The sequence below is a fragment of the Nostoc sp. genome, assembly GCF_036917465.1.
Classification (GTDB): Bacteria; Cyanobacteriota; Cyanobacteriia; order Cyanobacteriales; family Nostocaceae; genus Nostoc.
Map to the genome: position 1 here is coordinate 1 of NZ_JBALDL010000063.1, position 51,534 is coordinate 51,534.

Below are 51,534 nucleotides of genomic sequence, written 5' to 3' on the forward strand. Positions count from 1 at the left end.
GCGATTGAGTTAGGCATCCTTTGGCTGGCATAGCAGTAAATACACGAGCTTATCTAATTTATATTTTATGCAGATTAGATGTGGAACAGCTTACCTGTATGGTGCTTGCTTCGTTTATTGCCGATACATAAGTTTTGTTTAAGCATTTCCAACAAATGTATAATTTTTTGTTGCAACCGTTGGATTATACATAAGTTTTGTTTAAGTATTTACAGCAAATGTATAATCTCTTGTTACAAACCTTGTATTATACATAAGTTTTGTTTAAGTATTTACAGCAAATGTATAATTTTTTGTTGCAACCGTTAGATCATACATAAGTTTTATTTAAGCATTTACAGCAAATGTATAATCTTTTGTTGCAAACTTTGGATCATTTTTAAGTTTTGTTTAAACATTTCCAACAAATGTATAAGCATTGATCGCAAACCTTACTTCATTTTTAAATCAATAGGCTTGGTGTTAAAGGTAATTCGAGACAGGAGAACATCGGTAAATAAGTCCGAAACCGGGGTTCTAGATTAAAATGTGTTTACCATAATTCTTTTAGCCTTTTAGTTTGATTCCAATCATCAAACACCAACCGCCTCTGGAATCGCACCCTGCATTCTCCCAAAAGCATCAATCAAATTCTGTAATTGTTGATCTGCTTTAAAAACTCCTAACCCGCGCACCGTCACTTTCCCAGGCGAATACACAAACCGCGTCTTGAGATTTTCTGGTAAATTCGCCGCCAACAAATTCCAAGCTGGTTCTTCCATTGGCGTTTCTAAAACGACGTGCTGCTTTTGTTCTGGTTTAATCCGGCTAAATCCGAGTTTTTTCGCTAGCTGTTTGAGTTCCATAACTCGCAGAAGTTGATTTGCTGACACTGGTAAAGTACCATAGCGATCGCTCCACTCGGCTGCAATTAGCTTTAATTCTGATTTAGATTTAGCTGTCGCCACCGCGCGGTATGCACTCATCTTTTGATCCAAATCGGTAATATAGTCTGCTGGAATAAATGCCGTGAGGTTGAGATCAATCTGCGTATCCTCCACTTTCGGAATTTCTTGTCCTCGAATTTCCCGAATTGCTTCTTCCAGCATTTCCATGTATAAATCGAAACCAATGGCATCCATTTGACCGGATTGTTCTGCACCTAGCAAGTTACCCACACCCCTGATTTCCATGTCGCGCATCGCAAGCTGATATCCAGAACCTAGCTGAGTAAATTCCTGAATCGCTCGTAATCGTTGCCGAGCCGCATCAGATAATGTCCGTTGCTTCGGATAAAATAACCAAGCATGAGCTTGGATACCTGCACGTCCTACACGACCGCGTAATTGATATAACTGTGCCAATCCAAAGCGGTGAGCATCTTCAATCAAAATGGTGTTGACTCGCGGAATATCTAAGCCAGATTCAATAATTGTCGTACAAACAAGGATGTCTGCATCACCATTACTGAAAGTGAGCATGGTTGATTCTAACTCGCTTTCATCCATTTGACCGTGAGCGATCGCAAATCTAGCTCCCGGTATCACTTCTCGTAAATTGGCTGTTGTCTCCTCAATTCCGTCTACTCGTGGAACTACATAAAAAACCTGCCCGCCTCTGTCTAATTCTTGACGAATTGCACTGCGGATACTTTCGGAATTTATCGGTGAAAGATGGGTTTTAATTGCTCGTCTAGTTGGAGGTGGGGTGGTAATCAAACTCATTTCTCGAATTCCCGACAAAGACATATACAAAGTCCGGGGAATGGGAGTGGCGGAGAGGGTAAGCACGTCCACTTGAGTTTTCAAGCTTTTAATTTTCTCTTTCTGGTTTACTCCAAACCGTTGTTCTTCATCCACCACCAACAGTCCTAAATCCCGGAACATCACACCTTTACCCAAAAGTTGCTGTGTACCAACAACTACATCTAGTTCACCCGTTGCCAATCGCTTTTGAATATCGCGGCGTTCTTCAGCCGAACGAAAACGGTTGAGCAAACCGACATTTACGGGGTAGGGTGCAAAACGTTCTTTGAGTGTATGGTAATGCTGCTGTGTTAAAATTGTCGTTGGCGCAAGGAGTGCCACTTGTTTACCGGCGGTGACTGCTTTGAAAATAGCACGAATCGCCACTTCCGTCTTTCCGAAACCGACATCGCCACAAACTAAGCGATCCATTGGGCGATCGCTTTCCATGTCGCGTTTCACATCTTGGACAGCTTTGAGTTGATCCGTTGTGGGTTGGTAGGGGAAAGAATCTTCCAATTCTTCCTGCCAAGGCATATCACCTGGAAAGCTAAAACCTTGTTGTTGCGATCGCGCTGCATACAGTTTCAACAAGTCCACCGCCAATTTTTTGATCGCTTTGCGGACTTTATTCTTGGTATTTTCCCAAGCTTTACCGGTCATCCGGTTGAGTTCTGGTGCTTTATCACCTCCGGCGCGGAACCGAGATAAAGCCCCTACTTGATCGGCTGCGACTCTGAGTAACCCATCAGCATACTGCACCGCTAAATAATCACGGGTTTCGTTATTAATTGTCAAACTTTCTAGCTTGACAAATTTGCCAACACCATGATTCCTATGAACTACATAATCACCTGGACGCAACTTATTGGCATCGACTTGCTTAGAAGTAGCTTTGTGGCGCTTGCGAATATAACCAGGAGTTGCCAAGGAATGCTGCCCAAAAAATTCCCGATCTGTAACGATTACTATTCGGTATGTCGGCAGGATAAAACCTTCTAATTCCGCAAGACCAGAATATTTTAGGGCAATGGGAATATGGTTAATTTGCAGCTTATCGATCGCTTGGTAGTCGCGGGGATTGGGGATAAACTGAGCCGGACAATCGTGTTCTTGCAACAGCGAGACGGAACGCGAAGGTTGAGCAGAAAGCAGCCAGATCGAGAAATTGCGCTCGCGTTCTTGGCGGATAGTTTCAGCGAGTTTAGCAAACTGGTGCGGCGTGACTGGCAGCGATCGGCTAGCAAGGTTGACCCCACTATTTTCTTCAGATAGTTCCGATAAATATAGTGTTTTAAACTTAGCAATATCAGCCAAACACTCATCAAAAGACCGATGAATTTTCGGTACTTGGTTAGACTCTTCCCCAGTCCTTAGTCCCCAGTCCCTAGTCCCCAGTCTCCATTGTTCCTCAGAATTTTCTACCCAGCGATCGCTATGAGCATGACACTGTTCTGGTTCATCAATGGCAATCAGGGTATTTTCTGATAAATAATTTAGCAGAGATGCCGGTTGCTCGAAAGCTAACCCCAAGAACCGCCGACTACCCTCCAACAGTGATGAATTCTGACTGCTAAGTTCTGAGTCAGAATTTAACTCATAACTCATAACTCCTAACTCATCACTTTTTTTCAGTGCCGCCATCACAATAGGAGCAAAACTAGTAGGGGTAAGAATTAACTGGCCAACTTTTTCGAGGGCGGAACGTTGTGTTGCAGGGTCAAATTCCCGCATTTGCTCAATTTCATCGCCAAACCATTCCAGCCGCACTGGAAATTCAGATGAAACTGGAAACACATCAACAATATCACCCCGCCGACTCCATTGCCCTTCTGTTTCCACCAAAGGAACTCTTTCGTACCCCAGAATAGTTATTTTCTCACTGAAGGCATTCAAGTCTAATTCCATCCCCCGCTTCAAGGTAAGACAGAATTCCTCAAAAGCCTCTGGTGGTGGTAAATGTGGTTGCAGCGCCCCTTGAGTAGCCACAATTGCTAAATTTGTCATTTGTCCTACCCTGCGGGAAGCCGCAGAAGCGTCTATGTCACTTGTCCTTTGTTCTTGGTTTGTTTCTAATGACAACTGACTAATGACTGATGACTCTTGATTTTTGAGTAAATCCGCCAATACCTGCATTTGTCCCCAACTCATTTCAGTTTCCGGGTCAAAAGGTTCGTAGGGAGAAGCCTCGGAAGTGGGGTAAAAATGTACTGTCTGCCATCCCATTGCCTCTAGTTGTGCATAAACACGTCCAGCTTCTTCCAGGGTGGCGCAAATCACAAACAAATCCTTACCTTGAGCCTGTGCCAATGCCGAAGCGACCAAACCCTTGGGCAATCGAGAAATGCCATTTAACCGCAATTCTTGTTGTCGGTTTAACTTAGAAATAAATTCAGTGGTCAGAGGCGATCGCGCTAAGGCACGCACAATAGAAGAAAATGACATAAGTACTACTAGCGGTGGGAGTCTTTGTGAGTCAGAAAATTTTGAGGCAGTTTATGTCAACTATTTTAAAAGTGTTGACAGCCTTCTTATTCTTTGGATGGAAGAATAATCTACAGCAACTAATAGACTTAAGAACTATAACTACTACTTTATGTACAGTCAAAGCATTTATAGAAGCACCTTTAATACTAGATACTAGGTATTGAGCTACACTCGCTCTGATAAGCGGCAATTTTAAACATGTCCTCCATCACTTTTGAAATTTTAATCATTTTGGTGTTAATTATTGCCAACGGCGTGTTTTCTATGTCTGAGATGGCCATTGTCTCAGCCCGGAAAGTCAGGCTGCAACAGCTTGCCAATCAAGGAGATGCCAAGGCAAGGGTGGCATTGAAACTCGCCGAGTCTCCAAATCATTTCCTGTCAACCGTTCAAGTGGGTATTTCCCTGATCGGTATCCTGACTGGTGCTTTTGGAGGAGCAACAATTGCCAGTCGGTTGGCAATTTATGTCAAGCTTGTCCCCTTGTTAGCACCTTATAGTGAACCGCTCTCCTTCGGAATAGTGGTTTTGCTGATTACCTATTTCTCACTCATTGTTGGCGAATTGGTACCGAAGCGTCTGGCATTAAATAATCCAGAAAGGATTGCCTCGATTGTAGCGATTCCGATGCAAGCCTTGGCTGCGATCGGTTCTCCGGTAGTCTTTCTTTTAAGCGCTTCTACAGATTTGATTCTACGAGTGCTGGGAATTACAGCTTCTACCGAGCCGCAAGTCACCGAAGAAGAAATAAAAATCTTAATTGAGCAAGGCACTGAGGCGGGAACCTTTGAGGAAGCCGAACAGGATATGGTGGAGCGAGTTTTTCGTTTAGGCGATCGCGCCGTCAGCTACTTAATGACACCCCGCCCAGATATCGTTTGGTTAGACTTAGAAGACACTGCCGAAGAAAATCGTCAAAAAATGGCTGATAGTGCCTATTCTCGCTATCCAGTTTGTCAGTCAGGACTTGACAACGTATTGGGTGTAATCCCTGTCACTGATTTATTAGCCAGGAGTTTCCGAGGAGAACCGCTAGACTTAACAGTGGGATTGCGACAGCCCGTCTTTGTGCCAGAAAGCACCCGTGGTTTGAAAGTTTTGGAATTGTTCAAGCAAACCATCACTCACATGGCGCTAGTGGTGGATGAATATGGCGTAATTCAAGGATTAGTCACTCTCAACGACATCATGAGCGAAATTGTCGGTGATGTTCCTTCAACAGATGGACAGGATCAACCCCAAGCGGTGCAACGCGAAGATGGTTCCTGGCTTTTGGATGGGATGTTACCTGTAGAGGAGTTTTTAGAACTTTTTGGTATGGAACAGTGGGAATCGGAAGAACGCGGCAGTTATCAAACCTTGGGCGGTTTTGTGATCACCCATCTAGGTAGTATTCCTGCCGCCGCAGATCATTTTGAATGGCAAAGTATGCGAATTGAAGTGATGGACATGGATGGAAATCGTGTAGATAAGGTGCTAGTCGTACCGAAGGCAACTAAATCAGCAGATAACGAAAAAATCTAACTAGCGATCGGCACAGACGCGATTAATCGCGTCTGTACAAGTTAGAAGTTATTTCTCGCCCAATTCCCAATTCCCAATTCCCAATTTATCAAGTCTTAGATAGACGCTTAACTGTCTCACCCGCCAACATCTGATGCGCTTGTTCCAGAACTTGCGGAATTTTATCAGCGTGGGGATTGCGGGCGAGACATTGGCGTAAGTTTAATTCGTCTAAGCGATCGGCTTTATTACCAGGAAACCAGTGATCGCCATTACCAAGGAGGTTGTAGCGCATTTTGGCATACTCTACCATATCGTAGGCGATCGCTAGATTCCGCAGCCACAAAATCACCCGAATGTTGATTTCACCAGGGGTTTGGTCAAAGGCTGGTAGATTTTTTTCCCAAGATTTTACCCAATCTTCTCCCAAAGTAGCGATCGCTTCTGACTCCAATCTGGCTAAAATTGGTGGCAAAATTTCTGATGCTTGATCTACTAACTCTAAAGTCTTCAGGTGTTCATCAAAATCTTCTGGTTTTGCTGCTCCCACACTCAGAGTATGCACCTCTTGATGACTCAAACAAAACAAATCATTAAACACCATTGGACTCAAGGGGGCGCAAAGATCCACTAATTTTTCTGGAGGTTCATATAACAAACCGCCTTTATTAGATGGACTAATGATAAAAACCCCCATATCGTGGCGTTTAGCCGCTTCAATTGCCGCCCAATTCCATTGATTAATGTAGTACCAGTGCAGGTTTACGTAATCAAATAGATTGGTATTAATTGTCTGCACAATTATATCTGTTGAACCGTGTGTAGAAAAGCCAATAAATCTAACTTTTCCCTCAGCTTGTAACTGCTGTGCCACTTCTAAACAGCCACCAGGACGGATGCTGTAATCTAATGAGTCGATATGGTTAATACCGTGTAATCCTAAAAGATCGACATAATCTAGCTGAAGATTTTTTAATGATTGTTCAAACGTATCGCGGAATTCTTTCGCATCTGCCTTTGGGCCAATTTTGGTTTGAACAATTAACTTCTCACGAGAAAATTGAGGCAATATCCTTCCCAATTGCATTTCGGAAGTACCATAACCACGAGCAGTTTCAATATGATTTATCCCAACCTCAACTGCCCTTCTAATCGTCGCTTCCAGATTCGCCTGACTATCAGCAGGAATCTCATCATTGGGAACATCTTGCCATTTGAACTGATATCTCATGCCACCGCAGGAAAATACTGGCATCTGTAATTCTGTGCGCCCAAATCGTCTATATAGCATCAGTAGATTTTGAATTGCTTACCAACTTAAAGTCTAATAACAAAAGTCATTCGAGCTTTATAATGCCACAAAAATTACCTCTGTTAAATTTGTAACACTAAATAAATGGGGAAGAATAAATCAAACTAAGCTTTTTTGCAACTTTCGCGTAAGTTTCGCGTAAGTATTTAATTAATTAAATTTGATCACAGATGATGGTTTTATACAAGCAAAGAAAAACTAAAATTGACTTTCAAAACCTCTTAACCCGTGGGAGAGAGGTAAAAAGCCATGCCACAAAATGAGAAGTTAAGACTTAATTATCTAATGTTAACTCAGGCGCTCATCTATAGAAAGCTCTAATTTTTTAGCTATTAACTGGATGCTAGGCTCTTGAAAAATACTAACGTGATCCCCAGGAATTTCATGTATCTCCAATTCTCCACCCACTAACTTAGTCCAACCTAATTTAGGCTCATCCTGAAAACGCCTATCACTAGCGATGAAAAGATTTATACGGCCCAAGTAAGGTTGCGGTATATACTGTGTTGCATATTCTTTTACAAGTTTTAAGTGTGCTGCTAGGCTAACTAAATATTGGAGTTTTTTAATTCTAATAAATTTATTTTTCAGAGCAATATTACCATATTTTTCTGACAACCGTTCTATGCCACATTTTAGAAGATAGGCAGGCCCAATTTTTAAAAGTTGATTCAAGTTGTATGATAGGCTCTTGGATACAGGCACTTTTTTAATTGTACTTGGTACATAAGAATCAAACAAAGCTAGTAAAGCTATATGCTGACCTTGTGATGACAATTGTTGAGCCATTTCAAATGCTATGACTCCTCCAAAAGAATGACCCCCCAAAAGATAAGGGCCTTCAGGTTGGAGAGTTCTTATTTCATTGATGTAGTGCGATGCTAGTTCCTCTATCCCATTGAATATAATTGGCATTCCCTGTCCATCCTCTGATATTAGGGCATAAACAGGTTGTTCTGAATCTAAATAAGGAACTAGAGACTGATATAAGCTAAAAGCTTGACATAAAAATAAAGGTGGTTTAGAACCATTAGCTTTAATTGGTACTAAAGACGATAAAGATGGTGAAAACTCTAATTGGCGAATAATTATGGCTAGTTGCTCAATAGTCGGATTTTGATAAAGAATAGCCAAGGGTATATCTTTTTTAAAGACTTTCTGGACTTGTGCCAATAGGTGTATGGATAGCAACGAGTTGCCTCCTAAATCAAAGAAGTTATCCTTGATGCCAATAGGCTTGATACCTAGCAGTTTTTCCCAAATCCTTGCCAGTTGAAGTTCCATCTCGTCGCTGGGAGGGACAAAAGTTTCTTCTGCTTGTTGTCTAGTTTGAGCCGGTTCTGGTAGAGAACGGCGATCTATTTTGCCGTTAGGAGTCATTGGTAAAGCTTTCAAGATGACAAAAGCTGAAGGCATCATGTAAACAGGTAGTTTCTGCTTTAAGAAACGACGCAGCTGCTCAACTTTAACTGTCTGTTCCAGGTTTAAAGTCAGATAAGCTACAAGACATTTGTCACCCTGAACTTCTTTTCTGCTGATAACAACAGCTTCTTTCACAAAGGGGTGTTGTCTAAGGACAACTTCAATTTCTCCCAATTCAATTCGGAAGCCACGTATTTTTACTTGGTCGTCAATACGACCAAGAAACTCGATATTACCATCGCTCAAATAACGTGCTAAGTCCCCAGTTTTGTAAAGTCGTGCCCCTCTTTCAGAGCTAAAAGGGTCGAAAATGAACTTCTCTCTGGTCAATTCTGGACGGTTAAGATAGCCTCGCGCTAGACCAATACCGCCAATGTACAGTTCACCTGATTCACCAACAGGCATAGACTGCAAATTTTCATCAAGGATGTGAATCTCTGCATTGGTAATCGGACGGCCAATGGGAGCAATGCCGTAATTAGTGCCGCGCTGACAAGTCCAGAAAGTAGTATCAATGGAAGCTTCTGTTGGGCCATAACAGTTATGTAGAACATTGTCCAAATTCAGTTGGGCAAAAAAACGTTCTATAAGTTCGCTAGGTAAAGCTTCACCACCGCAGGTAATGTGCCTAATGAATTGGCAATTCTCAATTCCCTTCTCTTCCAGTAAGACACGCAGGATAGAAGGTACTAAGGCCAGGACAGTGATTTGCTGCTCAATAATTAGCTTCACAAGATAGGCTGTATCCTGATGTCCACCAGGGCGAGCCATGAATAATTGCCCTCCAAAGCATAATGGCCAGAATATCTGCCACACTGAGGGGTCGAAGCTAAAGGAAATAGTTAGTAAAACTTTGTCTGCGTTAGTTAATCCAAAAGTTGTTTGCTTCCAGTAGAGTTGATTACAAATCCCACGGTGAGGGATCATTACACCCTTGGGCTGTCCTGTAGAGCCAGATGTATAAATTACGTAGATGAGGTTATCAGCCGTAGTCTCATTTACAGGATTTTTTTGACTGTTTTGAATATTTTCTTGCCAATCTAAGTCTAGACAAACCACTTGTGCGTGATGTGGTGGTAAGTTCTTGACCAATTTTTCTTGGGTTAACAATACTGGTGTCTGGGTGTCTTCCAAGATAAAAGCTAAACGTTCTAAGGGATATGCCGGATCTAAAGGCACATAAGCTCCTCCAGCTTTGAGGATTCCCAGCAGTCCTACAATCATCTCCAAGGAGCGCTCTAGGCAAATGCCCACAAGTACTTCAGGCCCAACGCCTAAAGTACGTAGGTGGTGCGCTAGTTGATTTGCCTGTTGGTTTAACTGCTGATAAGTAAGCTGTGTATTTTCACATACTACAGCTATTGCTTGGGGCGATCGCTCAACTTGTATCTCAAATATCTGATGGATGCATAGATCCTGATAATGAACTGCTTGGATGTCTTTCCATTCGTGTAGTTGAGTGCCTATGGTATAAGTTAAGGCATTTAACGGAGTATTTTGCTTATACTCTGAAGTTTTGCTATTGATCTCCATTTGCTATATATCAACTCCAATCGGAAACTAAGATTTTTTTATTTATGTATTAATCATTGTATAATTGCCTATGATCAATTCTATGCAAAACTAAATATTAACTGCTTCAATATCTCTAAAAGAGGGACTACAAGAACAACGCCTAGCGAGCTTTCACAGAAGGAGGCAGCTGCTATGAAGGCTTCGGACTTCCACCACTCACGATAATATATACATCTTCAAAAAGAATTTGGTATTTAAAGTTTTCAGTAATCAATTAGAATTATTTACGTCTACCATAGTAGCTACAGCATTCTTCGACAACATCTTATTTCACTAAAACTTTAAAATCGAAAACTATATCATATTTATTATTGAATTGTTGAATTATACCCAGAGACAAGCATTTCTTTCCGGTTTGACTCTAGTTAAAAAATATTTTTTCCTTTTCATAATATTGAGCTTAAAGACAGTATTCACCAAACTTTATCCTTTCCCATTAAATTTTGCTGAAGGAAAAAATAATTATTACTAAATCTTCATTGTGTTTCTTTTTATATAAAAATAGTGTAAAGCTATGATTTTTGCTTAATTAATTAGAATTGAGTAAGTATAGCGACATGCATATGCCAGAACATCTCAAAGAGAGGCTGAAAACTAAGTATTAAAAGTAATATTTTGAATCAGTACAAGAAGGAGGATCGTGTAGAGCATCTGCCTCAAGCTTATGTGACTCAGCAATCAAAACTCTGAGATTTCTTTTCATTGATCTGTGGACAATTCTCTACAAACATTCATGAAACGGATGAAGTTTAACCACCATATCCAGTATATGTAAAGTTTTGTAACAATAAACAAACTTTTAATGCATTTTGTTATATGTTATTTATGTAAGTTTTTTTAATCAGTAATTATGCGTAAGTAATAATAGATAAGTTGTAAGCACAAATGAGTTAGTAGAGCTAAAGATTCTAAAAGTAACATCAAAAAAGTGTGAGTTTAACATAGAAATAGAAGTACCACTCTGCAATATAACTGTTTTGCTATTACGATATATTACGTAAATAAACCTAAAAAATCCCAAATATTCTTACGTAGACTACTTAATCATTAATGTGAGAATTTATGTTCAAGCATTGGTGAAATCAACAAAAAATCTTTTTTTGGCATCAAACATCAGAATTTCCATACCAAACTGAAATTATACTCTATAATAAAAACTAAGTATTTGGGTAATTAAACGCATTAAAACCAACTACAAGAAAATTTTTTGATCGAGAACTGAAAGTTACTACGAAGAGAATGGTTACTAGTCGACTCTAAGGGCAACCTCCTTAGGAAGAAAAATCTGAGATTTGCCACTTGTTTGAAATTTGCATCAAACCTTTAACTACACAACAAGTATTGCCAACTATGAGTAATCAAAGTATTACAACAAATAAATTCACTGAAGTGCCTTTGGATTTACGTGCATCTTCATTAGTCAGGGTGCGTAAGGGTTCGTGGTGGTTGAGATTAACAACACTGTTTTTAGTAGACTATGCTCTTTTATCCTTAGCTTGGATCTTAGCTGGTTATCAATTCAATTGGTATATACCGAGTCATTACTTACCCATTATAATAACTATTGGAATTCAAATAGGATCGCTAGCTATAGAAGGGATTTATCGAGAAGGTCAAAAACGCTATGACTATTTTAATATTGTCAAATCGCTAACTTTTGCTCATGGATTAATACTCCTAGTTTGTTCTTTGTATAAACCAGTTATTGATATTACACGTCCGAAATTAATATTATTCTCTTGGTTACTAAGCATATTCTTCATTTGTAGTGGAAGATATGCTGTGAACCTGACTCTTGAATATCTGCGTAAACAGAAAAAAATAGTTCGTTCTTCTGTCTTTATTATTTGTGATCCTCAAGATAATGAACAAATTACTAGCTTTATCAAAAAGGAAAAACATTATTTTGTATCGGGAACTGCTCATGCTAGTTCATTAGATAGATATCAACGTCAAAAAACATTGAATCAGCTTAATGAATTAGGTGTAACAGAGGTTTTTATATCTTGGGATGCTCTAAAAAATAGAATGTTTTTATGCTGGTTATTTCAAGCATCGGGTATCCAAGTACATATTTTACCGATGGAATTAAAACCAATTTATAGAAATGTAGAATTTAGTAAAATAGGAGGAATGCCCTGCCTGAATTTGGATTGTCCTATCATTACAGGTAAAGATTTTTGGATAAAGCGTAGTTGTGATTTTCTTTTTGCAACTTTATTTGTAATGTTATCGTTCCCTATTTATGTAGCTATAGCTATAGCTATAAAACTGGATTCTCCTGGCACAGTATTTTACAGACAAACCCGCATAGGTTTACATGGTCAAGAGTTTAAAGTATGGAAATTCCGAACCATGAGGTCTGATGCAGAGAAATTGCAGAAAGAACTAGAAGCTTTAAATGAGACTAAAGATGGAATTATCTTTAAAATTAAAGACGATCCTCGAATTACCGGTATTGGAAAATTTCTCCGTCGTTACAGCTTAGACGAATTACCCCAACTTTTTAACGTCATCCTTGGAGAAATGAGCATAGTAGGGCCTCGTCCATTACCTACTAGAGATGTAGATAAGTTTTCTGAACATCATTTTATTCGGCATGAGGTTTTACCTGGTATTACAGGTCTTTGGCAAGTTTCAGGTCGCTCAAATATTTTAGATTTTGAGCAAGTGATAAATCTTGATCTTAACTACATTGAGAATTGGTCTCTTGGTTTAGACTTTGAAATTCTACTCAAAACAGTTATGGTGGTTTTGGAAAAAGACGGAGCTTACTAAGGTTACTGCTAGCAAATTAAGGAATTAGCCAAGAAAGCTATTGATCGAGACTACATAAAATTTAACTAACTACAATTTGCAAACAATGGGACAACGAAAACTATTAACAAATTCTCTCTCATTGTTAGTGAATCGTTTAGTACAAAGCATTACAAGTTTTGTGCTAGTTGCATCTATAGCTCGTACTTTAGGACCGTATGATCTAGGGCGATATCTACTAGCATTCAGCTACTACTATATCTTTATGGCCATTGCTTCACAGGGTCTAAAAACCTTGTTTACGCGAGAACTGTCTCGTAATCCACAAGAAATACCTGCTTACCTGGTGAGTGGCACTTTCTTGCAGATGCTTTTAAGCATTATTGCTTATGTGGCGCAGGTCGTTGTGGTGTTTTTACTACCCTATAGTTGGGACACTACAATTACCTGCTACATCATGGGATTAACAATCATTCCGTTTTCACTTTCCAACATCACAGAGGCAATTTTCCAGGCTCAAGAGAGGATGAATTTGATTTGTATCTCTACGGTGCCAGTCTATATTTTACGTTTATTGATAATGCTGTGGTTTTTGCATCTGAATTATGGAATAAATTATTTAGCAGTAATTTTAGCAATTTCCGAAACCGTAGTTTTTATAATTGAATGGATTCTAATTACAAGATCGGTTACGCCAAAATGGGAAATTAGGCAAGATTTTGTATGGCACTTATTTAAGTCTGCTTGGACATTTATGCTTATTGATGCAGTAGGTATACTTAGTGGCAGAATGGCTATTCTAATTATTTCACTATTAGGAAGTGAATTGATGGTTGGTCTTTATGGCGTGATTGGACAATTAACCCTACCTTTTTTCTTAGTTACAGATAGTATAAGTATGGCTGCTTTTCCTGGTATGACAAAAGCAGTAGGTTTAGGAAAGGAGAAATCACGTTCAATTACCGAAAACATTATAGAAATGCTTTTATGTATTGCATTACCTTTTATTGTTGTAATATTTTTTCTTGGAAATGATTTAATAGCATTTGTTTATAATAATCCTGATTTTAGTCAGGTAAATTTAGTACTTAAGGTAAGTTGTTTATCACTCATTCTATACCCATTTGCGCGTACATTTATTTATCTACTTTTAGCTAATGGGTTTGAGAAATTGAGTCTAATTGAGGTTATTGCTACCAATATTGTAGGATTATCTTCAGGAGTAATATTGATTTCACAGTATAAACTAATGGGTGCAGCCTTTATGCAATTAGCAATGGCGTTCACTAGTTTTACTTTATTTATATATGTTGTGTACAGTCAGTTATTTGCGTTACGTTTATCGCGGATAATACCTCGTCCTCTCCTAATTAGCGTTGGGATGATATTGGTATTTTTGATATTAGAGAAATTCCGACTAGACTTTATATGGATTTTACTGATTTCAACTTGCTCATATACTTTTTTTGCTGCTTGCTTGGCAATGAATAAATTAGGAGGTGCCCGTTCTATGTGGTTAAAGCTATTTAGTAGGAGTTAATAAGATGATATAAAAGCTGAAATATCTAAAGTTAAAAAAGCTAGCTACGTTAAAAAATAAATATTAATTTGATAAAAACTTGTTTATGATTAAAGTTGCTTTATTACATTTTGCCTTTGAAGATTACACCATAGAATTAGCAAATAGTCTAGTTAAATATGTTGACTTAACACTAATTCATCCCGAAAAAACATCAGATTTTTGTAGCAATGTTCTTGATTCCAAGATCCGTATCATTAACTTTCAAAAACCACGAATTCGTGACCCTCGTAACCTACTGTCTATGAGCAGTATGATGCGTATTATTAAAGACATACAGCCAGATATTTTGCATGTACAAGAAACTAACGATCCTTGGTACGATTGGACTTTGTTACTCAACAAGATGCCACCATTGGTGACAACTATCCATGATGTATTCCGTCACCCAGGAGATAACATGTCTGTAGTTGGTTCCGAATATACCAGACGTATTAGCTTCTACCGTTCCCAACAATTGATTGTTCATACTCATCAACTAAGAAAAATTTTGATTGAACAATTTCGTATACCTCAAGACCGAGTTAATGTTTTACCTCATGGAGAACTTGGTAGTTTGTATCAGCGTCGTGATAGTCAAAGTATTTCATCTCGTGAACCATATACCTTGTTATTTTTTGGACGCATATTGCCTTATAAAGGATTGAAATATTTGCTTGAGGCTATGCCCTTAATTGCTGAATCTATACCTGAAGTCAAGCTGATTATTGCTGGAAAGGGAGAAAACATAAAGCAGTATTTCCCTAATGGTTGTGATGAAAAACGCTATGAGATAATTAATGATTTTATCCCCCTTGAAAAAGTAGGTAATCTATTTCAACGCAGTACAATAACAGTTCTGCCATATATCGAAGCATCTCAAAGTGGTGTGGCAGCTTTATCTTATGGAATGGGAACGCTAGTTGTAGCTTCTGATGTCGGAGGATTGAGTGAAATAGTTCAGCATAAAAAAGACGGGTTGTTAGTTCCACCCTGTGATACTCGAGCCCTAGCTGATGCAATAATTTCTTTGTTAAGCGATCGCTACTTACAACAACAAATGCAAACTGCGGCACTTGCTCGTTGTCAGCAAGATTTAAATTGGTCAAATATTGCCGCTCAAACAGCCCAAATTTATCAAAGAGAAATTATGCAAAAGAGAAATTAAGTTAATTTATGAGAAAACTATTAATTTTTGCTGAACAAGGATTTACAGTTACAGCCTTATTGATGTATTCAGGGGCAATCTTTGTATTAATTTTGTCAGGAGGAGCAGGCCAAGATGACATAGTAGAATATGATACCTCCTTGATTCGGATTATTTTTTTCTTCTTCTACGCTATTACCTTTTTGTTACTAGTTTTACGTTGGAAGAAAACTCTTTATCTATTTGTATTTAGTAAGGATATTTTACTTTATTCTTTAATATTATTGGTAATTGTTTCTATTACTTGGTCTTTTGAACCATCAACAACATTTAAAAATAGTTTTACCCTCCTTAACTCAAGTTTATTTGGTGTTTATTTTGCTTCACGATATAGTTTAAAACAACAACTACATTTACTTGCTTGGACTTTTGGAATTATTATAGTATTGAGTTTGATTTTTGCTGTAGCCTTGCCTAAGTATGGTATACAAAACGACATCGGTAGCCCAAAATTGCGTGGAGTATTCCCACACAAAAACGGACTGGGAGCTAAAATGGTAGCTAGTAGTACCATTTTTTTTATCCTTGGTTATCAAGCTAAAAGACGTAGTTGGATTTACTGGGTTGGGTTTAGCTTATCAATATTACTTTTACTACTTTCTTTTTCTACTTCATCTCTAGTTAACCTATTAAGTATAATATTTGCATTTTTTGCTTTTCAAATTTGGCGTTGGTCATATAAAGTCATGATACCAACCCTAATATTGGTGGCAACTATCAGCCAAATTTTATATTTTTGGTTGTCTAATGATGCTGATATCCTGTTCACCTCGCTTGGTAAAGATTCGACACTGACTGGTCGAACAGAATTATGGCCATTAGTAATGGATATGATTTGGAAACATCCTTGGCTTGGTTATGGTTATGGTGGATTCTGGCAAGGATGGGATGGTGAATCTGCCTATATTTGGCGTGGATCTGGATGGATGCCCAACCACCCCCACAACGGTTATCTTGCTCTTTGTCTTGATTTAGGATTTTTAGGGCTAGCGTTGTTCTTTTTAGGGTTTTGTCGCAGTTATCTGAAAGGGTTCTCTTGGGTACGTAGTAGTAAAACAGCGTTAAATATTTGGCCCCTTCTACACATGACATATATAGCCTTAGCTAGTCTTACTGAATCTGCTTTGGTCGAATCTAATAGTTTGAATTGGATGCTTTATGTGGCAGCATGTCTATCAGTGAGGACGACAGATGGAATCAAAAGAAAATAATGAAATAAAATGTAGTGATAACATAGAACTTGCCAAAATCTTCTAAAGACATTCTTTTTGTGATTGAGATTTAAACCATTACTTAATCCAGTTTCACCAGTTTCGGACAAATTGATAAATTATCGAGGATACAACCAATCAAGATAAAATATCTCATCATATTTTCATGAAAGAGAGATAAAGCTAAATTGAAGCAAAAATCATCATGACCTGATATTGCATGTACTTTTAATAATGCTCACTCCTCAAGGCTCGTAAGTATTGGCTCTTAGATTATCGAAACTAAAGCCCTTAAATCATTTGAGGATTTTAGACTTAAATAGTCTATACTATATCTCGTATCGTAAAATAGTATTACTCTTAGTTAGTTAATATTTCGTGCTTTGTTGCTACTCTGAAGTAGATAAATATTGAGTTTCTCCCTTAAAACCTGTACTTTTGAAGATTTATGTCAGAAAAATCTATGGAATCTAGAGAATCTATTGATTTAGACCTTAATCGTTACTTATTGATATTGAAACGATGGTGGATGCCCGCTTTCAGCGTCTTTGTGGCTACAGTTCTGCTGAGTGCTATATCGACAAAATTTATGAAGCCATCCTATGAAGCAGAAGGAAAGCTATTATTCAGAGTTCCCTCTTTTAAAGTAGCAGGAACTAGTATTTCGCCCAGTTTCTCTGAAGGAGGAGATTCAGGAGACTTGAAACCTTTGGTAGCAACTCAAAATCCTATAAGCACTCAGATAGAAGTTATTACTTCCCCTGCTTTATTGCAGCGGACAATAGACAAACTAAAACTAAAAGACAAGGAAGGTAAACCTCTGGAAGTACTAGCGCTACAAAAAGCGCTTAACCTAAAAATTATTGGTGGGACAGATGTATTGCGAATTACCTATAGTAGCCGTGATCCCGAAGAAGCAGCAGCAGTGATCAATACAATTATGGGTTTTTATTTAGAAAATGATATTCTGTCAAATCGCTCTGAAGCAGGAGCAACCCGTCAATTTATGGCTAAGCAGCTTCCGAAAACTCAAGCTGCTGTTAACAATGCGGAAGTAGCGCTACGAATATTTAAACAAAAGCATCAGATTGCAGATTTATCAGAGGAAACAAAGTCAGCCGTTGCAACTATTGGAAATTTAGACAATGAGATGAATAATGTTAAGGCTCAGTTGGATGAGGTAAACGCCCAAACCAATGAACTGCGCCAAAGAGTAGAGCTAAATTCTCAGCAAGCGATCGCTGTGAGTGCCCTAAGTCAGTCGCCTGCTGTACAGGGAGTTATTACACAACTTCAAGAAACCGATCGCCAGTTAGCGGTTGAGCGCAGCCGTTTCTTAGATGACAACCCTATAATTATTAACCTAGAAGCAAAAAAAGCTAGTTTAAAATCTCTCCTGCAACAGCAAATTGGTCAGACTGTTGGCAATCAAACACAAACTATTGGTAATCAAACACAAGTTCCCCAAAGTCTATTGCAGATTGGAGCACTTAGACAAGGCTTGATACAAAGTTTTTTGCAGTCAGAAATACAGCGCTTTGGATTAACAAAAAAACTCTCATCTCTATATAATTCCCGTGCTAGCTACGAACAGCGAGTGAAACTTATACCCCAGTTGGCACAAAACCAGCGCGAGTTAGAACGAAAAGTTGATGTAGCAGAATCAACTTATCAAACTCTATTAAAAAAGGTTCAAGAATTACAATTAGTTGAAAATACCAATACAGCCAGTTCCCGAATTATTGCTCAGGCTTTAGTGCCTAAAGAGCCGATAGCAGCCAAAAAAATAATTGTTTTGTTGCTAGGAGTGATGTTCGGTTTGTTTTTTGCTACCACAACTTTGCTTATCTTAGCAATGCGAGATACATCTCTAAAAACACTTAAAGAAGTTAGAGATGTATTTGGATATACTTTGCTGGGAATTATTCCTTTATCTGTTAAAAAGGTTCGCTCCCGTTATTCAAATTCTGAAGCAACAACTCAAACAATTGCTGTTAGAGATACTCCCCACTCTTTAACGAGCGAAATGTACCGGATGATTCAAGCCAATCTGAAATTTTTGAGTTCAGATAAAGTGCTTAAAACTATCGTGGTAACTAGCGCAATTCCTAAAGAAGGCAAGTCTACAGTTTCAGCTAATTTAGCTACTGCGATCGCTCAACTAGGACGTCAAGTTTTACTAATTGATGCAGATATGCGAGTTCCTTCTCAGCATCATCTCTGGCAACTAAGCAATTCAGTTGGTTTGAGCGAGGTTCTCATAGACCAGGTTGAATTTGATATTGCTGTATCTAAGGTAATGGATAACCTTGATGTTTTGACTGCTGGAGTTAGACCTCCGAACCCACTTGCTTTACTTGATTCAAAACGGATGGCATCACTAATTGAAAATTTCTCATCTCAACATAACTATGATTTTGTAATTATTGATGCTCCTCCGCTCCTTTTGGCAGCCGATGCTTTGACTTTAAGTCAAATGACTGATGGAATTTTATTAGTAGCCCGACCTGGAGTGATTGATTCTAACAGTGCTGCTGCTGCTCAAGAAATGCTACACAGTTCGAGTCACAATGTCTTAGGTTTAGTTGTGAATGGTGTAATTGATAAAAATGAGTCTAGTAGTTATTTCGGCTATGCTAAAGAATACTTTACTCATCAAGATTTGCAACAAAAGGTAAAGCCACAAAAACGTATTCCTGACAAAAGCTCTGTATAAATTGGAGTTTTGAATCATCAGTGTAAGAGAACACCTTGACTACCATATCATGTCTGTTTAATTAGCTACAAAATAAGAAGCCTACCAAGGCAGGCTTCTTATTTTGTATATCCATAGGTAGGCTTTAGTCTGACCCAACTATGATGATATTGGCTTACTTGTATTGGTATTCGTATGCTCCCATATCATATGCATTAGCAATAGGACGAGGGTCACCTGCGTAATCAGTTTTCAAATCTCCCCAATAATAACCGTGGTTTGTGGCTCTACTCGTAATCGTGAGTCTAAAGTCATCATTTGAGGGATCCACAAACCCTGGATCTGCAATAATATCGTGAGTCCCCGTTACACGAAGCAGTGCACCATTAGGATAAAGATTGTAGTCATAGACAACGTTGACATTCTCATAGTTGTTGTTCGCGTATTGACCAGGGTAAGCACTGATAATGTTATTGAAAATCTTCACATCAGATGAAAAACCGGCATACACTTGTCCTTGTTGTGCAATCTCTTGACTATTCCCATTTGCATATGCTGTATTGTTGACAACATCTACATGCTCGCTCGCATGTACAACAATACCCGCACCACCATTTTTGTACGAAATATTGTTTGCAATTAAAGTCCGTCCTTTATATGAACCACTTGGACCATCTTTTGCTTGATCGACAATAATGCCATTACCGTCTGATACCTTGCCGAATTCATACCAGGGAATAAAATTTTGATTGTTGAAGACCTTGTTATTGGTTATGAAGATTTTGTATCCTTGGTTGTCGTCAGTATTCCGATTCTTCAAGAATGAAATACCACTGCCACCATAGACACCATACCAGGCATTATTAAACACACTGTTATTAGACACTTTCACATAATCAGCCGACAGGGCTATGATACCTCCTCCTCCACAGTTAAACACTTTGTTGTTCACAATATTTATGTGATGAACAGGATTATTAGTCCCGTTAAGGGTTATGCAGTTTCCATTTGTACGCGGATTTGATGTGTTATACTGCTGACTTAAAGCATAAGAATAACTGGTATTATCATTATCCCCGCTGATTTCTATACCGTTAATCTCGATATATGAAACTCCTGACAACTCAAAACCATTCCATGTATTGTGCTTAATTCTTGGAGTATGTCCAGGATATGCTTTATAAGTAATCCAGGCATTTGCAGTTCCAGAACGGTTAATACTTACGGCACTCCCGGCTCCTGGTAAGTTTGTGTACAACCCATTCATAATTAATACTGTGTCGCCAGGGTTAGTCAGGTCTGCTGCCCTTTGAATCCTCTTAAACGCATTGGCTTCATTGAGTCCACTCTTGTTGTCATCTCCGTTGTCACCACTAACATAGTACGTTGTCGGAGCAGCCTGGCTGATTAACTTGCGGCTGGGTAGTTGTTTTTCATGGACAGGTGATAACTGAGGAATATCTCTAACTAAAGACTCTGTTATTCTCTGTCCTTGAACCAGACCTGTTAATGCCCAGGGAAGTACAAGAGACGCACTTAAACTGAGAAAACCGAAACCATGTATCATCATAGGGAAAAATAGGGTATGTTGCAAAAACTGAATCGTCAACGGTCAGTAGCTCGCTCTAGCCTTAGTAAGTAACTCAGTATTGGATACAGTCGTATAACTGCCATTTGTAAGTTTATACATGGTTTCTTAGGTTTACACCTGAGAATTTCCACGTAAATATGGCGGAAATGCTTTTTTAGCTGGTGTTCCACAAAATAGCAGGTATCTGGTAAAAATACTGAAGGAAAATTGTTAGTATCCAGAACTACTCCATTAATGAACACCAAGCAACCGTACAAATGACATCATTTCCAATTCGACATCATTCTACTGTGTATACGCGGTATCTGTAGTTAAGATAGTATATCTGTCATCAATAAGTTAATTTACTTAAATAATTCTTATGATAATAAGAATCATTTAATCTGAGAAAATAAGGTGGATAGATAATTTATCAATTCTAACTTTTAAATGATTCTCATTCTCGCAAAAATGAGAGTAAGTAAAACGAAGTTTGAAAAAGCCTATCAATAGAAGATTAGAAATTTTCAGGTATATCTTTAGATAGGATTTATCAAGTAGTAATTTTACTTAAAAGCTTACTTAGTTAGTATAAAATTTTTATCGCTAACTAAGTGATAGCCAAAATTAAGCCAGTTTCGTACCCTAGTGTTCTCTTATCCTGTGTCGAGCTATACCTAGCTCGCTTGTCTGTAGGAATATAAGATCAGCCATTCTAGGCTAGAATTTTTTTATAAGAAGAGACTGCTTCGTGTAGCTTGCTTCTTTGGAAGAATACTGCGAGTTACGTTTATGAACGCATCATTCATCTATCTCTAATAAATGATTTAGTAGGCCATTATTAACTCTTGACTATTAAGCTTTGACTCATAGATAGTGTAACTTGGGGACGGAGAGGGATTGATCAACGCCCCCAATTTACATCTGTATTCTTAAACTAGAGTCCGAAAATGTTCAGAAGATTAAGGATAATCCCTAGAGGTCCAGTTATAGTGCTTACGGTATCGCCAAAGTTAGCTGGACCAGAGCGATTGACTAGCACGACATCATTATTGCGGAGTATGGGATTAGTTTGCTCATTAATCCCAGCGGAAAAATCAATTTTTACTATCCGTTTAGTAACAGAACCATTAGGATTGAGGCGGATTAAATCGACAGCCTTACTACTAGCTCTGGCATCATTAAATCCACCAGCAGCGAGTATAGCTTGATTTAAAGAACTATTCGGCTGAATGTCTGTTAACCCTGGTTTTTTAACTTCCCCTACCACACCAACTTGAATGCGTGTAGGAGACAAAGTTGTGGTAGCTAATTGAGTAGCTTCTGCGGGGTTGATTTCAGTTGCCGTCGGAATAACAATTGTATCTCCGTCTTGCACGATGATGTCTTGATTAGAGTCACCACTCTGCAATAGTTGCCAAAGGTTAATATCTATAGTTTGTTCTGAGCCAGTTCTTGTAGGTCGGCGTAGCTTGAGACTACGAACATCAGCCTGTGCTGTAATTCCTCCAGCTAGTTGAATTACCCGCGTCACATTTGGTAGACCGGTGGGAGTAGCAGAGCCACTATTAGCGGTTGCACCTCCCTGGGCATCTGTGCTACCCGGGGTGACAAGATAGGAACCGGGACGGTTTACTTCACCGATAATTGTTACCGTGCGGGGTGTGGTTTGGCTAGCGGCAAAGTTAGATGCAAATATATTGCGGGATTCTGCCACGTTGAATTTAGTTGCAGTTGGCACAACTATAGTGTCTCCATCCCGCAAAGTAATATCCTGTGTTAGTCTGCCTGTTTGGATGAGTTCCTTCAAATTGATGGTGACGGTTTGCTCTGAAGAACGTCCTATTTTACGCCTTAATTGAACTTGAGTCACATCCGCAGCTAAGGTTACGCCCTGTGCTGTTGTCAATGCGGCTAATACAGTGGGGTATTGTACGCCTGGATTGTCTCCCGCGCCTCCACTCAAGCTGAGAGTGTAAGCTCCTGGACGTGTCACCTCTCCGGCAACGAATATATTGATGGGACGAGACGACAATAGATTGACTGAGATTAAGGGACGTTTGAGGAAGCGAGAATATCTTCTAGCAATTTCGTCAGCAGCCTGTTCACTTGTTAGACCGAGGACTGACACACTACCAATTAAAGGTAGGTTGATTGCTCCACCTGGGGGAATTTGATACTCTCCTGTATATTCAGGTACTTCAAATACATTTACACGGATGCGATCGCCGCCTCCTAATGAATAATTAGTATCTAATTGTGTTTGTGTGCTTGGTGATTGTGTAGTTGGTGGTAATGGTTGTCCCTGAGCTAGACTCGCAAATGGCACAGTGACATTGACAGCACTTAACAAAGCCGCACCCACAACTGGCTGAGTTAATAATTTAAACAAACTTGTGTTAAGCATATTCACCTGAGATTCTGAAACTACAATCAATAAAGTACTGTCTAAACATTTTTATTTTGACTATACCTAAGTATTCAAGTTCCCCGACACTCTTATTTTCCTCGAAAAGTGTAATTTTCCGGAGGAAATTTGTTTATTGAATTTGAATTTTTAGTGAAGTTAATTTAAAGTTAGGCAAACTGGAATATATGAATTATCACCCAACATTAGGAATTACGCAAATAATCGTAGCTGATACAAATAATTTTCTGTAAACCAATAAAGCACTTAGGAATAATATCTACTTGTAAAAGTCAATTTTAGGATATTTAAACTATAGTTTAAAATCGGCTATGACTATCAAAATTATGAACAAGTTCATTAAATAAATACAAATAACCTTAATAAAGATATCGTAATCTGGTTGTTTGTGGGTTTACTTGAGAAAGTAAACTCAAAAATGAGAAAGAAAATTTGGGTTTTGTTGCTCAAATAAGCAGAGACTTTACCATTTAGTTATGAAATTAATTTACTGAGTTTTTTATTCTTTGGATTTGTTGAATAAAAAACTCTTCTAAGGAGTAGCGCGACAAGTTAATGGCAATAATTTTACCTTCCATAAGACGAACACTAGCGAGGAAATCATAGTAATCGTCTTGTAGTGTACCTTCCCAGGAACCATCAGGTTCAAATTTGAGAGTGGGTATCCATTTTTTAAGAATTTCCCAGTCACCACCTTGACCTTTTATGTGATATGTGTTGTTTACGCCTAAAAGTTCATTTAGGGAACCAGAGCAAATTAATTCACCTTGAGCAAGGATGGCAATGCGATCGCAAATCTGTTCTACTTCACTAAGAACATGGCTATTAAAAAAAATCGTCTTACCAGCAGCTTTTAGCGCCAGAATAATTTCTCGCATTTGGTAGCGTCCTATAGGATCGAGACCAGACATTGGTTCATCGAGAAAAACCAAATCTGGCTCGTTAATTAGCGCCTGTGCCATGCCGACACGCTGTAGCATTCCTTTTGAGTAGCGGCGTAGCAGCTTTTTACGGGCATCGGCTTGGGATAAACCCACTAATTCCAGCAGTTGGGGAATGCGTTGGCGTTGGACACTTTGGGGAATTTGGAATAGTCCAGCAGCTAGCTGCAAAAATTCCCAGCCAGTGAGATAGTCATACAAATAGGGATTTTCTGGCAGATAGCCGATATGCTGCTTAACACTGCGATCGCCTATAGGCTTATCCAATAATAATCCCCGTCCAGAAGTGGGATGAATAATTCCCAGTAACAATTTTAAAAGGGTGGTTTTACCAGCACCGTTTGGCCCCAGCAACCCAAAGGTTTCGCCTTTGTAAACTGTTAAAGAACAGTTTTTGAGAGATACAATTTTTTGATTTAGCCAAAAACCAGTGCGATAGACTTTTCGCAACTCAGAAGTTAGGACTACTGGCGGAGTGTCTCTCGTATTAAGTTGAGAATCAGGGTCATCTGTAACAGACTTCATCTCGGTCAACCACTAGTTACCAGCTTGGTATTAATTACAAGTTACCTAGTAGGCTGATAATAACCATCACCGAGCAGTGTGTCAATTGTTGGGGAGTGGGGACTGGGGATTGGGGATTGGGTGAATAACGAATGCCCCATGCTAAAATACCCCATTTGACTCGTTTTATAGAACGCCTTTAGAACTAGGAATTAAGCCAGCACGACGAGGGTCAATTTCCACTGCTAGCCGTGTTGCCCTTGCAAAGGCTTTAAATGTCGCCTCTATGATGTGATGGGAATTAATACCATCCAATTGTCGAATGTGTAGTGTCATTTGGCTATGGTTCACGATCGCCACAAAGAATTCGCGCACGAGTTGGGTGTCATAAGTTCCTACACGCTGGGTAGGAATTTGCAAGCCGTAGCTGAGGTGAGGCCGTCCAGAAAAGTCTAGTGCTACCTGAACTAAGGCTTCATCCAATGGTGCAAGAAAATTACCAAAGCGGACAATACCTTTTCTGTCGCCTAGTGCTTGGTTGAAAGCTTGACCCAAGGTAATGCCTACATCTTCATTGGTATGATGGTCATCAATTTCCAAGTCTCCCTTAGCTTGGACATCTATATCAATCAGCCCGTGGGAGGCAATTTGATGCAACATGTGATCCAAAAACGGAATGCCTGTTGCTGCTGTGCAAATTCCTCTACCATCCAGGTTAATGGTAACTTGCACATCAGTTTCACCAGTAGTACGGTGAACAGTGGCAATCCGAGGGGTTTTAGTTGACTGATCGTAATTTGAATTAACTTGGCGATTGGTTGTTTGCATAAGTATTAGGGACTGGGGACTGGGGGACTGGGGGACTGGGGACTGGGGACTAGGGACTAGGGACTGAATTCTTCCTAATACCCAGTACCCAATCCCCAGTCCCTAATTACATTCCCATAATTTCATATCCTGCATCTACATATAGAACTTGTCCGGTAATGCCACTGGACAAATCACTACACAAGAAAGCGGCAGTATTCCCCACTTCTAGCTGAGTGACGGTGCGTCGTAAAGGAGCTACTTCTTCTACATGATGAATCATATCCAAAATTCCGCCTACTGCTGAAGATGCTAAGGTGCGAATTGGGCCTGCGGAGATGGCATTGACGCGGATATTTTGCGGCCCTAGTTCAGCAGCTAGGTAACGCACACTCATTTCTAATCCTGCCTTGGCAACTCCCATAACGTTGTAGTTAGGGATTGCTCTGACACCACCTAAATATGTCAAGGTGACGATACTTCCTCCCTCTGTCATCAAAGGTTTAGCTGCACCACTTAACTGCACTAGCGAGTAGGTACTGATTTCTAAGGCGGTGTTGAAGCCAGAACGAGAGGTTTGGCTAAAATATCCAGTCAAATCGTCTTTGCTGGCAAAGGCCAAACAATGGATGAGGATGTCTAACTTTCCCCATTGCTCACGGATTGTTTCAAAGGTAGATTGAATCTGTTCCTCATCTTGGACATTACAGGGAAGAAATAAGCTTGGGTTTAGAGGTTCTACCAATTCCGCGACTTTTTTCTCCATTTTGCCGCGTTCATCTGGCAGATAGGTAATACCCAGGTTTGCTCCGGCTTTATGCAGCTGTTGGGCGATGCCCCAGGCGATCGAGCGGTTATTGGCAATACCTGTAACAAGAGCATTTTTTCCAGTCAGATTCAGCATAGAAATTGTTAATGCGATCGATCATTAGGAGCATACTAGAATCTGAGGGACGTTTTGTCTTTGTTTTATACAGGATTTGCAAAAATGAATATTGAGAAGGGTGTTTGCTGTGACAAAAATCTTGATTTTTCCTAAAGATTTTCTCAAAATATCTTTATTTGTTCTTTAAAAAACCCTTTTTAATACGGCTATTGGAACTACTTATCAACAATTAGTAGCTGAAAGGATCAACAATTATGTATCATTATAAACAAAGAGTTATGAAGTGATTTGTTTGAGTATAGGAAAGTACAGAAAGGTTGACGGTGCTTTATTCATTTTTCAGGTGTATTCTTAGGTAATCAGTTTTTGTTTTTCCGGCATTGGGTAGGGGAAGGGAGATGATCGTGACACAAGATAAAGCCCTAGCAAATGTATTTCGTCAGATGGCGACCGGGGCGTTTCCGCCAGTTGTGGAAACGTTTGAACGCAATAAAACGATCTTTTTTCCTGGCGATCCTGCCGAACGAGTTTATTTTCTTTTGAAAGGTGCTGTTAAACTTTCTAGGGTGTACGAGGCAGGAGAGGAAATAACAGTAGCATTGCTTCGGGAAAATAGTGTTTTTGGTGTTTTGTCATTGCTGACAGGAAATAAGTCGGATCGGTTTTACCATTCGGTTGCATTTACGCCTGTGGAATTACTGTCAGCCCCAATTGAACAAGTAGAGCAAGCACTCAAGGAAAATCCAGAATTATCAATGTTAATGCTGCGGGGTCTGTCTTCGCGCATTTTACAAACAGAGATGATGATTGAAACTCTCGCTCACCGAGATATGGGTTCCAGGTTGGTGAGTTTTTTGTTAATTCTTTGTCGGGATTTTGGCGTTCCTTGTGCTGATGGGATCACTATTGATCTGAAGTTATCTCATCAGGCGATCGCAGAAGCAATTGGTTCAACTCGTGTTACCGTGACTAGGCTATTAGGGGATTTGCGTGAAAAGAAGATGATTTCGATCCACAAAAAGAAGATTACTGTGCATAAACCTGTTACCTTAAGTAGGCAATTCACATAAAATCAATGGGAGAAAGGGGAATCGGCGCGTGTTTTATTGTGAAAGATGACACTAATAGCTAGAGGTAAATCTAAAATTGAATAATTTCAGCTATTGCCAATTTCCACTTCTTTCCAGACAATGCTTAAAAGTAGTAGGCTGTATCTGGAAGGATTTCGGTAGCTAAAGATGACCACCGGATACATCCTCATCGCAGCAATTTTAATCTTGGGAGGCGTAATTGCCACCGTGGGCGATCGCATCGGCACACGAGTTGGCAAAGCCCGCCTCTCACTTTTTAACCTTCGTCCGAAAAATACTGCTGTAGTAGTAACTATTTTTACGGGCGGCTTAATTTCAGCATCAACGTTAGGAATTTTATTCGCTGCCGACGAAGGCTTGCGAAAGGGAGTCTTTGAATTAGAAGATATTCAAACAGACCTTAGACAAAAGCGGGAACAGCTAAAAACCGCAGAAACTCAGAAAAGTCAGGTAGAAAGCGAGCTAAATCAAGCAAGAGTTGCCCAAACAAAGGCACAGCAAGACTTGCAAGCAATTAATCAATCTTTGCAGGCGGCCAATGCCAAACAACTCCAAACACAAGCTCAGTTAAACCGCACTGTTAGTCAACAAGCCCAAACTCAAACTCAACTGCAACGCACTCAAGGTCAGCTAGGACAAGTTGTAACTCAGTACCAAAAAGCGATAACTCAGTTGCAAAGCGTTTCCAGTCAGAGGAAAGAGCTACAGGCGGCAGTTGAACTACTGAAGACAGAACGACAACGACTCTACGCTGAAGCGAAAAAAGCCATTGATGAAGCTAAAACAGCGATTGACAAACGCGATCGCGAACTCGCTAATCGTCAAGAAGCCATAGAAGAACGCGATCGCAAAATTGGCCAACTGGATCAATTGATTCAAAAGCGTAACGTAGAAGTTGCAGCACGAGAGCAAGTGATTGCCAAACGGGAATCGCGCCTTAAAGAATTGGAAGCACAACAGGAGCAACTAGAACTAGAAGTTGCAAGGCTGGAAAAATATTACCAGTCTTACCGCGACCTGCGTCTAGGTAAATTGGCCTTAGTTCGCGGTCAAGTTCTGTCTGCTGCTGTAATTCGTGTTGCTCAACCGGCTGCTGCTCGTCGGGCGGTGGTACAACTTTTACAAGAAGCCAATCGCAACGCCAATCTCGGATTAAGTGAGCCTGGGGCAAATCCTGCCAATGTAGAGCTACTGCGCCTGACTCAAGATAGGATTGACCAATTGAGCAAGCAGATTAGCGATGGTCAAGAATACGTGGTACGAATTTTCTCGGCTGGTAATTACGTCAGGGGAGAAAAGCAGATAGAGTTTTTCGCTGATACAGCCCGAAATCAATTGGTTTTTTCGGGAGGTGCAGTGCTAGCTACAACTAGTGCCGATTCCAAAACCATGACATCTTATCAGTTACAGCAACGGCTAGAAATACTAATTTCTGCTTCCCAATTTCGGGCGCGTAATGCCGGAATTGTCGAAAATGTGCAAGTAGAAGGGACTTTTCTGCGCTTTGTCGCCCAACTAAGACAGTACAATCAACCCTTGGAGATCAAAGCGATCGCAGCAGAGGACACTTATACAGCCGGGCCATTGAGAGTAAAATTAGTAGCAATAGTCAACGGACAAATTATTTTTAGTACTTAAAAAGTTATTTGTACACTAAGATTTAAACATATTTGAACAGCAGCTAAAATGCTCACTGTTGTTGTATTTCTTAATTTTGAATTTTGAATTTTGAATTTTGAATTTCTTATGACTTCCCGTGAATTTTCACCAACGCAACCAGTCATATTGGGGTTTGATCCAGGCCGGGATAAGTGTGGTCTAGCGGTGATGGGACTGGATCGGCAATTGTATTATCATCAGGTCGCCTTAGCAAAAGAGGCGATCGCTACCATTGAAACACTGCGTCAAAGGTTTCCCATTTCCTTGATGGTTATGGGCGACCAAACTACAGCCAAGCAGTGGAGACAGAAATTATATCAGGAATTGACGGAACCTCTGAGTATCATTTTAGTCGATGAGCGCTATACAACCTTAGAAGCCCGCGATCGCTATTGGCAAATGTTCCCACCCAAAGGGCTAACAAAGCTATTGCCACAAGGTCTACGACAGCCTCCAAGACCGATAGATGACATTGTTGCCATTCTCTTAATCGAAAGATACTTAAATCGCCTCACTGAATCAGCAGTGAGTACTTATGAGTGAGAAGTTAGCAATTAATATCTTCATAACTCATAACTCCTAGAGTTCCGCCCGAATAGTAAAAGCATAATCTCCTCCAGGCTCTAGCTGATAATCTTGTTGCTCCAAGAATCGACCAAGGGGTTCTTTGATTAAAGCGCGACCTTGGGAAGGCTTGACGGCAAGTTCTCCTCGGCGAAAATGCCACTGGAAATGCCACTCAAACTCACCTGCACTCACTTCACCCTCAAGGAAGCCCTGTTGCCAAGATTGGCGGGTGATTCTGACATGGGCAATGGTTTCTGGCAGTCTTCTTTTAGCACTCACAACGCTTTTTGTCAAGTTTAGAATAACAGCCGATCATAGTAGGCTTCTTATTTTATTTATCAAACATAGCTTAAATAGACAAACTGACAAAGTGAGTATTTTTAGTTGAGCAAGAATGATACTAATGGAAAGTGCTGGATGTAAAATTTTAGTTAAAAGTGACTCAAACTTCCTTAATCTAGGCGCTTTGTGTCTGTATTGGAAATCCTAAATCATTTGTCATAGACAATATCCCAACTTCTTAGATAAGTCAGCGATCTATGACTTTAGTCTATAAGCGCAGTAGTAAGTAGTGCAGATAGTTTTTATTAAAATTTTAGGAATAAGAGTATCCTAGAAACTATATATCTAATGCTTTTTTCATCAGTGTATTGTGGATTAATTGGGATTTCTTTAAAGGATTTCAGCACAATTACAGCCCGATAAAGCTTAGAGTTTTTATATTGCTAGGACTTACGCATTGACAGAAAACAATAAATATATATCGCGGAAAAACCATATTTCTCGTAAGGGTTTAGCAATGCTAAACCCCTACTCCACGCTTAATTTCTCGGTAAAAATATAATTAGTCAAAGTCTGAAACAAGCTATTTCGGTGAAAGCATACTATGACTAATTTGTACAGTGCGTAAGTCCTAATTGCTTTTCTTGGATATCCAAACGCAGAATATTTTCTAATAAATGTTCAATAACTTGATTACCACGCAGACTTTTACGTTCGATAAAGACCTTATTGATACTCTTATAGAAGGTGCAGGTAGTTACAGGTGATGTGGCAAAAAAAGCAGCGTAGTTTACCGCCGTAGGCATCGCCATCATAATCAATATAAATAAGATTAAGAAAGACAGAGAATTTCTCTGATTCTGCTGCACTGATAAGGAAGTTTGCCCAGAGTTGATAAAATCGTTTATTTTAAAGGTAACTTCCTGATTATCTTGATAGCTAACATGGGATAAAAGAGCAAAGTCTCCAAATGGAGTTAAAATCATAAGTTGATAAGTTTTTCCCCCTTTGCTACCAGTCTTTGTGAGAATGTATGCTTCTTGGGGATCAAACATTTTGAGTTTCTCCATGCTTCCCAACAAAGTGAACCGCCTCAATTCACAATTAATTTGGTTTGATGGGAGGCGAGCGCAATTGAGACTGACTGAAGCAGACTCAAAAAATAAGCAGTAAATCAAAAAGCTTAAACAGACAGTAAAAATGCACCACCCACTTAACCAATAACTGAGTGGCCGATGCTTTAGCTGCAATATAGTACGGGTTTCCTCGACAATTTTCATCGGTGAATGTGTATAGAATACTTAACTCCTAAGTAGAGTATTCCCTTGGTAATGCATTCAGCGATCGCCAAGTGTAAGTACTAGGGAGGATTTATGATAAATTGCTAAAAAAGCTTTGGCTAGCTGATAGATAATTAGGGCAGAAAGCTATAGCTAGAAGCATGGAAACTAAACAGCTAGGAAAAACTGGTGTCTTTGTGAGTGCGATCGGTTTGGGTGGTATGCCCATGTCAATCTCTAATCGCCCTCCCGAATCGGAATCAATTGAAGTTATTCATCATGCTCTGGATTTGGGTATTACATTTATTGACACTGCCGATTCTTACTGCAAAGATGAGTCAGAAAAACACCATAACGAGCGACTAATTCACAAGGCGCTTACTAGTTACAAAGGCGATGTGAGCCAAGTAATTGTCGCAACGAAGGGTGGTTTGATGCGCCCCAATGGAAACTGGACAAGCAACGGCAACCCAGAACATTTACGCGAAACAATTCGAGTCAGCTTTGAGGCGTTAGGTGGTGCTAAACCCATTGATGTTTGGCAATACCATTCTCCCGATAGTAATTACACCATTGAAGAATCCCTTGCGCCTGTGAAAGAAGCACTAGAGGCAGGTTTGATTCGGTTTGTAGGAGTTTCTAACTTTTCCGTTGAACAAATTAAGCGGGCGCGGGATGTAGTAGAGATCGTTTCAGTGCAGAATCAATACAGTCCTTGGCAACGACGGCCAGAAAATGACGGCGTATTGAAGTATTGTGAACAACAAGAATTGACATTTTTGCCTTGGAGTCCCTTTGGTGGTAGACATCGCCATCAGGATTTGCAAGATATTCCTGCGATCGCTAATTTAGCTAAAGAAAAAGGCGTGTCAGTATATAATATCGTTCTAGCGTGGTTGCGTTCCAAGTCGCCCGCTATTTTGCCAATTCCTGGTGCTAGCAAGGTTTCCAGCATAGAGGACTCAGCAAATGCTATCAATGTAAAACTATCTGATGAAGAAGTGCAAAAAATCGATCGGGCAACTTAATCATTTCTGCCCCCTGTAGTCCCATTTTAGTAAGGGCGGACTACAGGGGGCGGGGGGTAAATATAGTGCAGCTTCACAGAGAAACGGTAATAACACACCCCACTTGAGAATATTTGCGATTGGGTAAATTTGGTTTACTAATTGATTTTTTAACGCCGACTTACTTATAACCCCTGCATGATTAGCCCTATATTGCAAAGGCTGGACGATGCCCAATCCAAGGGTTAGCCGCTTCTAATTGTGCTGCTAGGCTGATGAGTGTAGCTTCAGCCGCAGGTTTACCAATTAGCTGCACACTGATGGGTAAACCGTTACTATCAAAACCTACAGGAATTGCGATCGCAGGTTGTCCAGTTGCATTTGCAGGCGGACAAGGGGCAATCCACTCAATAATATTTTGGAATGTCTCTTCTGGACTCAGCGAAGCCCATTCCCCAACGCGGATAGGTGAATGAAGATAAACTGGTAATACCAGCACATCCACGGTATCGAAAAACGCCACAATCTGCCGTGCCACAATCTGCATTTGGGAAACTGCTTTCAGATAGTCAGCAACAGAACCTGTACGTGCTAATAGCCAGCGATTCATTGGTTGCAAGGCTTCAACCGGAAGTCCTGCCGCAGCTACTCCAGCTTGCCAAACGATTTGAAATGGTTCGACTAAACCGCTAAAATCTGGGGATTTCTGTTCAACGTGATGGCCAAGTTGTTCTAATAACTGAACTGTTTTACGGACACCTTGCTGACAGTTGGCATCAGCTTCTCCCAAAGGAGAAATGTTAGTATCAAAGGCAATTCGCAAAGCACCCAATTTTGTCTGAGTAGCAGCGAGAAATGATGGTTCAGGATCGGGCAACCAGTAAGGATCGCCTGTGATATAGCCAGATATAGCATCCAAAAGGGCAGCAGCATCAGCGACAGTGCGGGCAATGGGGCCGTTGACGGCAATTCCAGCGAGGCGTTCGCCTACAGGTGCTTTACTCACTCTACCCCTAGATGGTTTGAGTCCCACCAAACCACAACAAGCCGCAGGGCCACGAATTGAGCCACCGCCATCAGAACCTTGAGCGATCGCACACAATCCTGCTGCTACCGCCGCCGCCGCGCCACCACTGGAACCACCAGGGGTATATTCTAAATTCCACGGATTTCTGGCTGGCGGAAATCCCGTAGGTTCACTGTATGGAAATGAACCTAATTCGGACGTGGCTGTTTTCCCAAGAATAGTAAACCCAGCTTGCTTAATCCTGGTTACAACCCCATCATCATAGTTAGGGATATTGTTAAGTAATGCTGGATTACCGTAAGTACAGGTAACACCGGCTACAGCATTGAGGTCTTTAATAGAAATTGGCACACCAAAAAATGGCGGTAGTTCTGAGGTAGTCGTCAATAATTCTGTTTTGGCTTTAGCATCTGCGATCGCTAATTCTGCCGTCACTGTAAAATAACTTCCTAATTGCGGATTCAACTGCTCAATCCGTTCTAAATATATTTCCACCACCTCTAGCGGTGAGACTTCCCGGCGACGAATCAATTGCGCCAACTCTAGTGCAGGGGTAAATGCTAAATCAACTTCATTCATAAGTTAGTGAATGGGTAATTTTATTTTTCTCTGGGATTTTTAAACTGAAATTGTTACTTTAGCAGGATTTAGGGGAATTATACATTTTATAGCTCCTAAGATTTGTCACTCAACTAGGATGCTCAGATACAACAGATGTGGTTATGTTCTTACTCAAGCTATTTTAATTGTTCCGCATAAACTTTCGACAAATCCCCAAAGGGTATTTATGGCTAACCTAGAAATACTTCTTAGTGAATTGCCAGTACTAATTCAGAGCCTCAAACTGACTATTGGCGATTCTAATAAAATCATCGAGCAAATTATCCCGATCAATAATGCTCAGGAACAACTACGGAATATTAAAAAATTAATTGCTCATGAATTGAGATTTGACAGCATCAAAAATTCGGCGATCGCTACACTTCCTACAATCGATATTGGAGCTAATGTTGGATTGGTAAATCCAGCGATCGCAGAAAAGTTTGGATATTCAAAAACGAAAATATCATTAACTGATTTACAATCAAAAATCGATAACTGGATTGAATGGGGTTATTTTTTGCAAGCAATAGCTACTGATATTCTCAGTGACGAGCGTTTAGTCAATCAACTAAATTCTGATATTAATCATCTCAGCTTATCTGCTCAATATCAGGTAATTACTGAAACTTTAAAAATTAACTTAGTCTTTGAAAACTCTAATATTTTAGGAAATCAAATTCAACAAATTAGTATTTATCAACAAGAATTACTAGAATTAGAGCAAAAGTTAAATCGCATTTTTGATACTATTAAAAATAGTCGAAGTTTTTTAAATATTTTATTAGGGGTGTCTGCTTTCTGTGGTAAATCTTGTTTTACCTTAGAGTGGTTAGACGATGACCAGGAATTAATTATATCAAGTGATGGTCAATTTCGAGAATTAACGGATATTCTTAATGATTGTGATTACTTTCAAAAACAAATTGCTTGTTTAATTATTCAGTGTGACACTTTAAGAGAACAGGCAGAACAAGCCCTAAAAAAGATTGAAGAAGAAAGTAGAAAGAAACTAATTATTAGGCAGCATGTAGAGAAATTACCAAAATTTTCGACACCAAAAATAATCCGTCCGGCTTTGATTATAGCCACAACTTTATTAATTTTAGGTTTTGGTGGTTGGAAACTTAAAGAGCAAAGCCCAAAATTGCAGCAGATGAGTCTAAGTTTAACTCAAGAAGGAAGTGCGTTCGTTCCAGATGTTGGCGCAGCGATCGCTAACTTTAAATCTGCTCAACAACTCGGTATGCAGGCGGCCTCTCTAGTTCAAAAACCACCGCATACTCTAAAAACCTGGCAACAAGCAGAAACTAAATGGCATCAGGCAATAATATTGTTAGATAGCATTCCTGATGAAACATCAGTTTCTGATCGAGCAAAGAAGAAATTGGCTTACTATCAAATTAACTATAAATCTATCACTCAAAGAGTTTTAATTGAAAAGAAAGCCTTAGCAAACTTAGAATCAGCCCAAAAGCTAGCAACAGAAGCTAATTTATTTGCAACCAATTCACCTCATTCATTACTAATTCGACAACAAGCACAAGAAAAATTGGAGCAAGCAATCAATTTATTAAAAGCTATTCCAGAGAGTACATCTGTCTCTGTACAAGCTAAAGAGATGCTTACTATTTATAAAAGTAATCATGCGGCTATTAGTCAAATGTATAAGTAAGTCGGTGCAATTAAAGCTAACTAACGGGGGCTGTCATTTATCCTTTGCGATTGTTTATTGGCAAGACTTTAAAGCCTATTTACGTTGCGTAATATAGTTAGATTTATTTCCGCCGACTTACTTCGTTAAGGTGTATGCCTTTCCTACTTTTTTATGTAGCTAATTTCCTTAAAGTCAGTTTCAATTTCTGAAACCAGCCTGACAAAAGCTATAGAAAGAGGTTACGTTAAGTGTTAATCACAAGCCGCACCCCAGCAGCGATGGTAAAAGAATTAGCAATTTGTACCCGTGGACTAACTAAGCAATTTGACAGGCATGTTGCTGTCAATGATGTTGATTTAGAAATTCAGGCGGGGGAAGTATATGGACTGATTGGGCCAAATGGCGCGGGTAAAACAACTCTCATCCGAATGTTGGCAACTGCTGAGGAACCAACGACGGGTGAGATTTATATTAATGGCGATCGCTTAGTCCGTGACAAGAGTAACCCCAAACTGAAGCGTCGTCTAGGCTACTTACCCGATGACTACCCGCTATATGAGGATTTAACAGTCTGGGATTACCTAGATTATTTTGCGCGTCTCTATCGCTTGCGAGAACCGCGCCGTACTCAACGTTTACACGAAGTTTTAGAACTCATCCAACTGGGAAATAAACGCAATAGCCAGATTTCTACTTTGTCGCGGGGGATGAAACAGCGCTTAAGTTTAGCGCGAACCATTATCCACGAACCGATTTTACTACTACTAGATGAGCCTGTTTCTGGGCTTGATCCCATCGCCAGGATGCACTTCCGCGAAATCATCAAGGCTTTGCAAGAAGCTGGGATGACTGTAATTATTTCCTCTCATGTTCTCAGCGATCTAGCAGAACTGTGTACATCTGTAGGAATTATGGAACTTGGCTTTTTGGTAGAAAGTACCTCATTACAACAATTGTACCAACGTCTTTCCCACCAGCAAATTGTGATATCAACTCTGGGTAATCTAGAGGCACTTTTAAGGGAATTGAAACATCATCATTTAGTAGAAGAGTGGGAGGTGATGCCAGAAAAAAATAGCGTACGGGTGAACTTTTCGGGTAAAGAAGAAGATAGTGCTGAATTATTGCGATCGCTCATCAAAGCAGATATTCCCTTGATTGATTTTCACTGCACCCAAGAAGACTTAGAAACTATTTTCTTAAAATTAGGTCACAAACAAGCATCTTAATTTGTCAATAAATATCGCCATTTTTGGAGAATTTTTTCTTATGATGCCTAATTTAATAGACAAAATCGGTGATTGGAATCCGCAACTATTGCGAGAACTCAAAGGACGGCTGAAATTTTTTAATGTTGCGATCGCAGTTGCAACCTCCTTGCTGCTGCAACTGGTAGTTTTTTTATATCAGTTCCGGGAACCCCCCGATGATAAATACTCACTAACTGGTACATACTGTCGTTTGCGTCAAGTATACGAACGGCAACAAAATGAGGTTTACCAGCAATCAGATCAATCTAGAATTTCTAACTTGAATGATTTATTTTCAAATAATTTTTGCCCCGCAAATCAAATTGATTGGCAGTTGTGGTGGCAAGACCACTGGCGATATACATTCCTAACATTTAGTGTAATTTTTATATTTACACTATTAGTTGCAGGAACTTATTTGTTAATAAATGATTTAGCGAAAGAAGAAACTCGTGGCACGCTGAATTTTATCCGTCTCAGCCCTCAATCAGAAGCAAGTATATTGACTGGCAAGTTATTAGGAGTACCCAGCTTAATTTATCTTGTAATCTCACTCGCTGTTCCTTTCCATTTATGGGCTGGTTATTCTGCCCAAATTGCTTTTAGTTCCATTTTGAGTTATTACGCAATTCTTGGTGCTAGTTGTATTTTCTTCTACAGTGCTGCACTACTCTTTGCTTTAATTAGTCGTGGTTTGAGCGGTTTTCAGCCTTGGTTAGGTAGTGGTGCAGTCTTATTTTTCTTGTTCACAACGATGGTGATGTCATCGTCTTCTGGCAACCATCTAAATAATTCGACTGCTTGGTTAAGGCTTTTTGCTCCTTGGGATGTAACAACTTATCTATTTCCTCAGTTGTTCAATTTATACAATGGTTCGCTAATGGGTAATGTGCAGTTTTTCTATTTACCATTAGGGGCAAACATTGTTAGTGTTGTCGGTTTCCATTTATTAAACTGGGGATTGTGCAGTTACGGAATTTTGCAAGCGATTAAACGCTGTTTCCGTAATCCTCAAGCCTCAATAATCAGTAAGGGACAAAGTTATTTAATAGTAGCTTTTTGCCAGGTGATGATGTGGGGATTTACCTTCCAATTTTTGATAAATAATTCCACATTTGATGGACAAGTTGGAGAAAATTTAATTTTTCTAGCGTTATACAACTTGGTCTTACTTTTCGGTTCGATTGCCGTTCTTTCTCCTCATCGTCAAGACATACAAGATTGGGCAAGATACCGACATCAAGAGATTGGTGGCCGCAAGAGTGTTTGGCAGGATCTAATTTGGGCTGAAAAAAGTCCTGCACTTGTAGCGATCGCTATTAATCTGACAATTGTTACTGTCCCTTTTCTAGTCTGGCTCTCACTTACATCTATTTTTGATCCAGGCCGTAGCCCAAATTTGGAGGGTGACAATTTTGATAGGTTGAAAGTGCTTTTAACCGTGGCTTTGTCTATCAGCTTAATATTGATTTATGCTACCATTGCCCAATTGATACTTTTGCTAAAAACTCCCAAACGTTCTTTCTGGGCTGTTGGTACTATCGGTGCTGTAACGTTCCTACCACCGATGATTCTAGAATTTATCGGTATCTCCTCGTGGAAATATCCTACAATCTGGCTGTTTTCAACTTTCCCTTGGGCGGCTATAGAACACACTAGTGCAACAACAATTTTTATGGCATTACTAGCTCAGTTGAGTGTTTTAACATTGTTGAATTTCCAGTTAACAAGGCAGGTAAGATTAGCTGGTGAATCTGCTACTAAAGCCTTGTTATCAGGACGCTAAGTAAGTATTTATCTATTAGACATCTTCTAGTAAGAAAGAATTTATAAATGTTGCAATGCAACTTATCTACAAGGATTTCAGGTAAAGTATAATTAATTTCTTGGAGATGTATATTAGAACCCCGATTTCTTAAAAAAGTCGGGGTTTTTGCATTAAAGTAAAACTTTTAATTATCACAAGGATCGTGATAATCTGAAAATTATGCTAAATCGGCCGACTCAAGACCTACGCCATACAGCCATCCAGTTTTTAGAACAAAGTGCGCCACAGCGTCTACAAATTCTTAAGCAACTGGGCATCGCTCGTTATGAGTTTTTAACAAAAATCTGCCTAAATGAAGCAAATATTATTTGCATGATGCGGTTTTTTAAATATCCCAGTCAGCTAAAATTTCCGAATCTAATAGGAGCAGATTTATCTAGTTTAAATTTAGATGGATTAAACTTCATCCGAGGAAATTTATCAGGAGCAAATTTGCAAGGTAGTAGTTTAGTTAATGCAGACCTTTTATTTGCAAATTTGATGAAAGCCGATTTGAGAAATGCAGATTTACGAGGTGCAACTTTGGATGAGACTATTTGGTTAGAAACTCTAGTAGATAAGTGTCAGCTTGGTGTAGGCACTGGTTTAACTCAGCTACAACGGCAAGATTTACAACTGCGCGGAGCTAGATTTAACTCTTGAAAAGACGGTAATTAAAACACAAAAAATTATAAGATTATTGGATTGACATTGACCTGGATAAGTTAATGAGTATTAAGTTGCCCCAAAAATTGATGTTGCTGGGTTCAGGAGAACTAGGCAAAGAATTTGCGATCGCGGCTCAACGTCTTGGTAATTATGTGATTGCCGTTGACCGCTACGCCAATGCTCCAGCTATGCAAGTTGCTGATGCTTATGAAGTGATTTCTATGCTCAGTGCTGATGATTTAGAAGCTGTAGTGACAAAATATCAGCCAAACATGATTATACCAGAAATTGAAGCAATCAGAACAGAAAAACTGATCGAATTTGAGCAGCGAGGAATTACAGTTATACCAACTGCGGCTGCTACTAACTATACAATGAACCGCGACAGAATTCGGGAGCTAGCGCATCAAAAATTGGGCATTAGAACGGCTACTTATGGTTATGCAACAACACTAGAAGAATTGATTACAGTTTCTGATGAAATTGGGTTTAGTAATGTTGTTAAACCTGTGATGTCATCTTCTGGTAAAGGTCAGTCTGTGGTACAGAATAGGAGTGAAGTTGAGAAGGCTTGGAATTATGCGATCGCTAATTCTAGAGGAGACAGCCAAAAGGTGATCGTAGAAGAATTTATTGATTTTGAAATAGAGATAACTTTATTGACAATTAAACAGTGGGATGCACCAACAATTTTCTGTTCTCCTATTGGTCATCGCCAAGAACGAGGCGATTATCAAGAATCATGGCAACCCGCGCTTATTTCTGAAGACAAGATATTAAAAGCTCAAGAAATAGCCATAAAAGTCACTGATGCTTTAGGAGGAGCCGGAATTTTTGGTGTTGAGTTTTTCATTACCAAAGATGAAGTCATTTTTTCCGAACTTTCTCCCAGACCTCACGATACAGGAATGGTGACACTAATTTCACAAAATTTTAATGAATTTGAACTACATTTAAGAGCGATTTTAGGCTTACCAATTCCTCATATAGAACAGCTAGGAGCATCAGCTAGTGCAGTAATTTTAGCTTCAGAAAAATCTGATTCTATTAGTTTTAGTGGTGTAGCAGATGCTTTGTCAGAAAAAGATGTAGATATTAGATTATTTGGTAAACCTAATGCTCATCCATATCGGCGAATGGGCGTAGCTTTAGCAAAGGGTGTAAATGTCCAAGAGGCTAGGGAAAAAGCGACTAAAGCAGCTAATAAAATCACAATTTTCTAATCATAGCCAGCTAGGGCGAAGATTATGAGGCTGTTGGTTAATAGATCCTAGCCTCATGACTTTCTTACTTAAGAATCCCCATCCGCCCATGCGGTGGGGAGTATCAATTGACTAATTAGCCCTAATAGAATTAACCAAAATGTTGAATAATTGCCTCGGCAAATTCAGAACATTTTAACGGTTCAACAGGCGGTTCTAGCAACCGGGCTAAATCGTAAGTCACTTGACTACTTGCGATCGCATCGCTTAAACCTTTCTTAACTAGGTCTGCGGCTTCTTGCCAACCCATAAATTCCAGCATCATTACACCAGACAAAATCACTGAACCAGGATTAATCCGATCCAATCCGGCGTGTTTGGGTGCGGTGCCGTGGGTAGCTTCAAATATGGCACTAGAATCACCAATATTTGCCCCTGGCCCCATTCCCAATCCCCCAACGATCGCAGCAGCCGCATCAGACAAATAATCGCCGTTTAAGTTCATCGTCGCCAGAATCGAATACTCATCCGGTCTGGTTTGGATTTGTTGAAAAATGCTGTCAGCAATCCGGTCATTCACCAAAACTTTCTCTTTCCATTTGCCATCGCCGTGGGTTGCCCAAATTGTGTTGAGAACAGTTTCAACTTCCTTGACAACTTGCGCTTTCTTGTCTGGAGTGAGATTATCAAACCCAGGTTCAATCTGGCGGGCGTTTTCTTCCAAAGAAATATTCGGATTTTTTTCCTTGTTACTCAAAATCCAAGATTCTTGTTCAGTGACAGTTTCTTGGCGAAATTCACTGGTTGCTAGTTCATAACCCCAGTCGCGGAAAGCGCCTTCGGTGTACTTCATGATGTTGCCTTTATGCACCAAAGTCACTTGTTGCTTGTTTTTGGGCAATAGCAAGGCATGTTTGATGGCACGTCTAACTAGGCGCTGGGAACCAGTTTTGCTGATGGGTTTGATGCCAATACCAGAATCAAGAGGAATTCGTTTTTTGCCATGCTCTGGGGTGGCGGGGATCAGTTCTTCATTGAGAATTTTAATTAAGCGATCGCCAATTTCGCTACCTTGTCGCCACTCAATGCCTAAATAAATATCTTCTGTATTCTCACGATAAACAATTACATCCAGCTTCTCAGGATTTTTGTGTGGTGAGGGCGTACCTGCATAGTAACGGCAAGGACGCACGCAGGCATACAAGTCAAAAATTTGCCGCAGTGCCACATTTAAAGAACGAATTCCCCCCCCAATGGGAGTAGTCAAAGGCCCTTTAATTGCGACACCATATTCTTCAATAGCCGTAAGAGTGTCTTGAGGTAAATACTGATAAGTTCCATATAAATCACAAGCTTCATCACCAGCGTAAACCTTGAACCAACTGATTTGACGCTGACCCTTGTATGCTTTAGCTACCGCAGCATCTAACACCTTTTGGGTAGCAGGCCAGATGTCTATACCTGTGCCGTCGCCACGAATAAAAGGGATAATTGGATTGTCCGGTACGATTGGTTCACCATCTTTGAAGGTGATTTTTGCTCCGGCTGCTGGGGGGGTAATCTTTTCGTACATTGTTCACACACTCCTAATCGATACGCTGCTAGTCAAAAAATCCTTATGTGGCAGGCTTGTATATTTTGCTATGTCTTTTGTTCACCAAGCCAGAAGGCACAGATTTTCCCCCTATTCCCCTTGTACATTATTTGGGGATTAAGTGTGGGATTGAGTGAAGCGATCGCAATTTTGTACGATCAAAAATAGTAAACTACTTTTCGCTATCAGTGCTTCACTTTGGAGAATGCCAGATAGCTTACCACTCTTTCACTGACCGCTAAAACGAGAATGGCATGACAGACCCAATGATTTTATCAGGCCCTGCAAATGACATCGACTCCCTCCGACGACCGTTAATCGCTGGGTCTGAAAAAGTCCAACAACAGATAATCCCACAATTAGCTGAGTTGGGTAATGAGGGATTAGACGTGTTGATGGAATTTTTACTGAAACGACGTGATAACCCAGCGACTTGGATTGATGGCAAAGCTTACCAAGTCCTCTATAAATCTGATGCACCTGAAGCCAAAGAATTTCTGCGCTCTTGTTTTCCTGAGGGAATTGTACCTCTAAAATCAGAGTGTGGGATTAACTATAATTCTTTGCAACAGCTACTTGCTGTTCAAGACTTCCAAGCAGCCGATCGCGTGAGCATCGAAAAAATGTGTGAGCTATCAGGGCCAACGGCTGTACAACGAAAATGGTTGTATTTTACTGAAGTAGAAAAGACCTCGGCTGTTGACTTACAAACCATTAACAACCTCTGGTTAGTCCACTCTGAAGGTAAATTTGGCTTTTCAGTGCAGCGAGAAATCTGGTTAAGTTTGGGTAAAAACTGGGAGAATTTCTGGCCAAAAATTGGCTGGAAAGCAGGTAATAGCTGGACGCGATACCCTAACGAGTTTACCTGGGATTTGAGTGCGCCTAGAGGTCACTTACCCCTCTCTAATCAGCTTCGGGGGGTACGAGTATTTGCTTCTTTACTGTCTCACCCAGCTTGGTCAAAGAATCCAGAAAAATGATTTTGAGCTTACGGACAAATAGATTATGATTAATCCCACCAAGCGATAATTCTACGTCATCATTGAACGGGATGAAGATGGTTACTATGTCGGAGAAGTCCCTCAGCTACAAGCCTGTTACAGTCAAGGAGAAACAATTGATGAGTTGATGACTAATATTAAAGAAGTAATTGAACTTTGTTTAGAAACAAAAAATGATGAAAAAATACCTGCTTTCTCCAGGTATAGAAAAGAGTGATTTAATAATTCCATAAAGTTTGAGTAGGACGAAAAGAAAGCGGCAAGAAATATTTTAAAACATCAGGTTTCCTTTGAAGAAGCCAAAACTGTTTTCGATAATCCGCTCTATGTTGACTTCTACGATCCAGAGTACTCAGATGATCAGGATCGTTACCTTATTATTAGAAAATCAAGTCGGGGACGCTTATTAATTATGTCGTATACGGAAAGAGGAAATTCAATTCGTCTCATTAGTGCAAGAGAAGTAACGCGATCCGAGCGAGAAGCTGATGAAGAAAGGTAAGTCAGAAATGGAAGACGATCTGCGTTCAGAGTATGACTTAAAGAGTCTAAGGGTCAGAAAGTTCGGCGCTGAACGAAAGAGTTTTGGTAAGACAACATTTAGAACCTGATGTTGTAGAGGTTTTTCCCAATGCTGATGCCGTCAATGAGGCTCTAAGATTTCTGATTAGAGTTGTGCAGGATAAGCAAGTTTCTGCACTTACAAAGCAGCTTCAAAACTCCTCAGAGGGGACGGATAAAAGCCCCTAATGCTGAGTTGAAAGTGCCACAGATCCCAGACTAAAAATATCGAATCAGATAATGGCAAACGTTCGTCTAGAAGATATTAAGCGTAGATTCAATAACGTCACCGCTATTGAGGATATTACCTTTGAAATTCCTGATGGCGAGTTTTGGGTTTTAGTCGGGCCATCAGGTTGTGGTAAATCGACAATTTTGCGGACGATCGCAGGTTTAGAAACCGCCACATCTGGTAAACTATTTATTGGCGATCGCTTGGTGAATAATATCCCAGCCAGACAGCGAGATGTGGCGATGGTGTTCCAGAATTACGCTCTCTATCCTCACATGAGCGTGGCGGAAAACATCGGCTTTGGCTTACAGATGCGTCAGGTTGACCGGAAAATCATTCAAGAAAGAGTGATGAATGTGGCGCGATCGCTATCTCTGGATCACCTACTGGATCGTAAACCCAAACAGCTTTCTGGGGGACAGCAACAACGGGTAGCATTAGGGAGAGCGATCGCTCGTCAACCACAAGTGTTTTTACTTGATGAACCTTTATCTAATTTAGATGCCCAATTGCGCGACGATACAAGGGCAGAGTTGAAACAGTTACATCAAAAATTAGGCATTACCACAATTTATGTCACCCACGATCAAGTGGAAGCAATGACTTTGGCTGATAAAATTGTTGTGCTAAATCGCGGGCGAATTCAACAAATCGGCGATCCCCAAAGTATTTATGCAAGTCCTGCTAATCAGATGGTGGCAACTTTTTTAGGCAGTCCACCAATGAATATCTTGCCTGCAATCTATCAAAATAACGGTTTTGATGTGAGTGGACAGTTATTAACGGTTTCGGCAGAGGTGAATGAAAAATTACGGTTGTGTCAGGGATACAGTTATGATTTGGGGATTCGTCCAGAGCATATTTTTATTGACGAACCGCCAAGTCGCCAAGGACGCGAAGAAGGAAATGAGAGTCGGCTGATTGTGGAAGTTAAGGTGGTGGAACCTTTGGGAAGGGAAACTTTGATTCGTGCTGGCTTACCTGGTTCGGCGGTAGTGTTGAACATTCAGGTGGGCGGGGATATGCGATCGCGTCCAGGCGATCGTCTTTTTCTACAACTTGATTTGAATCACTTGTTTGTATTTGATCCCAAAACTGGGGACAGAATATTATAAGCGCTTCGGAGCGTAAATATAATTGTTTTGTGTGCAATCTCTGTGACGGGGTGTAGGGGCAATCGCTGTAATTGGTGGCGAGGTATGGTTAGCGATCGCATCCAGAATCATCACCACACTGCCGTTAATCCAATTTTTGACCGATACACTCTGATCTTGGCCTTGCGTCGTGCGATGCCTGCGGCGGGCGTAGCCATCGCGGTCATTTGTTAACCCAATAGCGAAAATTTGCTGTATCTCTTGCTGAGTAAGAACCTTGGCGTGTCCATGCCGATTTACTTTCACCTTTGGCCGCTACACCCCGTTAACTCTTAATTTTCAGGTTACAGCAGTGTGAAGTGTCAAATCCATAATCAGGATGAAATAATGATTCAATCACTGCAAAAACTATTTACATTGGATGTTAGTGATTAGGGAGTTGTCTTGAAGGATTTGTGAGTATTTAGAAACATCCTGAGAGTAAGTGTTTAATTCCTTAGCGATAATTTTTTGAGAGAGGGCGATGGTGTTGTCGGGGTTAGCGGAGCCGATAAGGAACCAGAGTAGGTCGTGTGCTTTGCCGATAATTCTGAGTTTAGAGATTAGGAGTGCGGTTTGAGTGGAGACTGTGATTGTGATTAGTCGGGTGAGTGTTGTAGTAGAGTTTGGGGAACGGACTCAAAGTGATCCGGGTTGAGTTCGGCTTTGAATTTATAAGGTTTAGATGGTGCGGCGAATTATCGCTGGTGAGCTTGTGAAAAAATTGGATTAACGGCGGTGTGGTAATGATTCTGGATGCGATCGCTAACCTATCCCTCACCACCAATTACAGCGATCGCACACAAAACAATTATATTTTATACTCCGAAGCGCTTATAAATAGTTTCTTAAACTGCCATAAATAATCGCAAACTTCCAATTTTTTGTAGCCAAAATCTAAGAAAATAAAAACGGCAATAGAGACTTAATTAATTAGGTGCAAAAACTTATATGGCTATTGATCGACGCAATTTCTTGTTTTTACTAACAGCAGGTGCGGGTGCTTTTGTATTCGATGCTTGTGCATTGGCAGAAAAATCTCCTGATGGAAACGCTGCAACTCCTGAATCAACACCAAATACAAAAGGAAATACAACACTAAATAAAGCAGGTGCCATCCAACTACCGCCTTTACCTTATGCGTACGAAGCACTTGAACCACACATCGATGCTAAAACGATGCAATTTCATCACGACAAACACCACGCAACTTATGTAAAAAACCTGAATGCAGCATTAGATAAACACCCAGAACTGAAAGGCAAAACTATTGAAGAACTGTTGCAGAAACTTGACAAAGTACCACAAGATATTCGCAAAACAGTACGTAATAATGGGGGTGGCCATGTGAACCACTCAATGTTCTGGGAAATTATGAAGCCAAAAGGTGGAGGAGAACCAACAGGAAATATAGCCTCCGCAATTAATCAAAGCTTTGGCAGTTTTGCCGCTTTCAAAAAGCAATTTAATGAAGCCGGTGCTGGTCGTTTTGGTAGTGGTTGGGTTTGGCTAGTGCGTAATAAAGGTGGCAAGTTGGAAGTGGCAACTACAGCTAACCAAGATAGTCCCTTAAGTGCAGGTAAATATCCCATCCTGGGTAATGATGTATGGGAACACGCATATTATCTCAATTACCAGAATCGCCGCGCCGATTATTTAGATGCTTGGTGGAACGTAATTAATTGGGATGAGATTAACAAGCGATTTGCAGCAGCAAGTAAATTAGCTTAAACATTAGGAGCAAGGGAGATATAAAAATAAAAAATTTATCTTCCATCTCTGTCAAAGTAATTACAATTAATGGAGGTTTATACTCTTTCTAATTAGGAATTATGAATTAGTCAAAGAGGCTTTTGAGTAGGTACACCAATAGCACGGGGAAACTGAATTGGTGTGGTGGCTACCTTACGCAAATACACACAGTGCCGGATGCTGTGACTCAAGGGTGTTGTAAATTGTTCAATTGATTCAATAACGCCACCCAACTGTTTCACAGCATTTTGCAAAGCTGTTGTTTCATCCTCTGTCCAATTACCGCGATAAATTATAGCTAAACCTCCCTGTTTGAGCAGTGGTAAGGTATATTCTGCACAGACAGAGACTGCCCCTACAGCCCGAATCAATGCAATATCATAAGCTAGTCGATGCTGAGAGTTCTGACCGATTTCTTCAGCCCTACCAACAATAGTTTTGGCATTAGTAAGGGCAAGTTCAGTTAATATATTGTCAAGAAAAGTAATTTTTTTTCGAGTGGAATCGAGAAGAGTAATTGTGCAATTAGGTACTGTAATTGTCACTGGAACACCCGGAAAACCTGCACCTGTACCGATATCAATAATAGTAGGGGAAGCCAGAGATAAATTTCCTGATAACAGGGGTGCAATTCCTCGTAGAGAATCCCAGAGATGTTTTTCCCAAAACTCTTGGGGGTCAGTAATGCGAGTTAAATTTAGTTGGCTATTACCTTCTAGGATTAACTCATAAAGCCTTTGGAATTGTGCTTGCTGTTGGACAGTTGGTTGCCAATTCAGAGTTTTCTGCCAGATTTCTGCCGTCTCAGGCAATAAGTTTGTCATTTGTCATTTGTCATTGGGTATTATTTTTTCTCCAGTACCCAGTCCCCAGTCCCCATTCTCCAGTTACCTTTCTATACCGATGGTAGGGGTTCTTTGACTTTGGATTCTAGGGTTTTTGGGTCTACTGATTGTAGTTCGCCGTGGTTGAGTGTCCAGCAACGATCTGCGATCGCTAACAGATCCCCAGCATCGTGTGTAACTATCAATAGTGTCCAATCTTGTTTCAGCTTTGCTAATAAATTTACTAATTGCCGACGCATTGACCAATCTAACCCAGCCGTGGGTTCATCCAATAACAGTAAATTTGGCTGGCGAATCAATTGCACCGCTAAAGCTAAACGTCGTTGTTGACCACCACTCAAAGCATGGGGGGCAGCAGAAAGCGATAAATGCTCTAATCCCACCTCAGTTAGGGCCTGTCTAACTCGTTCTGACCCTAATTCAGGATGTCCTAAACGCAATTCTTCTAAAATTGAACCACCGCAAAAGTGCCGTTCTGGAAACTGAAATACTAACCCAGCTAATTGTTGTAGCTGTTCGGCTATAAGTTCTTGTTCCCGCCAGAAGAGTGCGCCAGTAGTGGGTTCAGCTAGTCCTGACAAAATCTCTAGTAAGGTACTTTTTCCTGAACCACTGGGGCCAATAATCAGACCTAGCTGCTGCGGTGCTAATTCCAAGTTGATCGATTTAAGAATTGCTGTTGGACACGCTGTAGGGTGATAATTTACATTTCGGAGATAGAGCATTTGTTAAGATTACCAAAAAGTCAGCAAATTACTGATTAGCGACACTGAGAGTACCTGGAAAAATTTATAATGCATTACCTAGATTAACAGCTTAATCTAGCAGCAAAAATCATCCAATTTTTCTCCATTGTGGCAGACTCACCCTTAAACAATGGCTATGACGAGCCTGGAAATATAGAAAAATTACCAAAGTCAACCTTTATATAAGAAAATTTGGGTTGAGGCAGAGGCAAGTTAAAATTAATCATTATTTTGCATTCTAACTAAGACATACAACTATTTCATCTGCAATTATTCTCAGGGTTAAAATGACTAAAAGGTTTTCTTCGCCTCGATTAGCAGTCCCTATGAGACTCATTACCCTTGTTCATACTGCTTTTGGCTCTGCGTTCGCCTTTGGCGTTGCCCCTTGGGCAATCGCACTGAATCTGTGGGTAAATCCCTCACTGGCTGGCGATCCGTTTCGCAATAGCGAACCTCATCAAATTGGCGACCAAACAGAAGCAGCTTTTAAAGCGATTTTTCAACAGGGCAACTATCCAGCAGCAGACCGTTATCTCCAACAAGCAATATCCAAAGAGCCAAATGAACCTCTAGCTTATGCGATGAAGGCATCTTTGGCATACGGAAATAAAGATTGGTCTAAACTCGCCACCTACAGTCAGAAAACTCTAGAAGCCGGACAAAAACTGATTACCAACGATCCGTTGCGTGGTAATTTATACACTGCTGTCGGTCATTTTTTAGAGGGAGCAGTAATTATTACCCGTGAGGGTACTGTCAACGGTGTACCGCAAGCTTTTGGTCGCCTGCGGCAAGTTTATGAATATTTAGATAAAGCCGAAGCAATTTCTGCCAACGATCCAGAACTGAATTTAATCAAGGGTTATATGGATTTACTGTTGGCGGTTAATTTGCCTTTTGCTAGCCCAGATCAGGCAATTGGAGGCTTAGAAAAAAATGCTGCTCCTGGATATCTCGTGGATCGCGGTATTGCTCTTGCTTACCGAGATTTAAAACGATATCCACAGGCATTAGAATATGTCAACCGAGCGCTAAAAAGCACATCTGAATAATCCAGAAATTTATTATCTCAAAGCCCAAATTCTAAAAAACTTGGGGCAAAAAGAAAAAAGCCAGGAGATGATCCGGGAAGCGATCGCTAATTTTGACAAAGCATTGACTAAAAAATCCCAACTCCCAGGCGATTTACTCAAACAAATTGAACGCGAACGCAAAAATGCTGCTAGCCTAAGTGATGCTAGGTAATTGGGAATTGGGAATTGGGCATTAGGCATTGGTGATTAAGTTTTTTCCCCATTCCCTACTTTGATATGCTTATTTGCAGAAGAGTAATTGAGATATTAGACCAAAATGGAGATTCAGTTCCGCGAAATTAATCCTTTTGATATGTGGATTTGGCTGAAATTCAGCACAAATCCTTCTGCGGGTGAAAAGCAGTATGTAGAAGAAGTTTTCAATTCTTGGTTTTATCTGGGTAAATTGGGTGCATTTAATGCAGAGAATCTCCAGGTGCAGGATACTGGACTCGATATCAGCTACATGAATTATGATGAACAAGGGTATGACAAAAGTTTATTAGCACTGATGCACAACATCGGTGAGTTTGAATATGAGGGACAGTGGGGGCGTTGTTGGTTTGACTTAGGAACCAGTGATGCGATCGCTCTGGATATTTTAATTAACGCTCTTACCCAGCTAAGTCAAGAATATGTGACCATTGAAGAATTATATATCGGTGGCGAAAATCCAGATTGGCCTATTGAGGATAGCGAAAGCCGTCCTCAGTCTATTTACGATAATTAGTTACAAAAATGAATAAAGCAGGGGAAATTCGGGTAATATCCTTGGGGCTAATTCGGGATGGCGAACGCATATTTATGTCTGAAGGCTACGATCCCGTGAAGCACGAAACATTTTATCGGGCTTTAGGCGGTGGAGTTGAATTTGGCGAAACTAGCCACGACGCACTACAACGAGAGTTTCAAGAGGAAATTCAGGCAGAATTAACGGATATTAAATATCTAGGTTGTTTAGAGAACCTGTTTACATTTAATGGTAGGCAAGGTCATGAAATTATTCAACTTTACAAATGTGACTTTGTTGATTCAAAATTTTATCAACTAGAAAGTTTAGTTTTTTCAGAATCACAAACTCATAAACATAAAGCATTATGGATGGATATCTCTAGCTTGAAATCTGGGAAATTTAAGTTAGTACCAGAAGCGTTTTTTGAATATCTATAAAATTATCTGGAAAATTCTAAGATTGCTTTGCTGTTAATTATGCTACCCCACTCAACAGAGACACAATATAGTGGTTGAGACTAAATTGGGTATGCGATCGCACTGTGTAGCTAGAACTGAGAAAGCAACTTGTTATATTCTGCGTGTGATCCAACCCAAAACCAAATAACGGTTTCTCCATCTAACTGTCCAGCTGCTCGATAACTTTTGGTAATTCTTGCTGAATAAATTGGTAGTTCTGGATGTACTTTTTTGAAGCGTAAACTTCGATGGCTCGGATCTTGTTTAAAGAGGCGGTATGCTTCACGGGTTTGCTCTTGAACTTGCTCAGGTAGATGGCCAAACCCTTGACCGGAATTAATGGGATAAAAGCCCCGTCATAGATCGGACGGCTTTATATTGATCGCCAAATCAAGGGTTTAAGACCCCAACCAAAATACGTAGTATTCTTACAAAGTTGGGCGCACGGAAACCGTGACGCACCGCAAAGCTCGCCACGGGGATACTCCCTGTGGCAGACTTTGCGCGAAATGTGCCACGGAGATACTCTCCGGTGGTCACTTTCGCCACTTTGCGCTCAGTTGAGTTGGGGTTTAAATCCCTGACTCCAACTGTCTAAAATGTTTGAAGTAATGAGTAATAACTCACCGTTCGCGTAATCGAGGATGGATTTGATGAAATTAAGGATGTGTGAACAAGGGGAGGAAGAAAAACAGGCGATCGCTACGACTTACCA

Annotated in this window: 39 protein-coding genes and 2 pseudogenes; 25 read left to right on the forward strand and 16 right to left on the reverse strand. The window is 40.1% G+C overall.

Annotated features, from left to right (window positions below; all coding sequences use genetic code 11):
• Nucleotides 1–572 precede the first annotated feature (572 nt).
• On the reverse strand, nucleotides 573–4,169 hold the full coding sequence (gene mfd / locus V7K38_RS14000; protein ID WP_334858608.1) for a transcription-repair coupling factor: 3,597 nt from the start codon (nucleotides 4,167–4,169) through the stop codon (nucleotides 573–575).
• 240 nt (nucleotides 4,170–4,409) lie between these two features.
• Here mfd and V7K38_RS14005 point away from each other — a divergent pair, with 240 nt between their 5' ends.
• Complete coding sequence (locus tag V7K38_RS14005) at nucleotides 4,410–5,735, forward strand: hemolysin family protein (protein ID WP_334858611.1); 1,326 nt, start codon at nucleotides 4,410–4,412, stop codon at nucleotides 5,733–5,735.
• Nucleotides 5,736–5,823: 88 nt separating this feature from the next.
• Here the strand turns inward: V7K38_RS14005 and V7K38_RS14010 are convergent, their stop codons facing one another.
• Nucleotides 5,824–7,005 carry an aldo/keto reductase gene (locus V7K38_RS14010; RefSeq protein ID WP_334858612.1) on the reverse strand — a complete coding sequence of 394 codons (1,182 nt, stop codon included), beginning with the start codon at nucleotides 7,003–7,005 and terminating at the stop codon, nucleotides 5,824–5,826.
• A 309-nt stretch (nucleotides 7,006–7,314) separates the two neighbouring features.
• Entirely contained in the window at nucleotides 7,315–9,981 is a 2,667-nt protein-coding gene (locus V7K38_RS14015; RefSeq protein ID WP_334858614.1) for a non-ribosomal peptide synthetase, read from the reverse strand.
• Between the two features lie 1,392 nt (nucleotides 9,982–11,373).
• Between V7K38_RS14015 and V7K38_RS14020 the strand changes: the two genes are divergently transcribed.
• The 5 genes from V7K38_RS14020 (at nucleotide 11,374) to V7K38_RS14040 (ending at nucleotide 19,472) form a co-directional block, all read left to right on the forward strand.
• Entirely contained in the window at nucleotides 11,374–12,801 is a 1,428-nt protein-coding gene (locus V7K38_RS14020) for a sugar transferase (RefSeq protein ID WP_334858616.1), read from the forward strand.
• Nucleotides 12,802–12,886: 85 nt separating this feature from the next.
• Nucleotides 12,887–14,320 (forward strand): oligosaccharide flippase family protein, encoded by a 1,434-nt coding sequence (locus V7K38_RS14025; protein ID WP_334858618.1) that lies wholly within the window; start codon nucleotides 12,887–12,889, stop codon nucleotides 14,318–14,320.
• Between the two features lie 85 nt (nucleotides 14,321–14,405).
• Complete coding sequence (locus V7K38_RS14030) at nucleotides 14,406–15,506, forward strand: glycosyltransferase family 4 protein (protein ID WP_334858619.1); 1,101 nt, start codon at nucleotides 14,406–14,408, stop codon at nucleotides 15,504–15,506.
• Nucleotides 15,507–15,514: 8 nt separating this feature from the next.
• Nucleotides 15,515–16,756: an O-antigen ligase family protein gene (locus V7K38_RS14035; protein ID WP_334858621.1), complete on the forward strand. Its 1,242-nt coding sequence runs from the start codon at nucleotides 15,515–15,517 to the stop codon at nucleotides 16,754–16,756.
• Nucleotides 16,757–17,204: 448 nt separating this feature from the next.
• Nucleotides 17,205–19,472 carry a GumC family protein gene (locus tag V7K38_RS14040; RefSeq protein WP_334858623.1) on the forward strand — a complete coding sequence of 756 codons (2,268 nt, stop codon included), beginning with the start codon at nucleotides 17,205–17,207 and terminating at the stop codon, nucleotides 19,470–19,472.
• Between the two features lie 154 nt (nucleotides 19,473–19,626).
• On the opposite strand, the gene V7K38_RS14045 is transcribed toward V7K38_RS14040, so the two are convergent.
• From V7K38_RS14045 to fabI, 5 genes are all read right to left on the reverse strand, one after another.
• Nucleotides 19,627–21,060 (reverse strand): right-handed parallel beta-helix repeat-containing protein, encoded by a 1,434-nt coding sequence (locus V7K38_RS14045; protein ID WP_334858625.1) that lies wholly within the window; start codon nucleotides 21,058–21,060, stop codon nucleotides 19,627–19,629.
• An 898-nt stretch (nucleotides 21,061–21,958) separates the two neighbouring features.
• Nucleotides 21,959–23,428 carry an SLBB domain-containing protein gene (locus V7K38_RS14050; RefSeq protein WP_334858627.1) on the reverse strand — a complete coding sequence of 490 codons (1,470 nt, stop codon included), beginning with the start codon at nucleotides 23,426–23,428 and terminating at the stop codon, nucleotides 21,959–21,961.
• A 503-nt stretch (nucleotides 23,429–23,931) separates the two neighbouring features.
• Nucleotides 23,932–24,915 (reverse strand): ABC transporter ATP-binding protein, encoded by a 984-nt coding sequence (locus V7K38_RS14055; protein WP_334858629.1) that lies wholly within the window; start codon nucleotides 24,913–24,915, stop codon nucleotides 23,932–23,934.
• A 165-nt stretch (nucleotides 24,916–25,080) separates the two neighbouring features.
• Nucleotides 25,081–25,722: an imidazoleglycerol-phosphate dehydratase HisB gene (gene hisB / locus V7K38_RS14060; RefSeq protein WP_334858631.1), complete on the reverse strand. Its 642-nt coding sequence runs from the start codon at nucleotides 25,720–25,722 to the stop codon at nucleotides 25,081–25,083.
• Nucleotides 25,723–25,828: 106 nt separating this feature from the next.
• Complete coding sequence (gene fabI / locus V7K38_RS14065) at nucleotides 25,829–26,605, reverse strand: enoyl-ACP reductase FabI (protein WP_334858633.1); 777 nt, start codon at nucleotides 26,603–26,605, stop codon at nucleotides 25,829–25,831.
• Between the two features lie 380 nt (nucleotides 26,606–26,985).
• Between fabI and ntcA the strand changes: the two genes are divergently transcribed.
• The 3 genes from ntcA (at nucleotide 26,986) to V7K38_RS14080 (ending at nucleotide 29,880) form a co-directional block, all read left to right on the forward strand.
• Nucleotides 26,986–27,657: a global nitrogen regulator NtcA gene (gene ntcA / locus V7K38_RS14070; protein WP_008233817.1), complete on the forward strand. Its 672-nt coding sequence runs from the start codon at nucleotides 26,986–26,988 to the stop codon at nucleotides 27,655–27,657.
• A 168-nt stretch (nucleotides 27,658–27,825) separates the two neighbouring features.
• Entirely contained in the window at nucleotides 27,826–29,316 is a 1,491-nt protein-coding gene (locus tag V7K38_RS14075) for a DUF3084 domain-containing protein (RefSeq protein ID WP_334858635.1), read from the forward strand.
• 108 nt (nucleotides 29,317–29,424) lie between these two features.
• The gene (locus tag V7K38_RS14080; RefSeq protein ID WP_334858637.1) at nucleotides 29,425–29,880 is read left to right on the forward strand and encodes a resolvase; all 456 of its coding nucleotides are present in this window, start codon (nucleotides 29,425–29,427) and stop codon (nucleotides 29,878–29,880) included.
• A gap of 36 nt (nucleotides 29,881–29,916) precedes the next feature.
• Here the strand turns inward: V7K38_RS14080 and V7K38_RS14085 are convergent, their stop codons facing one another.
• Together V7K38_RS14085 and V7K38_RS14090 are read right to left on the reverse strand one after the other, a co-directional pair.
• A complete protein-coding gene (locus tag V7K38_RS14085; protein WP_334858639.1) occupies nucleotides 29,917–30,183 on the reverse strand; it encodes a DUF3146 family protein in 267 nt (88 codons plus the stop codon).
• A gap of 611 nt (nucleotides 30,184–30,794) precedes the next feature.
• Entirely contained in the window at nucleotides 30,795–31,256 is a 462-nt protein-coding gene (locus V7K38_RS14090; protein WP_334858641.1) for a hypothetical protein, read from the reverse strand.
• Nucleotides 31,257–31,627: 371 nt separating this feature from the next.
• On the opposite strand from V7K38_RS14090, the gene V7K38_RS14095 reads away from it, so the two are divergent.
• Nucleotides 31,628–32,494: an aldo/keto reductase gene (locus tag V7K38_RS14095; RefSeq protein WP_334858643.1), complete on the forward strand. Its 867-nt coding sequence runs from the start codon at nucleotides 31,628–31,630 to the stop codon at nucleotides 32,492–32,494.
• 187 nt (nucleotides 32,495–32,681) lie between these two features.
• On the opposite strand, the gene V7K38_RS14100 is transcribed toward V7K38_RS14095, so the two are convergent.
• On the reverse strand, nucleotides 32,682–34,079 hold the full coding sequence (locus tag V7K38_RS14100; protein ID WP_334858645.1) for an amidase: 1,398 nt from the start codon (nucleotides 34,077–34,079) through the stop codon (nucleotides 32,682–32,684).
• 208 nt (nucleotides 34,080–34,287) lie between these two features.
• On the opposite strand from V7K38_RS14100, the gene V7K38_RS14105 reads away from it, so the two are divergent.
• From V7K38_RS14105 to purT, 5 genes are all read left to right on the forward strand, one after another.
• Nucleotides 34,288–35,775 carry a hypothetical protein gene (locus tag V7K38_RS14105; RefSeq protein ID WP_334858647.1) on the forward strand — a complete coding sequence of 496 codons (1,488 nt, stop codon included), beginning with the start codon at nucleotides 34,288–34,290 and terminating at the stop codon, nucleotides 35,773–35,775.
• Between the two features lie 260 nt (nucleotides 35,776–36,035).
• On the forward strand, nucleotides 36,036–36,986 hold the full coding sequence (locus V7K38_RS14110) for an ABC transporter ATP-binding protein (protein WP_334858676.1): 951 nt from the start codon (nucleotides 36,036–36,038) through the stop codon (nucleotides 36,984–36,986).
• Nucleotides 36,987–37,026: 40 nt separating this feature from the next.
• Nucleotides 37,027–38,793 carry an ABC transporter permease gene (locus tag V7K38_RS14115; protein ID WP_334858649.1) on the forward strand — a complete coding sequence of 589 codons (1,767 nt, stop codon included), beginning with the start codon at nucleotides 37,027–37,029 and terminating at the stop codon, nucleotides 38,791–38,793.
• 201 nt (nucleotides 38,794–38,994) lie between these two features.
• Nucleotides 38,995–39,477: a pentapeptide repeat-containing protein gene (locus V7K38_RS14120; protein WP_334858651.1), complete on the forward strand. Its 483-nt coding sequence runs from the start codon at nucleotides 38,995–38,997 to the stop codon at nucleotides 39,475–39,477.
• A gap of 65 nt (nucleotides 39,478–39,542) precedes the next feature.
• Entirely contained in the window at nucleotides 39,543–40,706 is a 1,164-nt protein-coding gene (gene purT, locus V7K38_RS14125) for a formate-dependent phosphoribosylglycinamide formyltransferase (RefSeq protein ID WP_334858653.1), read from the forward strand.
• A gap of 130 nt (nucleotides 40,707–40,836) precedes the next feature.
• Here purT and V7K38_RS14130 read toward each other — a convergent pair whose 3' ends face one another.
• Nucleotides 40,837–42,258 (reverse strand): NADP-dependent isocitrate dehydrogenase, encoded by a 1,422-nt coding sequence (locus tag V7K38_RS14130; RefSeq protein WP_334858655.1) that lies wholly within the window; start codon nucleotides 42,256–42,258, stop codon nucleotides 40,837–40,839.
• A gap of 275 nt (nucleotides 42,259–42,533) precedes the next feature.
• Here V7K38_RS14130 and V7K38_RS14135 point away from each other — a divergent pair, with 275 nt between their 5' ends.
• The 5 genes and pseudogenes from V7K38_RS14135 (at nucleotide 42,534) to V7K38_RS14155 (ending at nucleotide 45,191) form a co-directional block, all read left to right on the forward strand.
• Nucleotides 42,534–43,262: a GUN4 domain-containing protein gene (locus V7K38_RS14135; RefSeq protein ID WP_334858657.1), complete on the forward strand. Its 729-nt coding sequence runs from the start codon at nucleotides 42,534–42,536 to the stop codon at nucleotides 43,260–43,262.
• 58 nt (nucleotides 43,263–43,320) lie between these two features.
• Nucleotides 43,321–43,500: a type II toxin-antitoxin system HicB family antitoxin gene (locus tag V7K38_RS14140; protein WP_334858679.1), complete on the forward strand. Its 180-nt coding sequence runs from the start codon at nucleotides 43,321–43,323 to the stop codon at nucleotides 43,498–43,500.
• Between the two features lie 39 nt (nucleotides 43,501–43,539).
• Nucleotides 43,540–43,785: pseudogene (locus V7K38_RS14145) on the forward strand (BrnT family toxin); the annotation flags it as partial.
• Nucleotides 43,786–43,868: 83 nt separating this feature from the next.
• Entirely contained in the window at nucleotides 43,869–44,033 is a 165-nt protein-coding gene (locus tag V7K38_RS14150) for a hypothetical protein (protein WP_334858659.1), read from the forward strand.
• 51 nt (nucleotides 44,034–44,084) lie between these two features.
• Complete coding sequence (locus V7K38_RS14155) at nucleotides 44,085–45,191, forward strand: ABC transporter ATP-binding protein (protein WP_334858661.1); 1,107 nt, start codon at nucleotides 44,085–44,087, stop codon at nucleotides 45,189–45,191.
• Here V7K38_RS14155 and V7K38_RS14160 read toward each other — a convergent pair.
• Nucleotides 45,186–45,476 (reverse strand): hypothetical protein, encoded by a 291-nt coding sequence (locus tag V7K38_RS14160; RefSeq protein WP_334858663.1) that lies wholly within the window; start codon nucleotides 45,474–45,476, stop codon nucleotides 45,186–45,188. The two genes, V7K38_RS14155 and V7K38_RS14160, sit on opposite strands and share 6 nt — an antisense overlap.
• A 473-nt stretch (nucleotides 45,477–45,949) precedes the next feature.
• Between V7K38_RS14160 and V7K38_RS14165 the strand changes: the two genes are divergently transcribed.
• Both V7K38_RS14165 and V7K38_RS14170 read left to right on the forward strand, forming a co-directional pair.
• A complete protein-coding gene (locus V7K38_RS14165; RefSeq protein WP_334858665.1) occupies nucleotides 45,950–46,075 on the forward strand; it encodes a hypothetical protein in 126 nt (41 codons plus the stop codon).
• Nucleotides 46,076–46,160: 85 nt separating this feature from the next.
• Nucleotides 46,161–46,940: a superoxide dismutase gene (locus V7K38_RS14170; RefSeq protein WP_334858667.1), complete on the forward strand. Its 780-nt coding sequence runs from the start codon at nucleotides 46,161–46,163 to the stop codon at nucleotides 46,938–46,940.
• Nucleotides 46,941–47,050: 110 nt separating this feature from the next.
• Here V7K38_RS14170 and rsmG read toward each other — a convergent pair whose 3' ends face one another.
• Both rsmG and V7K38_RS14180 read right to left on the reverse strand, forming a co-directional pair.
• Entirely contained in the window at nucleotides 47,051–47,785 is a 735-nt protein-coding gene (gene rsmG / locus V7K38_RS14175; protein WP_334858668.1) for a 16S rRNA (guanine(527)-N(7))-methyltransferase RsmG, read from the reverse strand.
• A 71-nt stretch (nucleotides 47,786–47,856) separates the two neighbouring features.
• Nucleotides 47,857–48,531, reverse strand: a complete 675-nt coding sequence (locus tag V7K38_RS14180) for an ABC transporter ATP-binding protein (RefSeq protein ID WP_334858670.1) — start codon at nucleotides 48,529–48,531, stop codon at nucleotides 47,857–47,859.
• A gap of 308 nt (nucleotides 48,532–48,839) precedes the next feature.
• On the opposite strand from V7K38_RS14180, the pseudogene V7K38_RS14185 reads away from it, so the two are divergent.
• From V7K38_RS14185 to V7K38_RS14195, 3 genes and pseudogenes are all read left to right on the forward strand, one after another.
• Nucleotides 48,840–49,800 (forward strand): annotated as a pseudogene (locus V7K38_RS14185) (Sll0314/Alr1548 family TPR repeat-containing protein).
• A 105-nt stretch (nucleotides 49,801–49,905) separates the two neighbouring features.
• Nucleotides 49,906–50,358 (forward strand): DUF3531 family protein, encoded by a 453-nt coding sequence (locus V7K38_RS14190; protein WP_334858672.1) that lies wholly within the window; start codon nucleotides 49,906–49,908, stop codon nucleotides 50,356–50,358.
• A gap of 8 nt (nucleotides 50,359–50,366) precedes the next feature.
• Entirely contained in the window at nucleotides 50,367–50,798 is a 432-nt protein-coding gene (locus V7K38_RS14195) for an NUDIX hydrolase (RefSeq protein WP_334858674.1), read from the forward strand.
• Nucleotides 50,799–50,908: 110 nt separating this feature from the next.
• Here V7K38_RS14195 and V7K38_RS29680 read toward each other — a convergent pair whose 3' ends face one another.
• Nucleotides 50,909–51,160: a ParE family toxin-like protein gene (locus V7K38_RS29680; protein ID WP_442940771.1), complete on the reverse strand. Its 252-nt coding sequence runs from the start codon at nucleotides 51,158–51,160 to the stop codon at nucleotides 50,909–50,911.
• Nucleotides 51,161–51,534: the final 374 nt, after the last annotated feature.

Excerpts from the sequence above, each read along its gene's own strand:
- mfd (WP_334858608.1), bottom strand. The coding sequence starts at position 4,169 with ATGTCATTTTCTTCTATTGTGCGTGCCTTAGCGCGATCGCCTCTGACC.
- V7K38_RS14005 (WP_334858611.1), top strand. The coding sequence starts at position 4,410 with ATGTCCTCCATCACTTTTGAAATTTTAATCATTTTGGTGTTAATTATT.
- V7K38_RS14010 (WP_334858612.1), bottom strand. The coding sequence starts at position 7,005 with ATGCTATATAGACGATTTGGGCGCACAGAATTACAGATGCCAGTATTT.
- V7K38_RS14015 (WP_334858614.1), bottom strand. The coding sequence starts at position 9,981 with ATGGAGATCAATAGCAAAACTTCAGAGTATAAGCAAAATACTCCGTTA.
- V7K38_RS14020 (WP_334858616.1), top strand. The coding sequence starts at position 11,374 with ATGAGTAATCAAAGTATTACAACAAATAAATTCACTGAAGTGCCTTTG.
- V7K38_RS14025 (WP_334858618.1), top strand. The coding sequence starts at position 12,887 with ATGGGACAACGAAAACTATTAACAAATTCTCTCTCATTGTTAGTGAAT.
- V7K38_RS14030 (WP_334858619.1), top strand. The coding sequence starts at position 14,406 with ATGATTAAAGTTGCTTTATTACATTTTGCCTTTGAAGATTACACCATA.
- V7K38_RS14035 (WP_334858621.1), top strand. The coding sequence starts at position 15,515 with ATGAGAAAACTATTAATTTTTGCTGAACAAGGATTTACAGTTACAGCC.
- V7K38_RS14040 (WP_334858623.1), top strand. The coding sequence starts at position 17,205 with ATGTCAGAAAAATCTATGGAATCTAGAGAATCTATTGATTTAGACCTT.
- V7K38_RS14050 (WP_334858627.1), bottom strand. The coding sequence starts at position 23,428 with ATGCTTAACACAAGTTTGTTTAAATTATTAACTCAGCCAGTTGTGGGT.
- V7K38_RS14055 (WP_334858629.1), bottom strand. The coding sequence starts at position 24,915 with ATGAAGTCTGTTACAGATGACCCTGATTCTCAACTTAATACGAGAGAC.
- hisB (WP_334858631.1), bottom strand. The coding sequence starts at position 25,722 with ATGCAAACAACCAATCGCCAAGTTAATTCAAATTACGATCAGTCAACT.
- fabI (WP_334858633.1), bottom strand. The coding sequence starts at position 26,605 with ATGCTGAATCTGACTGGAAAAAATGCTCTTGTTACAGGTATTGCCAAT.
- ntcA (WP_008233817.1), top strand. The coding sequence starts at position 26,986 with ATGATCGTGACACAAGATAAAGCCCTAGCAAATGTATTTCGTCAGATG.
- V7K38_RS14075 (WP_334858635.1), top strand. The coding sequence starts at position 27,826 with ATGACCACCGGATACATCCTCATCGCAGCAATTTTAATCTTGGGAGGC.
- V7K38_RS14080 (WP_334858637.1), top strand. The coding sequence starts at position 29,425 with ATGACTTCCCGTGAATTTTCACCAACGCAACCAGTCATATTGGGGTTT.
- V7K38_RS14090 (WP_334858641.1), bottom strand. The coding sequence starts at position 31,256 with ATGGAGAAACTCAAAATGTTTGATCCCCAAGAAGCATACATTCTCACA.
- V7K38_RS14095 (WP_334858643.1), top strand. The coding sequence starts at position 31,628 with ATGGAAACTAAACAGCTAGGAAAAACTGGTGTCTTTGTGAGTGCGATC.
- V7K38_RS14100 (WP_334858645.1), bottom strand. The coding sequence starts at position 34,079 with ATGAATGAAGTTGATTTAGCATTTACCCCTGCACTAGAGTTGGCGCAA.
- V7K38_RS14105 (WP_334858647.1), top strand. The coding sequence starts at position 34,288 with ATGGCTAACCTAGAAATACTTCTTAGTGAATTGCCAGTACTAATTCAG.
- V7K38_RS14110 (WP_334858676.1), top strand. The coding sequence starts at position 36,036 with ATGGTAAAAGAATTAGCAATTTGTACCCGTGGACTAACTAAGCAATTT.
- V7K38_RS14115 (WP_334858649.1), top strand. The coding sequence starts at position 37,027 with ATGATGCCTAATTTAATAGACAAAATCGGTGATTGGAATCCGCAACTA.
- V7K38_RS14120 (WP_334858651.1), top strand. The coding sequence starts at position 38,995 with ATGCTAAATCGGCCGACTCAAGACCTACGCCATACAGCCATCCAGTTT.
- purT (WP_334858653.1), top strand. The coding sequence starts at position 39,543 with ATGAGTATTAAGTTGCCCCAAAAATTGATGTTGCTGGGTTCAGGAGAA.
- V7K38_RS14130 (WP_334858655.1), bottom strand. The coding sequence starts at position 42,258 with ATGTACGAAAAGATTACCCCCCCAGCAGCCGGAGCAAAAATCACCTTC.
- V7K38_RS14135 (WP_334858657.1), top strand. The coding sequence starts at position 42,534 with ATGACAGACCCAATGATTTTATCAGGCCCTGCAAATGACATCGACTCC.
- V7K38_RS14155 (WP_334858661.1), top strand. The coding sequence starts at position 44,085 with ATGGCAAACGTTCGTCTAGAAGATATTAAGCGTAGATTCAATAACGTC.
- V7K38_RS14170 (WP_334858667.1), top strand. The coding sequence starts at position 46,161 with ATGGCTATTGATCGACGCAATTTCTTGTTTTTACTAACAGCAGGTGCG.
- rsmG (WP_334858668.1), bottom strand. The coding sequence starts at position 47,785 with ATGACAAACTTATTGCCTGAGACGGCAGAAATCTGGCAGAAAACTCTG.
- V7K38_RS14180 (WP_334858670.1), bottom strand. The coding sequence starts at position 48,531 with ATGCTCTATCTCCGAAATGTAAATTATCACCCTACAGCGTGTCCAACA.
- V7K38_RS14190 (WP_334858672.1), top strand. The coding sequence starts at position 49,906 with ATGGAGATTCAGTTCCGCGAAATTAATCCTTTTGATATGTGGATTTGG.
- V7K38_RS14195 (WP_334858674.1), top strand. The coding sequence starts at position 50,367 with ATGAATAAAGCAGGGGAAATTCGGGTAATATCCTTGGGGCTAATTCGG.